This window comes from Deinococcus aetherius, assembly GCF_025997855.1.
Taxonomy (GTDB): Bacteria; Deinococcota; Deinococci; order Deinococcales; family Deinococcaceae; genus Deinococcus; species Deinococcus aetherius.
Genome location: NZ_AP026560.1, coordinates 2,114,821 through 2,168,432, shown reverse-complemented (window position 1 = coordinate 2,168,432; position 53,612 = coordinate 2,114,821). Strand labels below are relative to the sequence as shown.

General features: G+C 69.3%; 58 protein-coding genes and 7 tRNA genes (2 of these 65 only partly in view). 30 read left to right on the top strand and 35 right to left on the bottom strand.

What is annotated here, in order from left to right:
• Positions 1–789, top strand: partial view of an elongation factor G gene (locus tag DAETH_RS10930; protein ID WP_264774924.1) — the final stretch only. Its footprint begins 1,209 nt before the window's first position; only the last 789 of its 1,998 coding nucleotides appear in the window; the start codon falls outside the window, past its left edge; it ends in the stop codon at positions 787–789.
• An 8-nt stretch (positions 790–797) separates the two neighbouring features.
• Here the strand turns inward: DAETH_RS10930 and DAETH_RS10925 are convergent, their stop codons facing one another.
• Positions 798–1,616, bottom strand: a complete 819-nt coding sequence (locus DAETH_RS10925) for a hypothetical protein (protein ID WP_264774923.1) — start codon at positions 1,614–1,616, stop codon at positions 798–800.
• A gap of 254 nt (positions 1,617–1,870) precedes the next feature.
• Between DAETH_RS10925 and DAETH_RS10920 the strand changes: the two genes are divergently transcribed.
• From DAETH_RS10920 to DAETH_RS10905, 4 genes are all read left to right on the top strand, one after another.
• Entirely contained in the window at positions 1,871–2,908 is a 1,038-nt protein-coding gene (locus DAETH_RS10920) for a threonine aldolase family protein (RefSeq protein ID WP_264774922.1), read from the top strand.
• Positions 2,909–3,146: 238 nt separating this feature from the next.
• Positions 3,147–4,112, top strand: coding sequence for a CPBP family intramembrane glutamic endopeptidase (locus DAETH_RS10915; protein ID WP_264774921.1), 966 nt, complete (start codon positions 3,147–3,149; stop codon positions 4,110–4,112).
• A 10-nt stretch (positions 4,113–4,122) separates the two neighbouring features.
• On the top strand, positions 4,123–4,497 hold the full coding sequence (locus tag DAETH_RS10910; protein WP_264774920.1) for a YkvA family protein: 375 nt from the start codon (positions 4,123–4,125) through the stop codon (positions 4,495–4,497).
• Positions 4,498–4,532: 35 nt separating this feature from the next.
• Positions 4,533–5,207, top strand: coding sequence for a hypothetical protein (locus tag DAETH_RS10905; RefSeq protein ID WP_264774919.1), 675 nt, complete (start codon positions 4,533–4,535; stop codon positions 5,205–5,207).
• Positions 5,208–5,262: 55 nt separating this feature from the next.
• Here the strand turns inward: DAETH_RS10905 and DAETH_RS10900 are convergent, their stop codons facing one another.
• Together DAETH_RS10900 and DAETH_RS10895 are read right to left on the bottom strand one after the other, a co-directional pair.
• Positions 5,263–5,763: a DUF456 domain-containing protein gene (locus DAETH_RS10900; RefSeq protein WP_264774918.1), complete on the bottom strand. Its 501-nt coding sequence runs from the start codon at positions 5,761–5,763 to the stop codon at positions 5,263–5,265.
• Positions 5,764–5,853: 90 nt separating this feature from the next.
• The gene (locus DAETH_RS10895) at positions 5,854–6,432 is read right to left on the bottom strand and encodes a class I SAM-dependent methyltransferase (protein ID WP_264774917.1); all 579 of its coding nucleotides are present in this window, start codon (positions 6,430–6,432) and stop codon (positions 5,854–5,856) included.
• Between the two features lie 69 nt (positions 6,433–6,501).
• Here DAETH_RS10895 and DAETH_RS10890 point away from each other — a divergent pair, with 69 nt between their 5' ends.
• A complete protein-coding gene (locus DAETH_RS10890; RefSeq protein WP_264774916.1) occupies positions 6,502–7,092 on the top strand; it encodes a peroxidase-related enzyme in 591 nt (196 codons plus the stop codon).
• Between the two features lie 75 nt (positions 7,093–7,167).
• Here the strand turns inward: DAETH_RS10890 and DAETH_RS10885 are convergent, their stop codons facing one another.
• Genes DAETH_RS10885 through DAETH_RS10865 form a run of 5 tightly spaced genes read right to left on the bottom strand, consistent with a single transcriptional unit; the run spans position 7,168 to position 10,202 of the window.
• Positions 7,168–8,004 (bottom strand): 3-hydroxyacyl-CoA dehydrogenase family protein, encoded by an 837-nt coding sequence (locus DAETH_RS10885; RefSeq protein ID WP_264774915.1) that lies wholly within the window; start codon positions 8,002–8,004, stop codon positions 7,168–7,170.
• A gap of 19 nt (positions 8,005–8,023) precedes the next feature.
• On the bottom strand, positions 8,024–8,350 hold the full coding sequence (locus DAETH_RS10880) for a hypothetical protein (protein ID WP_264774914.1): 327 nt from the start codon (positions 8,348–8,350) through the stop codon (positions 8,024–8,026).
• 6 nt (positions 8,351–8,356) lie between these two features.
• Complete coding sequence (locus DAETH_RS10875) at positions 8,357–8,680, bottom strand: YciI family protein (protein ID WP_264774913.1); 324 nt, start codon at positions 8,678–8,680, stop codon at positions 8,357–8,359.
• Between the two features lie 5 nt (positions 8,681–8,685).
• Positions 8,686–9,867, bottom strand: coding sequence for a thiolase family protein (locus DAETH_RS10870; RefSeq protein WP_264774912.1), 1,182 nt, complete (start codon positions 9,865–9,867; stop codon positions 8,686–8,688).
• 23 nt (positions 9,868–9,890) lie between these two features.
• Positions 9,891–10,202 (bottom strand): nucleoside triphosphate pyrophosphohydrolase, encoded by a 312-nt coding sequence (locus tag DAETH_RS10865; RefSeq protein WP_264774911.1) that lies wholly within the window; start codon positions 10,200–10,202, stop codon positions 9,891–9,893.
• A gap of 49 nt (positions 10,203–10,251) precedes the next feature.
• Between DAETH_RS10865 and ffh the strand changes: the two genes are divergently transcribed.
• Together ffh and DAETH_RS10855 are read left to right on the top strand one after the other, a co-directional pair.
• Entirely contained in the window at positions 10,252–11,604 is a 1,353-nt protein-coding gene (ffh, locus tag DAETH_RS10860) for a signal recognition particle protein (protein WP_264774910.1), read from the top strand.
• 79 nt (positions 11,605–11,683) lie between these two features.
• Positions 11,684–11,759, top strand: a tRNA-Lys gene (locus tag DAETH_RS10855).
• A gap of 189 nt (positions 11,760–11,948) precedes the next feature.
• Here the strand turns inward: DAETH_RS10855 and DAETH_RS10850 are convergent.
• The 13 genes from DAETH_RS10850 to DAETH_RS10790 form a co-directional block, all read right to left on the bottom strand.
• Positions 11,949–12,245, bottom strand: coding sequence for a cold-shock protein (locus DAETH_RS10850; protein WP_319993712.1), 297 nt, complete (start codon positions 12,243–12,245; stop codon positions 11,949–11,951).
• A 201-nt stretch (positions 12,246–12,446) separates the two neighbouring features.
• Positions 12,447–12,815, bottom strand: coding sequence for a 50S ribosomal protein L7/L12 (rplL, locus tag DAETH_RS10845; protein WP_264774909.1), 369 nt, complete (start codon positions 12,813–12,815; stop codon positions 12,447–12,449).
• Positions 12,816–12,866: 51 nt separating this feature from the next.
• Positions 12,867–13,370: a 50S ribosomal protein L10 gene (gene rplJ / locus DAETH_RS10840; protein WP_264774908.1), complete on the bottom strand. Its 504-nt coding sequence runs from the start codon at positions 13,368–13,370 to the stop codon at positions 12,867–12,869.
• Between the two features lie 184 nt (positions 13,371–13,554).
• Positions 13,555–14,250 carry a 50S ribosomal protein L1 gene (gene rplA / locus DAETH_RS10835; RefSeq protein ID WP_264774907.1) on the bottom strand — a complete coding sequence of 232 codons (696 nt, stop codon included), beginning with the start codon at positions 14,248–14,250 and terminating at the stop codon, positions 13,555–13,557.
• On the bottom strand, positions 14,243–14,680 hold the full coding sequence (rplK, locus tag DAETH_RS10830; protein WP_264774906.1) for a 50S ribosomal protein L11: 438 nt from the start codon (positions 14,678–14,680) through the stop codon (positions 14,243–14,245). The genes rplA and rplK overlap by 8 nt, the downstream gene beginning before the upstream one ends.
• A gap of 167 nt (positions 14,681–14,847) precedes the next feature.
• Positions 14,848–15,420, bottom strand: coding sequence for a transcription termination/antitermination protein NusG (nusG, locus tag DAETH_RS10825; RefSeq protein WP_264774905.1), 573 nt, complete (start codon positions 15,418–15,420; stop codon positions 14,848–14,850).
• The gene (gene secE, locus DAETH_RS10820) at positions 15,417–15,596 is read right to left on the bottom strand and encodes a preprotein translocase subunit SecE (RefSeq protein WP_264774904.1); all 180 of its coding nucleotides are present in this window, start codon (positions 15,594–15,596) and stop codon (positions 15,417–15,419) included. Before secE ends, nusG begins: the two co-directional genes overlap by 4 nt.
• An 81-nt stretch (positions 15,597–15,677) precedes the next feature.
• Positions 15,678–15,845, bottom strand: a complete 168-nt coding sequence (gene rpmG / locus DAETH_RS10815; protein ID WP_012692576.1) for a 50S ribosomal protein L33 — start codon at positions 15,843–15,845, stop codon at positions 15,678–15,680.
• Positions 15,846–16,053: 208 nt separating this feature from the next.
• Complete coding sequence (tuf, locus tag DAETH_RS10810; RefSeq protein WP_264774903.1) at positions 16,054–17,271, bottom strand: elongation factor Tu; 1,218 nt, start codon at positions 17,269–17,271, stop codon at positions 16,054–16,056.
• A 166-nt stretch (positions 17,272–17,437) separates the two neighbouring features.
• Positions 17,438–17,512, bottom strand: a tRNA-Thr gene (locus DAETH_RS10805).
• 6 nt (positions 17,513–17,518) lie between these two features.
• Positions 17,519–17,591: transfer RNA gene (locus DAETH_RS10800), tRNA-Gly, on the bottom strand.
• Positions 17,592–17,594: 3 nt separating this feature from the next.
• Positions 17,595–17,680, bottom strand: a tRNA-Tyr gene (locus DAETH_RS10795).
• A gap of 67 nt (positions 17,681–17,747) precedes the next feature.
• Positions 17,748–17,823: transfer RNA gene (locus DAETH_RS10790), tRNA-Thr, on the bottom strand.
• Between the two features lie 309 nt (positions 17,824–18,132).
• On the opposite strand from DAETH_RS10790, the gene DAETH_RS10785 reads away from it, so the two are divergent.
• The 8 genes from DAETH_RS10785 to DAETH_RS10750 all read left to right on the top strand — a co-directional run bounded on the left by DAETH_RS10785 (position 18,133) and on the right by DAETH_RS10750 (position 28,529).
• Positions 18,133–20,055, top strand: a complete 1,923-nt coding sequence (locus tag DAETH_RS10785; protein WP_264774902.1) for an ABC transporter ATP-binding protein — start codon at positions 18,133–18,135, stop codon at positions 20,053–20,055.
• Positions 20,052–21,923, top strand: coding sequence for an ABC transporter ATP-binding protein (locus DAETH_RS10780; protein WP_264774901.1), 1,872 nt, complete (start codon positions 20,052–20,054; stop codon positions 21,921–21,923). The genes DAETH_RS10785 and DAETH_RS10780 overlap by 4 nt, the downstream gene beginning before the upstream one ends.
• A gap of 115 nt (positions 21,924–22,038) precedes the next feature.
• Positions 22,039–23,067 carry a phosphate ABC transporter substrate-binding protein PstS gene (gene pstS / locus DAETH_RS10775; RefSeq protein WP_264774900.1) on the top strand — a complete coding sequence of 343 codons (1,029 nt, stop codon included), beginning with the start codon at positions 22,039–22,041 and terminating at the stop codon, positions 23,065–23,067.
• Positions 23,068–23,207: 140 nt separating this feature from the next.
• The gene (pstC, locus tag DAETH_RS10770; protein WP_264774899.1) at positions 23,208–24,212 is read left to right on the top strand and encodes a phosphate ABC transporter permease subunit PstC; all 1,005 of its coding nucleotides are present in this window, start codon (positions 23,208–23,210) and stop codon (positions 24,210–24,212) included.
• A complete protein-coding gene (gene pstA / locus DAETH_RS10765) occupies positions 24,212–25,075 on the top strand; it encodes a phosphate ABC transporter permease PstA (protein WP_406585108.1) in 864 nt (287 codons plus the stop codon). The genes pstC and pstA overlap by 1 nt, the downstream gene beginning before the upstream one ends.
• A 92-nt stretch (positions 25,076–25,167) precedes the next feature.
• Positions 25,168–25,926 (top strand): phosphate ABC transporter ATP-binding protein PstB, encoded by a 759-nt coding sequence (pstB, locus tag DAETH_RS10760; protein WP_264774897.1) that lies wholly within the window; start codon positions 25,168–25,170, stop codon positions 25,924–25,926.
• Positions 25,927–26,046: 120 nt separating this feature from the next.
• Positions 26,047–26,712 (top strand): phosphate signaling complex PhoU family protein, encoded by a 666-nt coding sequence (locus DAETH_RS10755; RefSeq protein ID WP_264774896.1) that lies wholly within the window; start codon positions 26,047–26,049, stop codon positions 26,710–26,712.
• 23 nt (positions 26,713–26,735) lie between these two features.
• Positions 26,736–28,529: a M3 family oligoendopeptidase gene (locus DAETH_RS10750; protein ID WP_264774895.1), complete on the top strand. Its 1,794-nt coding sequence runs from the start codon at positions 26,736–26,738 to the stop codon at positions 28,527–28,529.
• 2 nt (positions 28,530–28,531) lie between these two features.
• On the opposite strand, the gene DAETH_RS10745 is transcribed toward DAETH_RS10750, so the two are convergent.
• The 4 genes from DAETH_RS10745 to DAETH_RS10730 form a co-directional block, all read right to left on the bottom strand.
• On the bottom strand, positions 28,532–29,776 hold the full coding sequence (locus DAETH_RS10745; RefSeq protein WP_264774894.1) for an MFS transporter: 1,245 nt from the start codon (positions 29,774–29,776) through the stop codon (positions 28,532–28,534).
• A 256-nt stretch (positions 29,777–30,032) separates the two neighbouring features.
• Positions 30,033–31,646 carry a S49 family peptidase gene (locus DAETH_RS10740; protein ID WP_264774893.1) on the bottom strand — a complete coding sequence of 538 codons (1,614 nt, stop codon included), beginning with the start codon at positions 31,644–31,646 and terminating at the stop codon, positions 30,033–30,035.
• Between the two features lie 5 nt (positions 31,647–31,651).
• Complete coding sequence (locus tag DAETH_RS10735) at positions 31,652–32,497, bottom strand: group III truncated hemoglobin (protein ID WP_264774892.1); 846 nt, start codon at positions 32,495–32,497, stop codon at positions 31,652–31,654.
• A gap of 52 nt (positions 32,498–32,549) precedes the next feature.
• On the bottom strand, positions 32,550–33,455 hold the full coding sequence (locus DAETH_RS10730) for a c-type cytochrome (RefSeq protein ID WP_264774891.1): 906 nt from the start codon (positions 33,453–33,455) through the stop codon (positions 32,550–32,552).
• Positions 33,456–33,606: 151 nt separating this feature from the next.
• Here DAETH_RS10730 and DAETH_RS10725 point away from each other — a divergent pair, with 151 nt between their 5' ends.
• Positions 33,607–34,344 (top strand): helical backbone metal receptor, encoded by a 738-nt coding sequence (locus DAETH_RS10725; RefSeq protein ID WP_264774890.1) that lies wholly within the window; start codon positions 33,607–33,609, stop codon positions 34,342–34,344.
• Here the strand turns inward: DAETH_RS10725 and DAETH_RS10720 are convergent.
• From DAETH_RS10720 to DAETH_RS10695, 6 genes are all read right to left on the bottom strand, one after another.
• Entirely contained in the window at positions 34,341–34,934 is a 594-nt protein-coding gene (locus DAETH_RS10720) for a TetR/AcrR family transcriptional regulator (RefSeq protein WP_264774889.1), read from the bottom strand. The genes DAETH_RS10725 and DAETH_RS10720 overlap by 4 nt on opposite strands.
• Before the next feature lie 373 nt (positions 34,935–35,307).
• Positions 35,308–35,790, bottom strand: coding sequence for a hypothetical protein (locus DAETH_RS10715; protein ID WP_264774888.1), 483 nt, complete (start codon positions 35,788–35,790; stop codon positions 35,308–35,310).
• A 45-nt stretch (positions 35,791–35,835) separates the two neighbouring features.
• On the bottom strand, positions 35,836–36,474 hold the full coding sequence (locus DAETH_RS10710; RefSeq protein ID WP_264774887.1) for a GNAT family N-acetyltransferase: 639 nt from the start codon (positions 36,472–36,474) through the stop codon (positions 35,836–35,838).
• A 76-nt stretch (positions 36,475–36,550) separates the two neighbouring features.
• The gene (gene recR, locus DAETH_RS10705; RefSeq protein ID WP_264774886.1) at positions 36,551–37,213 is read right to left on the bottom strand and encodes a recombination mediator RecR; all 663 of its coding nucleotides are present in this window, start codon (positions 37,211–37,213) and stop codon (positions 36,551–36,553) included.
• Positions 37,214–37,259: 46 nt separating this feature from the next.
• Positions 37,260–37,550 (bottom strand): YbaB/EbfC family nucleoid-associated protein, encoded by a 291-nt coding sequence (locus tag DAETH_RS10700; protein ID WP_264774885.1) that lies wholly within the window; start codon positions 37,548–37,550, stop codon positions 37,260–37,262.
• An 89-nt stretch (positions 37,551–37,639) separates the two neighbouring features.
• Complete coding sequence (locus tag DAETH_RS10695; RefSeq protein ID WP_264774884.1) at positions 37,640–38,317, bottom strand: NUDIX hydrolase; 678 nt, start codon at positions 38,315–38,317, stop codon at positions 37,640–37,642.
• Positions 38,318–38,578: 261 nt separating this feature from the next.
• Here DAETH_RS10695 and infC point away from each other — a divergent pair, with 261 nt between their 5' ends.
• The 5 genes from infC (at position 38,579) to thrS (ending at position 42,817) form a co-directional block, all read left to right on the top strand.
• Entirely contained in the window at positions 38,579–39,154 is a 576-nt protein-coding gene (gene infC / locus DAETH_RS10690; RefSeq protein WP_264774883.1) for a translation initiation factor IF-3, read from the top strand.
• 156 nt (positions 39,155–39,310) lie between these two features.
• Positions 39,311–39,556, top strand: a complete 246-nt coding sequence (locus DAETH_RS10685; protein ID WP_264774882.1) for a glutaredoxin family protein — start codon at positions 39,311–39,313, stop codon at positions 39,554–39,556.
• Between the two features lie 153 nt (positions 39,557–39,709).
• Positions 39,710–40,030 (top strand): DUF805 domain-containing protein, encoded by a 321-nt coding sequence (locus DAETH_RS10680; protein ID WP_264774881.1) that lies wholly within the window; start codon positions 39,710–39,712, stop codon positions 40,028–40,030.
• A gap of 107 nt (positions 40,031–40,137) precedes the next feature.
• Positions 40,138–40,635, top strand: a complete 498-nt coding sequence (locus DAETH_RS10675; RefSeq protein WP_264774880.1) for a GNAT family N-acetyltransferase — start codon at positions 40,138–40,140, stop codon at positions 40,633–40,635.
• A 232-nt stretch (positions 40,636–40,867) separates the two neighbouring features.
• Positions 40,868–42,817, top strand: a complete 1,950-nt coding sequence (gene thrS, locus DAETH_RS10670) for a threonine--tRNA ligase (protein WP_264774879.1) — start codon at positions 40,868–40,870, stop codon at positions 42,815–42,817.
• Between the two features lie 54 nt (positions 42,818–42,871).
• Here thrS and DAETH_RS10665 read toward each other — a convergent pair whose 3' ends face one another.
• On the bottom strand, positions 42,872–43,741 hold the full coding sequence (locus tag DAETH_RS10665; protein WP_264774878.1) for a glycerophosphodiester phosphodiesterase: 870 nt from the start codon (positions 43,739–43,741) through the stop codon (positions 42,872–42,874).
• Positions 43,742–43,918: 177 nt separating this feature from the next.
• Between DAETH_RS10665 and DAETH_RS10660 the strand changes: the two genes are divergently transcribed.
• The 3 genes from DAETH_RS10660 (at position 43,919) to DAETH_RS10650 (ending at position 45,771) form a co-directional block, all read left to right on the top strand.
• A tRNA-Cys gene (locus DAETH_RS10660) sits at positions 43,919–43,993 on the top strand.
• Between the two features lie 42 nt (positions 43,994–44,035).
• Positions 44,036–44,110: transfer RNA gene (locus DAETH_RS10655), tRNA-Val, on the top strand.
• A gap of 476 nt (positions 44,111–44,586) precedes the next feature.
• Positions 44,587–45,771, top strand: coding sequence for a sensor histidine kinase (locus DAETH_RS10650; RefSeq protein ID WP_264774877.1), 1,185 nt, complete (start codon positions 44,587–44,589; stop codon positions 45,769–45,771).
• Positions 45,772–45,805: 34 nt separating this feature from the next.
• Here the strand turns inward: DAETH_RS10650 and DAETH_RS10645 are convergent, their stop codons facing one another.
• Positions 45,806–46,135 carry a DNA-binding protein gene (locus DAETH_RS10645; RefSeq protein WP_264774876.1) on the bottom strand — a complete coding sequence of 110 codons (330 nt, stop codon included), beginning with the start codon at positions 46,133–46,135 and terminating at the stop codon, positions 45,806–45,808.
• 72 nt (positions 46,136–46,207) lie between these two features.
• Between DAETH_RS10645 and DAETH_RS10640 the strand changes: the two genes are divergently transcribed.
• From DAETH_RS10640 to DAETH_RS10620, 5 genes are all read left to right on the top strand, one after another.
• Complete coding sequence (locus DAETH_RS10640) at positions 46,208–47,038, top strand: hypothetical protein (protein ID WP_264774875.1); 831 nt, start codon at positions 46,208–46,210, stop codon at positions 47,036–47,038.
• Between the two features lie 129 nt (positions 47,039–47,167).
• The gene (locus DAETH_RS10635) at positions 47,168–47,815 is read left to right on the top strand and encodes a TetR/AcrR family transcriptional regulator (protein WP_264774874.1); all 648 of its coding nucleotides are present in this window, start codon (positions 47,168–47,170) and stop codon (positions 47,813–47,815) included.
• Between the two features lie 165 nt (positions 47,816–47,980).
• Positions 47,981–49,210: an MFS transporter gene (locus tag DAETH_RS10630; protein WP_264774873.1), complete on the top strand. Its 1,230-nt coding sequence runs from the start codon at positions 47,981–47,983 to the stop codon at positions 49,208–49,210.
• A 66-nt stretch (positions 49,211–49,276) separates the two neighbouring features.
• On the top strand, positions 49,277–50,542 hold the full coding sequence (locus DAETH_RS10625; RefSeq protein ID WP_264774872.1) for an RsmB/NOP family class I SAM-dependent RNA methyltransferase: 1,266 nt from the start codon (positions 49,277–49,279) through the stop codon (positions 50,540–50,542).
• 3 nt (positions 50,543–50,545) lie between these two features.
• On the top strand, positions 50,546–51,223 hold the full coding sequence (locus DAETH_RS10620; protein ID WP_264774871.1) for a hypothetical protein: 678 nt from the start codon (positions 50,546–50,548) through the stop codon (positions 51,221–51,223).
• A 168-nt stretch (positions 51,224–51,391) separates the two neighbouring features.
• Here the strand turns inward: DAETH_RS10620 and DAETH_RS10615 are convergent, their stop codons facing one another.
• Together DAETH_RS10615 and DAETH_RS10610 are read right to left on the bottom strand one after the other, a co-directional pair.
• Positions 51,392–52,393 carry an aldo/keto reductase gene (locus DAETH_RS10615; RefSeq protein ID WP_264774870.1) on the bottom strand — a complete coding sequence of 334 codons (1,002 nt, stop codon included), beginning with the start codon at positions 52,391–52,393 and terminating at the stop codon, positions 51,392–51,394.
• A gap of 51 nt (positions 52,394–52,444) precedes the next feature.
• Positions 52,445–53,612: the 3' portion of a low temperature requirement protein A gene (locus DAETH_RS10610; protein ID WP_264774869.1), read on the bottom strand. Its footprint extends 2 nt past the window's final position; 1,168 of the gene's 1,170 nt are visible here — the last part of the coding sequence; its start codon straddles the right edge of the window (only 1 of its three bases is visible, at position 53,612); the stop codon is at positions 52,445–52,447.

Below are 53,612 nucleotides of genomic sequence, written 5' to 3'. Positions count from 1 at the left end.
CTGCTCGACGAGGACCCCACGCTGACCTTCACGCGCGAGCCCCAGACCGGCGAACTCCTGCTCTCGGGGATGGGGGACATGCACGCGAGCATCGCGGTGGAGAAGCTCACCGGGCTCGGCGTGAACGTGGACGTGCGGGCGCCGCAGATTCCGTACCGCGAGACGATCCGCGCGGCCTCCCAGGCCCAGGGCAAGCACAAGAAGCAGTCGGGCGGGCACGGCCAGTACGGGGACTGCCACATCCAGCTGGAGCCGGGCGAGGGTTTCGCCTTCCGCAGCGCGGTGGTGGGGGGTGCCATCCCCGGCAAGTACCTCCCCAGCATCGAGAAGGGCGTGGGCGACGCGATGGGCAGGGGACCTCTGGCGGGCTACCCCATGCAGGACGTGCACGTCACCGTCACCCACGGCAGCTACCACGACGTCGATTCCAGCGACCTCGCCTTTCGCACCGCCGGGTCGCTCGCCTTCCGGGGCGCGGTGGAGGGCGCCAGACCCACCCTGCTCGAACCCGTGATGCTCCTGCGGGTCCGCGCCCCCGCCGGGTTTACGGGCGACCTGATCGGCGACCTCCAGACCCGCCGCGCCCGCGTGCAGGGCATGGAGCCGGAGGGGACCGTCATCACCGTGACGGCGGTGGTGCCGCAGTCGGAGTTGCAGACCTACAGCGCGGACCTGCGCTCGCTGACCGGGGACCGGGGGGCCTTCAGCGTCAAATTCCACGGCTACCAGGACCTCCCCGACCACCTGGCGAAGAAGGTGATCGAGGCGCGCAAGGCGGCGGCGGGGTAGGGAAGACGTCAGGGCGAGGGGGACGGTCGACTCTCGGCGACGACGCGGTCGTTCCGAAAGGTGAGGGTCCAGTCCCCTCGGCCAGGGGGACCCATCCACGACCACTCGTCGGCGCGCAGCAGCGTGTCCACATCGGTGAGCGGGCTCTCCGGGGCGCCCCTCAGCCACAGAACCTGGTGGTGGGTCAGGCCCAGGAACGAGTGCGGTTGCTCGTCCTCGGGCGGCAGCCTCGCGAAGCGGCGCAGCACCTCTTTCACGTCGTCCGGCGGAGGGGTCAGGCTGAGTTCACGGCTCAGGTGCGCCTCGTTCGCGTAGAGTTCGGTGAACTCCCGGCAAGTGGCGCTCCGGGCCAGCCTGAACCAGTCCTCGCTCGTTCCGGTCGTGCTGCCGGAGGAGACCTGAAAGCTCTCCGGCAGCCGCACGCGCACCAGGATGGGTGTGTCTACCTCCTGCGGAAGGATGGTGCCGCCCCGCAGTGGAACGGCGGTCCGCTGCCGCACCCGGCTGAGGCCCACCACGCGAACCGGGGTCAGGGGCGAACCCGTGTAATCCACGGTGCTGCTCCCTGTCAGACAGGTGAGGGGGCCGCCCCCATACACCCAGACCTCCCGGCCCTCGTACCGCTCGCGCAGCGCCCGGGTCGTCTCGTCCTCCACGGGAGGCGCGGTGGATTGGGAAGAGGAGGTCCTGGCTGGTGGAGCCACGGCTTGAGGTGTGCTTTCCGTCGTCGAACTGTTCGGGGTTCGGCAGGAGAAGAGCAGGATCAAGCCGAGCAGGGCCAGGCGGCCACCCCGCCGCTCCCCGTCGGGGCATCGCAAGAGGGACACACCCCACCTTACGCCTCGTGCTTGACCTACGGATGCCCGTGGAGCTTTTCCTTCCCCGGCACTCGCATTCCTGCCCTGGAACGTCCCCCACAGCGGGGACCACGACCTCGGCCAGCTCTTCGCCTGGATGAATAAGGTCGTGGCGGAGTAGGTCCAGGCGGGCTCTCCTCGTCATGTGAGGGGACCGGCCCCCATCCTTCGCCGGGTGACCCTTGCGGCCTTTCACCCCGCTCCCGGCGGGTAGCATTCTCCCCATGACCGCCACCCTTCCCCAGACCCCCCGGCCCCGCGTGATCGCCGACCTGCGCTCCGACACCGTCACCACTCCCACTCCCGAGATGCGTGAGGCGATGGCGCAGGCTCCCGTCGGCGACGACGTGTACGGCGAGGACCCGACCGTCAACCAGCTTCAGGCCGAGGTCGCCCGCCTGACCGGCTTCGAGGCGGGGCTCTTCATGCCCAGCGGCACGATGACCAATCAGGTCGCCATCGCCCTGCACACCCGCCGGGGCGAGGAGGTGATCTGCGCCGAGGGCTCGCACATCTACGAGTGGGAACTCGGCATGATGGCGACCTTCTCCGGGGTGGTGCCCCGCTTCGTGCCCGCGCCCCTGGGGGTGCCCGACCCGGGGGACGTTCGCCTCGCTGTGCGGCACTCGGTCCACCAGTCCCCGACCGGGATGATCAGCCTGGAGAACACCCACAACAAGGCGGGCGGCACCGTGATCCCGCTGGAAACCCTCGCCGCCATCCGCGCGGTCGCCGACGAGGAGAGCCTGCCCCTGCACCTCGACGGGGCGCGGGTCTTCAACGCCGCCGCCGCTCTCGGCGTGCCCGTGTCCGGGATCACCCGCCACTTCGACACGGTGAGCGTGTGCCTCTCGAAGGGGCTGGGGGCGCCCGTAGGCAGCGTCCTTCTGGGCAGCGCCGCGCAGATGCGGCAGGCCCACCGCTACCGCAAGATGATGGGGGGCGGAATGCGGCAGTCCGGGGTGCTCGCCGCCGCCGCGCTGGTCGCCCTGCGGGACGGCCCGGCCCGCCTCGCCGAGGACCACCGCCGCACCCGTGTCCTCGCCGAGGCGCTGGTGAACGCCGGGTACAACGTCGACCTCGCCGCCGTGCAGACGAACATCATCTACGTTCGGCTGCACGGCGCCGCCGCCCACGCCGCCCGGTGGGCCGAGGCGGGGGTGCTTGCCAGCGCCCTTGGCCCCGACTCGGTGCGCTTCGTGCTGCACCATCAGGTGAACGACGAGGCGCTGGAGGAGGCGATCCGGGTGCTGACGGCGTGAGGGGGAAGCCGTCAGCCGTCAGCGATCAGCGATCAGCAGGACGAGGGCGGGGGCGGTCAGGGACGACCGGCGACAGGACGCTGTGCTTGCAACAGGGTTCCTCCCTCTTGCTGACGGCTGAGAACTGAGAGCTGAAGGCCCGAGACCGCCCCATCCCACCCTCACGGCCCTTTCGTCCACCCTCCATCCACCTTCCGAATGAGGTTCCTTGCCTCCGCCCCGCGCTAGGCTGACCCCCATGACGGCCCCGGACGTGCCCACCTTCCCCAGCCCCGACCCGGTTCCCGTCGCGCCCGTGCGGGGCGTCCGCGCCGTGGACGGCAACCGCGCGGCGCTGACGCTCCTGATCACCCAGAACGTCGTCTCCGCCCTGCTGATCGCCGCTCATCTTCCTCTCGGGACGGCGCTCCTGGGGGCCTTCGTGGCGACGGTGTTGCTCGGACTGGTGGCTTTCCGGCCCGCCCTGACGGCCCTTACGCGTGACTCGCGCTGGCGCACGCCGCCCTCGTGGGGGCTGGCCGTCGCCGTCTTCGTGGTGGCGTTCCTGGCCTCGCGGGCCTTCGCGCTCGTGTTCGTGGCGCTGTGGCCGCAGGGGGCCGACGCCATCCCGCAGTTCCTGAGCAAGGGGGCGGACCTGTGGGCGCTGCTCCTCGCGGCGGGCCTGCTCGTGCCCTTCGCGGAGGAGGTGGCCTTCCGGGGCCTGATGATGCGGGGGCACGAGCGCGCGGCGGGTTTCACCGTCGCGGCCCTCACCAGCTCCTTCGCCTTCGCGGTGGCGCACGGGGTCCCGGCGAGCGTGGCGGGCATCCTGCCCCTTGCCTACGCGCTGGCCCGGCTGACCCAGCACACGGGCAGCCTGTGGAACGCGGTGATCGTCCACGCGCTGAACAACACCCTGGCGGTCGCGGCGGGGGCGCTGCTGGCGGGACGTGACCTCGGGGACACGGGGCGGGCCTCGGAGATGCTCAGGAACCCGGGGGTCGCCGTGCCTCTGGCCGTCGGCGCGGGGCTGTTCGGCGTGGCGGTGCTCGTCGTGCTGCATCTGTGGCTCACGCCGAAGCCCGACGCCCAGGCCCGCTCCGCGCCCGGTCCCTGGCTCAGCGCCGCGTACGTGGCCGTCGTGCTGTTCGGGGTGGTCGCGGCGGCGGTCACCCTGCCCGCCGTGCAGCACGCGATCACCGACGTGCGCGGCGTGATGCGGTAGCGCCCCACCCATGCTCGCCCGCCTGCGCGCCTTCGCCCGGGGCCTCAAGGCCGAACTCCTCGCTCTGAGTCTCGCCGCCCGCGATTCCCGCACGCCCTGGCTTGCCAGGGTGCTCGCCCTCCTGGTGCTCGCCTACGCCCTGAGCCCCATCGACCTGATCCCCGACCCCATCCCGGTCCTCGGGCAGCTCGATGACCTCCTGATCGTGCCCGCCGGGTTGTGGCTGGTCCTGCGGCTGATTCCCCCGGACGTGCTCGCCGACGCCCGGGCCCGGGCCGCCGCGAATCCCGCCCGGCTGGGCCGCAGCGCGTGGGGACTCGGGTTGATGCTCGCCCTGTACGCCCTCGCCGTGTGGCTGGTGTGGCGGTGGTGGGCCGGGCATTAGGGGGAGGCGGCCCCGCCCGGGTACAGTGGCCCCGTATGGCCCGCCGTGACCGTTCCTCCACCCCGCCCCCGCCGCAGGCGCCGCTCCCCGCCGAACTGCTGGGCGGCCCCGGCGCCTTTTTCGGTCGGCTGGCCGCGAGTGAGCCGAGGGCGTGGCGGTACGTCGCCCCGGTGCTGCTGGCCGCCGCGCTGTCGGGGGTGGTGTACGCGCTGCTCGTGCGGCCCAGCGTGGGCCTGGGGGGAAGCGGCGGAGGCTTCCTGGTCCATGCCACGAACGCCTTCGGCACCTTCTTCCTCACGGTCTTCGGGTACGGCCTGATGGCGGGTCTGGGGTTCCTGGGGGCCGGGCGCGAGGGCCGCGCGGCGGAGGTGTACGGCGCGACTTTCGCCCTCCTCCCGCCCCTGTACCTGCTGCTGGTCGTCCTGCTGCTCGTGCTTCCCGCGCCGGAGTTGCCCAGCGCCGCCAGCAGCGCGACCACCTTCGACGTGCAGCGGGCCGCCCTGCGTGCGGTGGGGCAGTCGCCCCTCTCCCGCGCGGCCGTGGCGCTGACCATGCTCGGCACCGTGGCGCAATTCGTCCTCGCCTACCGGGGCTTCCGGACCTTCACGGGCAGCCGACGCCGCGCCCTGACCGGCACGCTGTCGCCGTTCGTGCCCGTGCTGCTCCTCACGGTGATCGGCTTCGGGCCGCTGCTGGCGGGGCTGTTCTAGGCGGGAAAGGATTCGGGAGCCGGAACGTCGCAGTCCGGCCCCCGTGCTCGACTGCTCACCCAAAGATGCTCTTGCTCGGGTCCCACAGCCGCCACAGCTCGTAGACGCCGATCAAGAGGTGCAGCACGAGCTTGGCGACGAGGCCCGTGAGGAGGCCGATCAGGGTGCCCCAGGCGGCACGGATCGCCTCCAGGACGGGCTTGCGGACCACGAACAGCTCGGCGACCAGCGCCCCCGCGAGCGGCCCGACGATCAACCCGAAGGGAAGGAAGATGCCGACGAGCCCGCCGAGCAGGGCGCCCCACCCCGCCTGCTTGCTTCCGCCGTAGCGCCGCGCCCCCCACGCGCTCGCCACGTTGTCGATCATGCTGATCAGGAAGGTGATCACCGCGAAGGTGAGCAGGAAGGGCAGGTCCGGCCACACCTGAAAGCCATTGATGAAGGTCGCCGCGACCGTCCCGGCGAAGATGATGACCGTGGCGGGCACGGCGGGCACGAAGGTCCCGACCATGCCGACGATCCACGCGAGCAGGAAGACGAGAAAGGCGAGACTCATACGGGATCAGGGTACGGGGTGGGCGGGGGCGGGGTTCCGGCGGATCGCCGTCTCGTCCAGGCTGAGATCAGAAGTCAGGCGAAATCTGGATCAACCCTTCGTCAAGACGACTTCCCAGACCGTCTTCGGTTTGGCGTAGCGGTCTATCTCCAGCTCCTGCACCGCCAGCCGCCGCCAGCTTGGGTCGAAAAGGGTCTCTATGTCGGTTCTGTCGAAAAACCGCTTCTGCTTCTCGCCCACTCGGTAGTAGTGGTGGCCAAGTTCAGCGTGACCGGCCGCGCCGTAGTGAACGTCCCGCGTCGAGTTGACCCGGCACAGCAGCAGACCGCCGCGCTTGAGCACGCGCCAAATCTCCTGCATGGCGGCCCCGGTGATGTCCCAGGAGAAATAGTGCAGGCACAGGCTGGCCAGAACAACCTCGTAGGTTCCGTCCGCGAACGGCAGCGGCTCGCGCAGGTCGTGCAGGAGGCACCGGGGTGAACCGGGGAGCTTTCTGCACTCGGCCAGAGCCTGCTCGGAGATGTCCAGGGCCGTCACGCGGTCGAAACCGGCACTCAGCAGAAACCGGGTGTCCCGCCCCTCGCCGCACCCCAGCTCAAGGATCTCCGGGGTCATCGCCTGCGCGCCGATCCGTTCCCGCCACCGCTCCAGCCAGGGGTCCGTTTCCATCCTTGCCGTCTTATCACGCTGGTCCTGCCCGGCGGTTTCTAGAGCGGGCCCAGGGAGTAATCTGCACCCATGACCACAACCGAGTCCAAGGTCGGCGCTGACCGTATCTCCTTCCTCCCCGTCCCCAGCGACACGCAGGTGCCCGAGGCCGTCCGCAAGCTGTGGGCCAAGGCCGAGGCGAACATCGGCTTCGTGCCCAACGTCTTTCGGGCCCAGGCGGTGAACGGCGAGCAGTTCCTCGCATGGTGGAACTACTTCAACCTCCTCCTCAACAAGGAGGGCTTCCTGAGCAACGTTGAGCGCGAACTCGTGGCGGTGGTGGTCAGCGCGGCGAACCGCTGCCTCTACTGCGAGGTCTCCCACGGGGCGGCCCTGCGCGGGTATTCCGGCGACCCCATGAGGGCCGACGCCGTGGCCGTCAACTGGCGACAGGCCGATCTCACCGAGCGCGAGCGCACTATGGCCGAGTACGCCGAGAAACTGACCCTGCGCCCCGCCGAGGTGACGGAGGCCGACCTGACGCCCCTGCGCGCGGTCGGCTTGGACGACCATCAGATCATGGAACTCGTGCAGGTGATCGGCATGTTCAACCTGACGAACCGGGTGAGCAGCGCCCTGGGCTTCGTGCCGAACGCGGAGTATTACTCGCAGGGGAGGTAAGGCGTGCGGCGAGTGGAAACGAAGAAGCGGAAGCCCTGGCTCCCGCTCCTGCCGCCGAAAGCCGACCGCTGACGGTTAATAGCTGTAAAACCCCCGCCCGCTCTTGCGCCCCAGGAGCCCTGCCTGCACCATCTTCCTGAGGAGGGGAGAGGGGCGGTACTTGTCATCCCCCAGCCCCTTGTGTAGCACCTCCATGATGCTCAGGCAGGTGTCGAGCCCGATAAAGTCGGCCAGGGTGAGCGGCCCCATCGGGTGATTCATGCCGAGTTTCATGATCTGGTCGATGGCCTCGGGCTCGGCCACGCCCTCCATCACGCACTGGATGGCTTCGTTCAGCATGGGCATCAGGATGCGGTTGGAGACGAAGCCGGGATAATCGTTGCACTCCACGGGCGTCTTGCTCATCGCCCGCGCCGTCTCCGTCACCTTACGCGCCGTTTCATCCGACGTGCTGTACCCGCGAATGACCTCCACCAGCCCCATCAGCGGCACCGGATTCATGAAGTGCATCCCGATAAACCGCTCGGGCCGCCCGCTCGCCGTGGCGAGGCTGGTGATAGGGATGGAGGAGGTGTTGCTCGCCAGGATGCCCCCCGGCTTGACGATCTCGCCCAGTTGCCGGAAGAGGTCGGCCTTGACCGCCTCGTTCTCCACGACCGCCTCGACCACTAGGTCGCAATCTGAGAAGGCTTGCAGGTCCGTCGTGAACTTGATGCGGCCCAGCAAGTCGGCGGGCGTTTCCTTGAGCCTGCCCTTCTCGTGCAGCTTGGCGAGGCTCTTTTCGATGGTGGTCTGTCCGCGCGACAGAAACTCGTCCTTCACGTCCTGCACGGTGACGCTAAAGCCGCTCTGGGCAGCAACCTGGGCGATGCCCGCGCCCATTTGACCTGCTCCGATGACTCCGAAGTTCATAAGTATTCCTTCCCACTTCTCAAGCAGTAGTAAACCAGTGAATTGCTAGCCAAGTTCCCTGACCCTCACCTTCAAGCGTCACGTCATCCCCGTCGTCGTTGAGCTTCCAACCTGTCTCAATCCATGTTGGGTCGAGTAAAGGGGCTGAAGTGAGGTTTGATAACAGGCGCTCTGCTCGTTCCAGAAATGCTTGGCGTGACATAGGCTCCGCGTCTGTGAGGACTCCATCCCACCCCTCGGACTCCAGCCATGCTTGGAGGGCTTCAGCCTCTTCAAACTGCCAAAGCTGAAGGTGTTGCTCGCTGGCTTCAGGTGAAAAGTCAGGGGGTGAGAAGGTGAGGTACATCCCTGCTCACTCCACCAGCGGAACGCCCTCAAGCGTCAGCGTGCGGCCCCGCTTGACGGGCGTGAAGGGCGTGTAGGTGTACTCCGAGCAGCCCTCCAGCACGAAGGGGTCATCCCGGAAGACCTCTTCGAGCTGCGCCTGACTCTCTGCCTGCGCCAGCAGCACGCCGCCCGTGCCGTCCATCTTGCGGCCCGACACGAGGAAGAGGCCCGAGCGATAATGCTGGTCCAGCCACTCCCGATGCCGGGGCGTGACGGCGGCGAGATCGTCCCCGCTCTTGAGGTAACGGCTCTGGATGACCCACAGGGTCGGGGCGCTGCTCTGCGTCATAAGCCTCAGCTTAGCCGCTTGACGCTGAGGGCCAGGCCGTTGCCGCCGCCCATGCACAGGGTCGCCACGCCCGTCTCCTTGTCCTGTTGCCGCAGCGCGTGGAGTAACGTGACGAGGATGCGGGCCCCGCTCGCGCCGATGGGGTGCCCGAGGGCGACCGCGCCGCCGTTCACGTTCACCCGTTCCGGGCTGAGGCCGAGTTCACGCTGGACGGCGAGGCTCTGCACGGAGAACGCCTCGTTCAGCTCCCACAGGTCCACGTCGCTCACGCCCATGCCGCTCTTTTCCAGCAGCTTCTTCGTGGCGGGAACGGGCGTCATCATCACCCATTCGGGGGCGAGGCCGCCCGTCGCGTAGGAGGTGATCTCGGCCATCGGCGTCAGCCCGTGTGCCTGCGCCGCCTCCTCGGACATCAGGAGCAGGCTGGAGGCACCGTCGTTCAGGCCGGGGGCGTTCCCCGCCGTGACCGTGCCGCCTTGCTTGAAGGCGGGCTTGAGCTTGCCCAGCGTCTCGGGGCTGGTGTCCGAGCGCGGTCCCTCGTCGGTGTCCACGACCACGTCCCCTTTGCGGCCCTTGACGGTCACCGGGGCGATCTCGTCGCTGAAGCGCCCGCCCTGCTGCGCGGCGACTGCCCGCTGGTGGCTCTGGGTGGCGTAGGCGTCCTGCGCCTCCCGCCCGATCTCGTACTTCTCGGCCACGCGCTCGCCGGTCAGACCCATGCCCTCGTCGTTGATCGAGCACCACAGGCCGTCGTGCGTGTTCGCGTCGAGGACCTGTGCGTGCCCCAGGCGGTAGCCCTTCCTGGCCTGCGGGAGGAGGTGCGGCGCGTTGCTCATGGACTCCATGCCGCCCGCCAGCATGATCGTCTGGTCCCCCGCGCGAATCGCCTGGGCGGCGAGGATCACGGCCTTCAGTCCCGAACCGCAGACCTTGTTCACCGTCAGGGCGCCGACCTCGTGCGAGAGGCCCGCCTTGAGCCCCGCCTGCCGCGCCGGGTTCTGCCCGCACCCCGCCTGCACGACCTGCCCCATGATGACCTCCTCGACGAGTTCGGCGGGAATTCCCGAGCGGCGTAGCGTCTCCCGCAAGGTAGTTGCGCCCAGCTCGACGGCGGTCACGTCCTGCAGGGCGCCCAGAAACTTCCCGGTCGGCGTGCGCGACGCCGAGACGATCACGGCTTTGTTCATGCCCGGAGTCTAGCGCGGAGAGACTAACGGTCGTTAGGTTCCTTGTAGGTGACATGGTCCTCCAGCCAGACCCGACCCACGAAGCCTCCCCGCTCTGCGGCCTTGCGTGCCCGCAGCTCCTCCAACCCCTCCGGCGTCAAACCGTGCAACGCGGCGAGTGCGTGCAGCACCTCCAGCACGTCCGCGAGTTCCTCGGGGGTACGGTCCGCAAGGTACTCCTGCGTCTCCTCCTCCAACTTGTCGAGCAGGGCGGGCCTGTATTCCGCTTCGGCCAGCACGCGGTAGGCGTACGCGGGAAAGAGGTGGGGAATTCTGTCGCGCACGAGTTTCGACATTCCGCCACGCTACACCAAGCCCTCGGCGGGCGCGTGCTAGCCTCCCCCTATGTTTGAGGCGCTCGGGAACAAGTTGCAGGACATCCTCGACCGCGTAGGACGGGAGAGCAAACTTACAGGCGAACAGGTCAAGGCCGCCATGCGCGAGATTCGTATGGCCCTGCTTGAGGCCGACGTGAACTATGGCGTCGCCAAGGACTTCGTGGCGCGGGTGAGCGAAAAGGCCGTCGGGCAGGAGGTCACGGGCTCGCTGACCGCCGGGCAGACGGTGGTGAAGCTCGTCCACGACGAACTGATCGAGACCCTCGGCGGGCAGGCCGCCCAGCCCACCCTCAAAACCGACGGCAACGTGTGGTTCATGGTGGGTCTCCAGGGGGCGGGCAAGACCACGAGCGCGGGCAAACTCGCCGCCTTCTACAAGGGCAAGGGCCGCCGCGTCCTCCTCGTCGCCGCTGACACCCAGCGCCCCGCCGCCCGCGACCAGCTCGAAGTGCTCTCCAAACAGGTCGGCGTGCCGGTGCTGAAGGTGCAGGACGGCGAGACGCCGCAGGGGACGCGGCGTCGCCTCGACGAGTACCTGAAGACCGACTACCGCGACCTCGTGATCGTGGACACGGCGGGCCGCCTCCAGATCGACGAGGCGCTGATGGACCAGCTCGCCGCCCTCCAGGCCGAGTTGGTGCCCACCGAGACCCTGCTCGTGGTGGACGCGATGACGGGTCAGGAGGCGCTGAACGTCGCCCGCACCTTCGACGAGCGGGTGCACCTCTCGGGCCTGATCATGACGAAGATGGACGGCGACGCGCGCGGCGGGGCGGCCCTTTCGGCGCGCAGCGTGACGGGCAAGCCGATCTACTTCGCGGGCACGAGCGAAAAGCTGAACGGTTTGGAGCCCTTCTACCCCGACCGGGTGGCGGGCCGCATCCTGGGCATGGGCGACGTGCTGGGGCTGATCGAGCGTGCTCAGCAGGCGGACCTCAAGGCGATGGAGGTCAAGAAACCGGGAGACTTCGACCTCGAAGACCTGCTGACCCAGCTTCGCCAGATTCGCAAGATGGGGCCGCTAGGTGACCTCCTCAAGCTGATCCCCGGCATGAGCCGTGCGTTGCCGGAGGGCTTCAACGTGGACGAGGGGCAGATTCAGCGCATTGACGCGATGATCTCGTCCATGACGGTGAAAGAGCGCCACAACCCCAAGATCATCGACGGCCGACGGCGCAAGCGCATCGCGGCGGGCAGCGGCCATACCGTGCAGGACATCAACCGCCTCCTGAAGATGCACGAGCAGATGAAGGACATGATGAAGATGTTCCAGCGCCTCGGCGGGCAGGGTGGGAAGGGGCTGCCCGGGGGCATGAAGCCGCCGAAGATGCCTCCTATGCCGCCGACTCGGGGACGCTGATTCGGGTGCGTTGACACCCCTTTGGGGGCTCCCTATACTCAGGCCCGCTGAGCGCGCCCCTCGCGGCGACCAGCCGTGTGGGTCGTTAGCTCAATCGGTAGAGCAGCTGACTTTTAATCAGCGGGTTCCGGGTTCAAGTCCCGGGCGACCCACCAAAAGAAGCCCCGCTCGTGACGGGGTTTCTTCTTTTAAGAGAAGGATGTGGGGTGACGAAGAGTTCAATGCCTTCCGCCCCCACCACTCGAAGCAACAGTCCTCAAGGGGACAAATCCTCATGTCCCAATAGTCCACATCAAAAACCCTCAACCTTTCGGCTGAGGGCTTGCACTTACGGTCGCTTCCGATTACCAGCGGTCGTCGCGGTCACGGCGGGGGGGACGGCTGCTGTAGCCGCCGCCGCTGGAGTTGCCGCTGCTCGCGCTCGCCGGGGCCGCCTTGGTCACGACGATGTTCTTGGCCTGGGGGCCCTTGCCGCGCTGGCCAGGCTCGATCTCGAACTCGACCTCGTCGCCCTCGTTGAGCTTCTTGAAGCCCTGGGCCTGGATCGCGCTGAAATGCGCGAATACGTCGGGGCTGCCCTCCGTCTCGATGAACCCGTAGCCCTTTTCCGCGTTAAACCACTTCACTCTACCTACTGCCATGCTCGACTCCTCGTCCTTCCCAGCCAAAAGAGGCGCGTTGGCTTTTCACCAAATCGCGCCCCGCATAGGAACTTCCTGGGAAAATGACCGTCTTACTATGACCGCCTTTGCGTCGAGAAGTCGTAGTCTGGGTCACATTGAGCGGATACAAAGAAAACCCCCAACTCTGCGGCTGGGGGCTGCACTCCCGGTGGAAGGGGGTTAGCGGACTTCGACCTTGGCGCCCGCACCTTCGAGCTGGGCGCGGAACTTGTCGGCGTCTTCCTTGCTGACGCCTTCCTTGATCGGGCCGCCCTTCTCGCTGAGGTCCTTGGCTTCCTTGAGGCCCAGGCCGGTGATGGCGCGGATCTCCTTAATGACGTTGATCTTGCTCGCACCCGCATCCACCAGCACGACGTCGAACTCGGTCTTCTCCTCGACCGGGGCGGCCTCGGTAGCCGCGCCACCGCCGCCCATCGCCACGGCAGCGGTTACGCCCCACTGGGCCTTGAGGCCGTCGATGAGGTCGGCGAGTTCCATGATGGTGAGGGTGCTGAGCTGGTCCATCAGAGCCTGCTTGTCGTAAGCCATGTTTGGTGTCCTCCTGGAGTGAAGTTTTGAAGCTGGGAAAAAGAGGTGTGCTTAGGCGGCCTCGGTCGCGCCGCCGAGTTTCTCGCGGTAGGCTTCGAGGATGCCGACGAAGTTGCTGAGGTGCGCGCTGAGGACGCCCACGAACTCGCCCTGAAGGCTCTGCTTGCTGCCGAGGCTGGCGAGGCGCTCGATGACGCGCACGTCCACGCGCTGCCCCTCGACGAGACCGCCCTTCATGGCGGGGATGCCCCGGTCGTTGCCCCGGGCCGCGTCGCTGAGCGTCTTGGCGACGCCCGCCGGATCGTCCTGCGCCAGCACGAGGGCGCTGGGGCCCTTGAGGGCGTCCGTGAAGTCGCGCCCGCCGTTCTGTAGGGCGAGGTTGATCAGGGTGTTCTTGGCGACGATGAGCTGGCCGCCCTTCGCCCGGATATCCTGCCGCAGCTTCGTGAGCTGCCCGGCGGTGAGGCCCTGGTAGTCGACGACGTAAAACGTCTCAATGCCCGTGAGGCTCTCGCGCAGGCTGCCCAGCGTCTGCGTGTTCTTTTCGTTCGCCACGCTGTAAACCTCCTGTGTGGTGAACAAGCTCAGGTGCGCTGTGCGCCCTGACAACTCGGCGGGATATTTAAACCTGGCTGCGGTCCCCGCTGTCTACGATGCCGATGAAGAAAGGTGCTGAGCGCACCGGGGTGCCGAAAGAGTATAGGGGAGAGCGCGCCGAATGTCTCCCTCCCCTTGGAAATCAGGCCTGCGAGCCCAGCGTCAGGGGAATGCTCGGCCCCATCGTGGTCGTCAGGTAGGCGCTGCGCAGGTACACGCCCTTGGCAGCGCCGGGCTTGGCGGCCTCCAGGGCGTTCAGGAGCGACGTGTAGTTCGCGCTGAGGTTGCCCGACTCAAAGCTCGCCTTGCCGATGGGGGCATGGACGACGCCGGTCTTGTCATTGCGGAACTCGATGCGGCCCGCCTTGAGGCCACGCACCATGCCCGCCACATCGGTACCGACGGTGCCGCTCTTGGGGTTGGGCAGCAGCCCGCGCGGCCCGAGCAGACGGGCGAGGCGCTGGCCGACGAGGGCCATCACGTCGGGGGTCGCCACGACGGCGTCGAAGTCGAGAAAGCCGTTCGCGATGCGCTCGATCAGGTCCTCGGCGCCCACCACGTCCGCACCGGCGGCCTCGGCGGCGGCCACGTTGTCGCCCCGCGTGATCACCGCGACGCGCACGCTGCGGCCCGTGCCGTGGGGCAGGGACACCGTGCCGCGCACGTTCTGGTCACTCTTGCGGGGGTCGATGCCCAGGCGGAAGTGAACTTCCACCGTCTCGTCAAACTTCGCGGTGGCGAGCTCCCTAACGAGCGCGGCGGCCTCGTCGATGGAGTACTGGCGGGTGCGGTCCACCTTGCTCACCAGGGCGCGGTAACGCTTGCCGTGCTTAGGCATGGGGAGCCCCCTCGATGGTCACGCCCATGGAGCGGGCGGTCCCCGCCACCGTGTTCGCGGCGGCCTCGACGCTGCCCGCGTTCAGGTCGGGCATCTTGGTGCGGGCGATCTCCAGCACCTGATCCCAGTTCAGCTTGCCGACCTTCGCCTTGTTGGGGGTGGCGCTGCCCTTCTGGAGCCCCGCCGCCTTGCGGATCAGGTAACTCATGGGGGGCGTCTTGGTGATGAAGGTGAAGGAGCGGTCCGCGTAGATGGTGATCTCGACGGGGATGATCGCGTCACCCTTGTCGGCGGTGGCTGCGTTGAACTCCTTCGTGAAGCCCATGATGTTCGCGCCATACTGACCCAGCGCGGGGCCCACGGGCGGGGCGGGCGTCGCCTTGCCGGCCGGAAGCTGCAACTTCACGATCCCGGTGACTTTCTTAGCCATGCTGTTTCCTCCTTAGCTCCCCCGACTCCTCCTGGATCCATCAGGCACAGGAAAGGGCGGGGTGCTGGCGCTAAGTTCCGCTGCAGAGTGACCCTGGGGCCGTTGCGGCGGCAACTTTGAAATTCTACAGGGAGGGGGCGCACCTGCCAACCCCACCCCTGCCTTCGCTACTTGGCGACCTGCGCGAAGTCGAGTTCGACGGGCGTCTCGCGGCCGAAGATGCTGACGAGCACCTTGACCTTCGCCTGCGGGGCGTTGACCTCGCTGATGACGCCGCTGAAGTCGGCAAAAGGCCCGCCCGTCACCCGGACCATGTCGCCCGGCTTGAGGCTGACCTTGACGCGTGGTGCCGCCTCCTCCTGGGGCTGGGCCGCCACGCCCACCGAGGCGAGCAGGCGCTGCACCTCGTCAGGGGAGAGGGGCACCGGGCGGGTCGCTGTGCCGACGAAGCCCGTCACGCCGTTCGTGCCGCGCACAACTTCCCAGGACTCGCCGAGTTCGCCGGGAGAGTCGTCGTCCTCCACGTCCATCTGCACGAAGACGTAGCCGGGGAAAAGCTTGCGCTCGACCTCGACCTTCTTGCCGCCCTCCTGCAACTCCATCGCCTTTTCCTTGGGCTGGAGGACCTGGAAGATCTTGGTGTGGAGCATCCCGAGCTTCCGGGCCCGCTCCAGCAGATGCTGCTCCACGCGGTCTTCCTGACCGACGTAGGTATGCACCGCGTACCACTCGATGCTCACGGCAGCACCGCCCGCACGAGCGCGCCGAAGAGGTAGTCCATCAGGAACACGATCAGGGTCAGGGCGATCACGAAGATCAAGACGGCCTGCGTGCCCTCGATGACCCCCTGCCGCGTGGGCCACGTCACGCGCGCCAGTTCCGCGCGCGAGTCCCGCAAGTACTGAATCAGATTCATGCGCTCACCTGGCTGCCGCCGTCACGTTCAGGCGGGGAAGGCGAAACCTGGCCGGGACAGTCACGCGGCCCGGCCGAGGTTTCAGACCTTCTTCTCCTTGAACACGACGTGCTTCTTCGCCACGGGGTCATACTTGCGCAGCTCCATCTTGGCCTGCGTGTTGCGGCGGTTCTTGGTGGTCGTGTAGTAGAAGCCCGTGCCAGCGGTGCTTTCCATCTTCACGATGATGCGGGGTCCGTCTTTCGCCATGTTGGTGCTCCTTTCGCGCGGCCCTGACCTTCGCCAAAGCCCCGCTCCCAGCCCGCCGGTCCAGGCCGGGGTCGCTGGTAAAAGCCCGCCTCGGGGCGGGCAACATTCGGATTATAGGCAGTTGGAAGGGGGGTGTCCACCCTGAGCACGAGAAAAGGGGGGGGAGACCCTGGCAGCCTCCCCCCACTCCTCCTGTCAGGAGTCGAACTTACTCCAGGACCTTGGTGACGACGCCGGCGCCGACGGTGCGGCCACCCTCGCGGATGGCAAACCTCAGGCCCTCTTCCATGGCGATGGGCTTGATCAGTTCCACCGAGAAGGTCACGTTGTCCCCCGGCATCACCATCTCCACACCCTCCGCCAACTGCACCACACCGGTCACGTCCGTCGTGCGGAAGTAGAACTGAGGACGGTACCCCCCAAAGAACGCCGAGTGACGCCCCCCCTCGTCCTTGGACAGCACGTAGACGCTGGCCTCGAACTTGGTGTGCGGCTTGATGCTGCCCGGCTTGGCCAGCACCTGACCGCGCTCCACGTCGTCGCGAGCGACGCCGCGCAAGAGAACCCCCACGTTGTCCCCGGCCATGCCCTGGTCGAGCAGCTTGCGGTGCATCTCGATGCCGGTCACGGTGGTCTTCTTGGTGTCACGCAGCCCGATGATCTCGACCTCGTCCTGGACCTTGACCACACCACGCTCCACACGCCCGGTGGCGACGGTGCCGCGTCCGGTGATGGTGAAGACGTCCTCGACCGGCATCAGGAAGGTCTTGTCAGTGGCGCGCTCGGGGGTAGGGATGTAGCTGTCCACCGCGTCGAGCAGTTCCCAGATCTTGTCGACCCACGGGTTCTCGCCGCGCGCGGTCTTGGGGTTCTGCTGCAGCTGTTCCAGCGCCTGCAAGGCGCTGCCACGCACCACCGGCAGATCATCCCCGGGGAACTCGTACTTGCTGAGCAGCTCGCGCACTTCCATCTCGACCAGTTCGAGCAGTTCCTCGTCGTCGACCATGTCGACCTTGTTCATGAACACGACGATGTAGGGCACGCCCACCTGACGGGCCAGCAGGATGTGCTCGCGGGTCTGGGGCATCGGGCCGTCAGCGGAGCTGACGACCAGAATGGCGCCGTCCATCTGGGCCGCGCCGGTGATCATGTTCTTGACGTAGTCGGCGTGGCCGGGGCAGTCGACGTGCGAGTAGTGGCGGCTCGGCGTGTTGTACTCGACGTGGGCGGTGTTGATGGTGATGCCACGGGCCTTTTCTTCGGGGGCCTTGTCGATCTGGTCGTAGGCCAGTTTCTCCACCGTCGGGTCTGCCGCTGCGGCGGTGAAGGTGATGGCGGCCGTCAGCGTGGTCTTGCCGTGGTCGACATGCCCGATTGTCCCCACGTTCACGTGGGGCTTCGTCCGCTCAAACGTTCCCTTTGCCATACTCAATTCCTCCTGAAAGCTGGTGTCCCGGCTGCGGGACGGGCCTGAACAGCATACAAGGCCTGGCGTGTCGGACTGTGCACCCCCGGACGAAGCCGCCCCTGCGCCTGCCGGCTCCCGACCAAGGAGAACGTGGCCTGCCGGGGAAGCGGGCCACGTTCTGGGCTGGAGCTCTTGGTCGGGATTGAACCGACGACCTCTCCCTTACCAAGGGAGTGCTCTACCACTGAGCTACAAGAGCGGAAAAAGCGGGAAACGAGACTCGAACTCGCGACATTCAGCTTGGGAAGCTGACGCTCTACCAACTGAGCTATTCCCGCATGTGGTGGGCAGGGGCGGATTCGAACCGCCGTACTCCGAAGAGAACAGATTTACAGTCTGTCGCCTTTAACCACTCGGCCACCTACCCGAATTGTCCCCGGCCCTGATGAATCTGGCAGGTGTCGCGCTCCCGAGGAACCCCCGGGGAAACGCTGTGGAGCCACTCAGGAGAATCGAACTCCCAACCTTCCGATTACAAGTCGGGTGCTCTACCAGTTGAGCTAGAGTGGCACCCTTCCTGACGCCGGAACAAGGGAAGCAGGTCCCTGAGCACGGAAGAGACACGCCTGGGCGCGCACTTCCGGCTGTGAATAGTAGCACCGCCCCCCAGGGGTGTCAACACGACCCCGGACAGGCCGAGCGGGAATGCTCCTGTCCAGGATTAACGTTTACCCTGCCCCGTGAGGGGGACGACTCCGCCATTGCGCGCATTCGTGGCCTCGCCGGGCGGCGTAGACTGGCGACCTTTCGGGCACCCGTGGCCCTGGAACGCGTGGCCTTCCCCTGCCCCCTCACCGCCCCCCTCCCTGAGGTGAAGCCTTGGACAGTCTTCGAACGCTCTGGCCGTACCTGCGGCTCCACACGCGGCAGTACCTGATCGGCCTGGTCGCGGTGGTCATCGCCAACGCCGTGAACCTGCTGCCCTACTACTTCATCCGCCTGACCATCGACGGCCTGACGGGTGCGACCGACACCGATCCCGGCACGGCAGGCGTGACCCTCGGACGGGTGGGGCTGTACGCCCTCGGTATCGTCCTGGCGGCGACCACGGCAGGGGCCCTGATGCTCGTGATGCGGCGGCAGATCATCGTGGCGTCAAGGCAGACGGAGTACGAGATTCGCCGCGACATCTACGGGAACCTCCAGACCCTCGACAAGGGGTATTACGACCGGGCGCGGACGGGTGACCTGATGAACCGCCTCACCGGGGACCTCAGCGCCGTGCGCGAGATGCTGGGCTTCGGGTCGTGGCAGGTCGTGAACATCGTCTCGGGCTTCGCCACCGCCTTCGCCGTGATGTTCGGCCTGAGCTGGCAGCTCACCCTGATCGTGATCGCCGTGCTGCCCGTGATCGTGGGCATCCTCACCTACCTCGCGCGGCAGATCAACAAGCGGCACACCCTGGTGCAGGAGCAGAACAGCCTGATCGCCGCGAAGGCGCAGGAGAACTTCAGCGGGGCGCGGGTCGTGAAGGGCTATGCCATCGAGGACCGCGAGATCGCCGACTACCGAGCGATGAACCTCGAACTTCTGCGGCGCAACATCTCCCTGGCGAAGGTGGACGGCCCGCTGCGCGCCTTCATGAGCCTCCTGATCGGCATCGCCTTCGCGCTGATCCTGCTCGTGGGCGGGCGGCTGATTCTGAACCCGGCGAACGACGGCTCCTTCACGGTCGGCATGTTCGTGCAGTTCGTGGGCACGCTGGAGCGCCTGACCTGGCCGATGCTGATGGTGGGCTGGATCACCGGGGTCACCCAGCGCGGGCTGGCCTCATGGTTGCGGCTGCGCGAACTGCTGGAGGCCCGGCCCGGCGTGTACGACGAGCGGGGGCGCACGGAGACGGGTATCCGCACCCTGCGCGGGGACGTGAGGTTCGAGAACGTGTCGTTGCGGTACGGCGACCGCACGGTCCTCGACCGGGTAAATCTGCATGTCCCCGCCGGGACCTTCGTGGGCATCACCGGCCCGACCGGGAGCGGCAAGACGGTGCTCGCGGGGCTCGTCACGCGGAGCATGGATCCCACAGACGGCGTGGTGCGCATCGACGGGCACGACGTTCGGACCATCCCGCTGCGTGTCTTGCGCGAGAACATGGCGGTCGTGCCGCAGGAGCCCTTCCTCTTCAGCGACACCATCGCCAACAACATCGGCTTCGGCCTGGAGGGGCGTGACCTCCCCACCATCCCGACCGGGGTGAGCGTGGTGAATACCCCGCCGCCCCCCGACCTGCCCCAGCAGCCCGACCTCGGCCGGGTGCGGGAGGCGGCGCGGCTGGCCGGACTCGCGGACGACGTGGAGGCCTTTCCGCAGGGGTACGACACGATGCTGGGCGAGCGCGGCGTGACCCTCAGCGGCGGGCAGCGGCAGCGGACGGCCATCGCCCGCGCCATCGTGCGCGAGCCCCACATCCTGATCCTCGACGACAGCCTCTCGGCGGTGGACACCGAGACCGAGCGGCGCATCCTCGACGGGCTGCGCGAGATCAGCCGGGGCCGCACCGTCCTCCTGATCGCGCACCGGGTGAGTACCCTGCGGCACGCGGATCAGATCGTGGTGCTGGAAGAGGGCCGCGTGACCGAGCAGGGCACGCACGACGAACTCCTCGCCCTGGGGGGACACTACGCCGAACTCGAACGTCTCCAGCGCCTCGCCTCCGACCTCGACGCGGAGGACCAGCCCACCCTCGACCCCGAGGTGGCTGCGGACGACCTCGAACGCCAGCCGCAGGAGGTCGTGAAGTGACCCGCCCCGACACCCTCGACGTGACGCAAAAGGGCTTCGACGCCCGGCTTACCCGACGCATCCTGCGGTACCTGAGGCCCTACGTGGGACTGGTGGTCCTCGGCGTGGTCCTCGCCCTCCTGATCGCCGTGGCGCAGCCCATCTTCGCGCTGATCCAGCGGCACGCCATTGACGCGTACCTCCTGCCCTTCGAGCGCGACCGGACGCAGAGCCTGGACGCCCTGTACCGGGGGCTCACACTCGCCGCCGTGGGGTACATGGCTCTCAAAGTCGTGGAGTTCGGGCTCCAGTACGGCTTCACCCTCGCCATCGGCTACCTCGGGCAGAACGTGCTGCGGGACATCCGGGCGGACGTGTTCGGCAAGCTCCAAAGATTGCACCTCGCCTATTTCGACCAGAACCCGGTCGGCAGGTTGATCACGCGCGTGACGAGCGACGTGGACGCGATCAACCAGTTCATCACGGGTGGGCTGGTCAGCCTGATCCAGAGTGCTTTCCTGATCACGGCGTACGTGGTGATCATGCTGCGGGTGAACTGGCAGCTCGCGCTGGTCTCCTTCGCGGTGCTGCCGGTGCTGTACTTCGCCACCAACTTCTTCCGCACCCGGCTGCGCGACGCCTTCCGGGCCACCCGCGCCCAGCAGGCGTTCGTGAACACCCGGCTCAACGAGAACATCACCGGGATGCTCACCATCCAGCTCTTCGGGCGGGAGGCGAGGACCGGCCTCGACTTCGACCACGCCAACCGGGCGCTCCTGGCGGCGAACGTGAACAGCGTGCGGTGGTTCTCGCTCTTCATGCCGACGGTCGCGGTGCTGGGGCAGGTGGCCGTCGCGCTCGTGCTGTACTTCGCGGCGCGGCAGATCCTGGGGGCGGAGGCCCTGGGTGGAGCGGTGGCGGGGGCTGTGACGGTCGGCACCCTCTTCGCCTTCGTGCAGTGGACCCAGCAGCTCTTCCAGCCCATCCAGGACCTCGCCGACGTGTTCAACAACCTCCAGGCGGCGATGGCGAGCAGCGAGCGCATCTTCGGCGTGATCGACACGAAAGAGGAGATCACCGACAGGCCGGGGGCGGGGCGGCTCACGCACTTCGAGGGCCGGGTGGACTTCGAGGGCGTGTGGTTCGCGTACGACCAGACGGTGACGGGGGACACGCCCGACACCGACGACCGTTGGATTCTGCGTGGGATCGACCTCCACATCCGCCCCGGCGAGAGCGTGGCCCTGGTGGGCGCGACGGGCGCGGGCAAGACGAGCGTCACCGCGCTGGTAAGCCGCTTCTACGACGTGCAGCGCGGGGCGGTGAAGGTGGACGGCGTGGGCGTGCGCGACCTCGCGCAGCACGACCTGCGCAAGCACGTGGGCGTCGTCTTGCAGGACGTGTTCCTCTTCGCGGGGACCATCGAGGGCAACCTGACGCTGAATAACCCCGACATCCCCCACGAGCGGGTGGTGGAGGCGTGCAAGTACGTGGGCGTCCACGACTACATCGTCTCGCTGCCCGAGGGGTACGATACCGAGGTGCGCGAGCGCGGCGCGACCCTCTCGACCGGGCAGAAGCAACTCCTCGCCTTCGCGCGGGCGCTCATTCAGAACCCCGACATCCTGCTCGTGCTCGACGAGGCGACCGCGAACGTGGACACCGAGGCCGAACTGCGCATCCAGCAGGCCCTCCAGAAGGTGATGCTGGGCCGCACGAGCATCATCATCGCGCACCGTCTGTCGACCATCGAGCACTGCGACCGCATCGTCGTGATGCGGCGGGGCCGGATCGTGGAGCAGGGGAGCCACCGTGAACTGCTCGCCCGGGGCGGGTACTACGCGCGGCTGCACCGCCTGCAATACGCGCAATCGGACGCGGCGGACTGACGGGAAGGCCGGGAGGGTCAGGAGGGCGGTGGGGGAGACCTCGCCGCCTTCTCCCTGACCTTCGGCTGACAAACCAGTGACGCCGCCCTGACAGTTCACCCGCACGCTGTCAGACATGAAGAAGAGCATGCTCCTGGGCCTGGCCCTGGTGACGACCGGCACTGCCGCCGCGCAGACGACCCTGACGGGCGCGGGCGCGAGTTTCCCCTACCCGCTGTATTCCAAGATGTTCGCCGAGTACAAGGACGCCAGCGGCGTGAACGTGAACTACCAGTCGGTCGGCAGCGGTGCCGGCCAGAAGCAGATCATCGAGCGCACCGTGGATTTCGGGGCCAGCGACAACCCCATGAGCGACGAGGCCATGAAGGACGCGCCCGCCAAGCTGCTGCACATCCCCACCGCCATCGGCGCCGTCGTGCCCGCGTACAACGTCCCCGGCGTGACCCAGCCGCTGAAGTTCACCGGGCGGGTGCTGGCCGACATCTACCTCGGCAAGATCAAGACCTGGAACGACAAGGCCATCACCGCCCTGAACCCCGGCGTGACGATCCCGCCGCTGCCGATCACCGTCGCTCGAAGGAGCGACGGCTCGGGGACGACCTACGTCTTCTCGGACTACCTGGGCAAGGTCAGCCCCGAATGGAAGAGCAAGGTCGGGGTGGGCAACAGCCTGCAGTGGCCGGTGGGACAGGGCGCACGCGGCAACGACGGCGTGGCGGGGATCGTGAAGAGCACGCCAGGAGCCATCGGGTACGTCGAACTCGTGTACGCCAAGCAGAACAAGCTGCCGTACGGCAGCGTGCAGAACCGCGCCGGGAAGTTCGTGCTGGCGGACAACGGCCCGGCGAGTGCCGCCGCGCAGGGGGTCGTCATCCCCGCCGATACGCGGGTGAGCATCACGAACAGCGCGAACGCGGAGGCGTATCCCATCGCCAGCTTCACGTACGTGATCTTCTACCAGGACCAGAAGTACGGCAACCGGACGGAGGCGCAGGCCAAGGCACTCAAGAACCTGCTGGGCTACATGACCACGACGGGCCAGCAGTACAACGAGCCACTGGATTACGCCAGGCTGCCCGCCAACGTGACGAGCAAGGTGCGGACCATCCTCAACTCCATGACCTACGGCGGCAAGAAGATTTAAGGCAGAACTTCCACGTGGCGACCTTCCTTAGGAAGGTCGCTTAATTCTTGCACTCACCGAGGGGAAGTCCCCAGGGCTGACACGCTCCTGACGTTTCCTCGGTGAACTGGGTGCAGTCACCTCTGCGAGGTCGTCCTCCTATGTCTGAACCTGCCCGTCGTCCGCCCGCCCGCGCCGCCCTCTCCAGCGGCAGTGACCGCGTCTTTCAGGTGCTGATCCTGGCCCTCGCGTCGGTGATCGTGCTGGTGTTCGTGCTGAGCGTGTATCAGCTCACCCGTGAGTCGTGGCCTGCCTTGCAGGCGTTCGGGTGGCGCTTTTTCAGCGAGCGCACCTGGAACCCGGTCGAGGGCGTCTTCGGCGCCGCGAGTATGGTGGTGGGCACGCTCGTCACCAGCGTCGTCGCGCTCGCCATCAGCGTACCGCTGGCGGTGGCGAGTGCCCTGTTCGTGGCCGAGTACGCGCCGAAGTGGCTGGCGAACCCGGTCGGTTACCTGATCGAACTGCTGGCCGCCGTGCCCAGCGTGGTGTACGGGCTGTGGGCGCTGTTCGTGATCGCGCCGATCCTGGGCCGCTGGCAGACCGCCTACTTCGTGGACCCGGCCAACCTCCCGACGATCACCCGCTGCAACGAACTCTGGGCGCAGGGACAGACCAGCCTCCAGTGCTTCTTCGTGCCGTCGGGGGCGGGGGGGCGAGGGCTCGCCCTCGCCATCATCATCCTGACGGTGATGATCCTGCCCTACACCGCCAGCGTGGCGCGGGACGTGATCCGGCTGGTGCCTGCCGACCAGAGAGAAGCGATGTACGCGCTGGGCGCGACGAAGTGGGAGGTGATCTCCCGCGCCATCCTGCCCTACGCCCGAGCCGGAATTCTCGGCGGGGTGATTCTCGCGCTGGGCCGGGCGCTGGGCGAGACGCTGGCGGTGGCGATGGTGATCGGGGACAGCCAGGACATCCTCAAGAGCCTGTGGGGGGGTGCGAGCACGATGGCCTCGGTGATCGCCAACCAGTTCGGGGATGCCCAGGCGGCGCTGCACCGTTCGAGCGTGGTCGCGCTGGGGTTGACCCTGTTCTTCCTGAGCGTGGTCGTGAACTTCGCGGCCCGTCTGATCATCGCGCGCCTGACGCCCAAGGGCATTCAATGATGCGGACTTCCGCCGCCGTCACCGTCCAGCGGCGGGCTGGGCTCAGCCCAGCCCGCCGGATGAGGAACACCCTGATGGGCGCGCTGATCCTGCTCGCCACCCTGGTGGTCGTGGCGCCGCTGATCCTGATCTTCGTGTACCTGTTGCGCGAGGGGTTGGGGGCGATGAACCTCGCCTTCTTCACCCGCACGCCCGCCCCCGAGGGAGAGTCGGGGGGTGGCCTGCTCAACGCGATCACCGGGAGCCTGATGATGCTGGCGATGGCGAGCGTGATCGGCGTCCTGGTCGGGGTGGCGGGGGGCATCTTCCTGGCCGAATACCCCCGGCACCGCCTGATGCCCACCATCCGCATGCTCAGCGACGTGCTCGCCGGGATTCCCGCCATCGTCATGGGTCTCGTCGCCTACGGGTTGATCGTGCTCGCCTTCGGCTTCTCGGGCCTGGCGGGCGCCCTTGCCCTGGGGTTTCTGATGATCCCCATCGTGGTGCGGACGACGGAAGAGGTGCTCAAGCTCGTGCCGCTCACGGTGCGCGAGGCGGGCCTCGCGCTGGGCTTGCCGCAGTGGCTGGTGATCCTGCGGGTCGTGCTGCCTGCCGCCGCCGGGGGCATCGTGACGGGCGTGATGCTGGCCCTGGCGCGCGTGGCCGGGGAGGCGGCGCCGCTGCTGTTCACCGCCTTCGGGAACAACAGCGTGAACCTCGACCCCAGCAAGCCGATGAGTGCTCTGCCGCTGGAAATCTACCGGGGAGCCACCAGCGCCTACGACGAGAACCAACGGCTTGCCAAAGCTGGGGCCCTGCTGCTGATCACCCTGATCTTCCTCACCAGCCTGCTCGCCCGCCGGGCGAGCAGACGACGGTAACGGAGCCCACGCCGCCGAGCAGCAGCGGAACGTTCTTGTGGACTGCCAGTGATTGAATGCGTCTTTCCGTTACCTCAAGGAGACCAACTCGAATGCCTTCCCTCCTCAGTGCTCAGAACGTCAATATCTATTACGGCGACAAGCAGGCCGTGCGAGACGTGAACCTCGACGTCCAGCGCGGCACCGTGAACGCCCTGATCGGTCCCTCGGGGTGCGGCAAGACCACCTTCCTGCGGGCGATCAACCGGATGCACGACCTGACCCCCGGCGCCCGCGTGACCGGCAAGATCACCCTCGACGGGGAGGACGTGTACGGCCCCGGCGTGGACCCGGTGACGATGCGTCGGCGGGTGGGCATGGTCTTCCAGAAGCCCAACCCCTTTCCCACCATGAGCGTGTTCGACAACGTGGTCAGCGGCCTCAAACTCGCCGGAGTCCGCGAGAGCAGGCGTCTGATGGAGGTGGCCGAGCGCTCCCTGCGGAGCGCTGCACTGTGGGAAGAGGTCAAGGACCGTCTCAAGACACCCGCTACCGGCCTCTCGGGTGGGCAGCAACAGCGGCTGTGTATCGCGCGGGCGCTGGCCGTCGAACCCGAGATCCTGCTGATGGACGAACCGACCTCGGCGCTCGATCCGGCGAGCACGGCGAAGATCGAGGACCTGATGACGGACCTGAAAAAGGTCACGACCATCATCATCGTGACGCACAACATGCACCAGGCGGCGCGGGTCTCGGACACCACCTCGTTTTTCCTCAACGGCGACCTCGTCGAGCACGGCGTCACCGATCAGGTCTTCACCTCCCCACGCGACGAACGCACCGAGGCCTACGTCACCGGACGATTCGGCTGAGTGTTCCGCCGCTGCCCGCCCGCGCCCCCGCCGCCCTGGTAGGGGCCTGGTCCTTTTTTGCGACCTGTGTCCTCACCGGGCCTGACCCCCCCATCACAACCCGCTACCATACTCCCGGGGATGACGAACGGCGAGGCGAGCACGGCGCACCTGACGGGGCGGTTCCTGCGGATGCTGAGCATCGCGCTGGAGGAACTCGACGCCGTGCGGGACGCCTCCGGTCGGGCGGAGTACGCTGGGCTCAGCGCCAGGGCGGGAGAGCTGGAGCGCGAGACGGACCTGCTGGAGCGCGAGATCGAGGACGCCTGCCTCGCCGCCTTCGCCGGGCCGCTCACCTCGGCGGAGCTCGCCTTTCACCTGATGGTCTTTCGCAGCCTGACCAACCTGGAGCGCGTCGGGGACTACGCCCTGCGGGTGGCGCGTGACCTCGAACTGCTCGCCCCCCGCACCCGCAGCGCCACCCTTCAGGACGTGCTGCCCCTCGTCAACCTGCTCGTCGGGATGGTCGAGCGCCTCGCCTACGCCTTCGCCGAGCGCGACGTGGAGGCCGCCCGCGAGGTGATGCGCCTCGACGCCGAGGAGGTGGACGCCCTGTACGAGCAGATGACCCGGGCGAGCGTGACCCGGCTGCTGGAGCGACCCGACGACGTAGAGGTCGCCCTGACGGCGGGGCGCATGGCCCGCAGCCTGGAGCGGCTGGGCGACCACCTCGTCAACGTGGCCGAGCGGCTGGAGGTGCTGGTGGTGCGCGGCGGGGCCCCGGTCCACGACTTGCAGGCCGGGTAAGCCCCGGCGCGTAGACTGCCCCCATGACCACCCTGCAACCCCGGGCAGACGATCTGCCCCGCTGGCGCACGGACGACCTGTACGCGGGCCTGGACGACCCCCGCCTGAGCGCCGACCTCGCGGAACTGCGCGCCCGGATCGCGGCGCTGGAGGCCACCTTCGACAGCCTGGGTGTCCGCAAGGGTGGGTCCGTGGCGACCCCCGGGACGGTGGCGCGGGTGCTGGATGGATTGAACGACGTTTCGGCCCTCCTGCGCCGGGTTTCCGCCTTCACCTCGGCCTACGGGCGGACGGACAGCCGGGACGCCCTGGCCCAGCAGCGGACGGGTGAGGTCACCACCCTGGGGCTGCCGCTGGGTCCCCTGCGCTCGCGCCTCACTGCCTGGCTGGGCGAGCAGGACGTGGAAGCGCTTCTCGCCGGGTCGGGCGTGGCCCGCGCCCACGAGCACCTGATCCGCCGCGCCGTCGAACGTGCGCGCCATCAGATGACCCCTGAGGAGGAAGACCTCGCCGCCCGGCTGTGGCCCAGCGGGGCAGGGGGCTGGGCCAAGCTCCACGGCAACGTGACGAGTCAGCTGACCGGGGAGTACCGGGGCGAGCGGCTGCCCGTCACCGCCCTGCGCGCCCTCGCCACCGAGCCCGACGAAGGGGTGCGCCGCGACGCCTTCGACGCCGAACTCGTGGTCTGGAAGAACGCCGAGGTCGTCCTCGCCGCCGCGATGAACGGGGTGAAGGGGGAGGAGGGCACCCTCGCGGCCCGCCGGGGCTTCCCGGACAGCGTCTCTCCCAGCCTGCTCGCCCACGGCATCGACCGTGAGACGCTGGAGGCGATGCAGGGAGCCGTGGTGCGGAGTTTCCCCGACTTCCGCCGCTACTTTGCCGCCAAGGCCCGCGCGCTGGGCAAGGCGCGGCTCGACTGGTGGGACCTCTTCGCGCCGGTGGGCCGCAGTGAAACCGAGTGGACGTACGGGGCGGGGACGCGCTTCGTGGAGGCGCAGTTCCGCTCGTACTCGGACCGGCTTGGGAACTTCGCGGCCCGCGCCTTCCGGGAGGACTGGATTGACGCCGGGCCGCGAGAGGGCAAGCGCGGCGGGGCCTTCTGCATGGCCTGGGAGGGGGACGCGAGCCGCATCCTGATGAACCACTCCCCCAGCCTCGACAGCGTGAGCACCCTCGCCCACGAACTCGGGCACGGCTACCACAACCTGCTCAAATCCGTCCACACGCCCCTGCAACGTGAGACGCCCATGACCCTCGCGGAGACGGCGAGCATCTTCTGCGAGACCATCGTCCAGAACGCCGCGCTGGAGCGGGCGACCGGGGAGGAGCGGCGGTACGTCCTCGAAACCCAGCTTCTCGGCCACGCGCAGGTCGTGGTGGACATCCACTCGCGCTTCCTCTTCGAGCGGGCGGTCTTCGAGAAACGGATGGAGCGCGACCTCACCCCGGGGGAGCTGTGCGACCTGATGACCTGGGCGCAGGGGGAGACGTACGGGGACGCCCTGGCGACCCTCCACCCCTACATGTGGGCGGTCAAGCCGCACTACTACAGCCTCGCCTACTACAACTACCCGTACACCTTCGGCCTGCTCTTCGGCCTCGGCCTGTACGCCCAGTACGTGCGGGCCCGGGAACGCGGTGAGGAAGCCAGCTTCCAGGCCCGCTACGACGATCTGCTTGCCAGTACCGGCCTCGCGGACGCCCGCACCCTCGCCGCCCGCTTCGGCATCGACCTCCACGCGCCCGACTTCTGGGAGGGGAGCCTGGACGTGATCCGGGGGCAGATCGCGGAGTACGAGCGGGTGACCGGGGGCTGAGGTCACGCCTCGGGAAGTTGGCGCAACCCCGGGATGGACGTGGCGAAAAGCAGGGCCCAGGCCAGGAGCATCCCGGCCGCCGTGGTCAGCAGGGCCGCCGACGGCGAGAACCCCTGGGCGATCACACCCCCCAGCAGGGCGCCCAGGGGAAGGCCCCCCAGGATCACGAAGCGGAACGTCGCGGCGACGCGCCCCTGCAAGGCGGCCGGGGTGGCGGCCTGGCGACAACTGCTCGTCAGGATGGCGAAGACCATGTAGCCCAGCCCGCTCAGGAAGTCGTTCACGAGGAGGGCGGGGAAGCGCCACGGAGGTGGCAGGAGCGAGACGCCCACCACCCCGAACGCGCAGAGGACGGCCAGGGCGCCGGAGGCCATCAGGACAGTGCCCAGCGGGAAACGTCTCTGGAGTGGACCGACCAGCGCCGTGCCGCACAACATCCCCACTCCCTCGGCCGTCAGCACGGCTCCCACCTGTGCCGGGCCGAGGCCGAGGTTCCGGGTCAGGAAGAGCAGGTGGACCGCCGACCCCACCCCCACGAAGAAGTTCCACAGCCCCACGCTGCGGACGAGGGCGCCCAGGAGGGGACGCTCCAGCAGGGCCCGGAGGCCCACCCGGACCTCGGCCCACATCCTCGGCCTCGCCGCCGAGTTCGCTGAAGTGCTCCCGGTGGGAATGCGGGTGAGCAGGAGGGCGGAGGCGACGAAGGAAAGGGCGTCGAGCAGCAGGGCGAGCGGGGCGCCGAGAGCCTGGACCAGCACCCCCCCGAGCGACGGTCCGGTGACGCTGGCGGTGGAGCGGCTCGCCTCCAGGCGGGCGTTGCCCCCGATCAGGTGATCACGTCCGAGGAGGACGGGGACGGTGGCGGCGGAGGCCAGGTCGAAGAAGACGCTCGCCGCGCCGACCAGAAACGCGATCAGCAGCAGGGGTTCCAGACGCAGCAGGGAAAAGTGCGCCAGCAGCGGAACCGGCAGCAGCAGGGCCGCCCGCGCGAGGTCGGTGCCGATCATGGTGCGCTTCTTGTTCCACCGGTCCACCCACACGCCCGCCGGGAGACTGAAAAGCAGGTTGGGCAGGCTCCCGAGCGCGGTGAGCAGCCCCATCTGGAACGGGTTGGCCCCCAGGACCAGGAGGGCCGTCAGGGGAAGGGCCAGCAGGGTGACCTGACTGCCGAACTGGGAGACGGTGTGCGCGGCCCAGATGGCGTGGAAGGCCGGGGGAAGGGCGGCGGGGCGGGAGGAGGAAAACATGGGCCTCTTTCCAGTCCAAAGGACAACGCCGCCCCTCCCACCGTGGAAGGGGAACAGGTGACGACCACTCCATCGTCACGAATTTGGACTTTCGGGGAGCATACATCTCCCCAAACCCTCACGCAAGCTACTTGAGCCTGGAAGTGTCAAGTTTGGGAGTACCGTTCTCGGTCCCGACATTCCGGTTCGGGGTTCTGTCCCGAAAAAGAAGGAGGCGGACGTGCTGCTCGGCGTCCGCCTCCCCCGGGTTTCCTGCCTACCTGACCTTGACCTCCGTGTCGAGCCACGTCAGCACCCGCTCGCGCCCGAAGGGCCACACCTCCACGCTCACCGCGCGGGCGGCCTCGCGGACGAACTCGGGGAAGGGGCCCGTCTTGGCGGGGGTGACGTTCCAGGCGGGGGCGTCCTCGGAGAGGCCCGCGAGTTCCCGCGCCCGCTCGATGCCGGTGCGGAGGTCCCCCAGCTCGTCCACCAGGCCGAGGTTCAGGGCGTCCAGGCCGCTCCAGATGCGGCCCCGGCCGAGTTCGTTCACCCGCTGCGGGGTGAGGTTGCGCCCCTCGGCCACCCGGCTCACGAAGCGGTCGTAGACCTCGCCGATGCCGCGCTCGACGAGGGCACGCTCGTCCTCGCTGTAGGGGCGCGAGGAACTGGACATCAGGGCGCGCTCGCGGCCCACGGGCTCGGGTCGGAAGCCCTGGCGGGCGTTGAACTCGCGAAGGACGGGCTTGCCGCTCACCACGCCGATGCTGCCCGTCAGCGTGTACGGGCTGGCGATCACCCGTTTCGCGTGCGTGAGGACGTAGTACCCGCCGCTCGCCGCGTACTCACCCATCACCGCGACGACGGGCTTTTCCGAGGTGGCGACCTCCCGCCAGATCAGGTCCGAAGCGAGCGCCGAGCCGCCCCCGCTGTCCACGTACAGGACGATGGCCTTCGTCTTGTCGTCCTTCTTCGCCCGCTTGAGGGCCGCGACCACGGTGTCCGACCCCGCCATCGGCCCGCCCAGGAGCGGCAGGGGCAGCGAGTTGTTGCGGCTCTTGCCGGTGACGATGGTGCCGACCACGGGAACGACGGCCACCCGCCCGCCCTTCGCCCCCCCGCGACCCGACGGCAGCAGGAGGTCGAGCACCGCCGCCAGCGGCCGGGTGCCGGGGCCCACGAGTTCGTCCTCGTAGGCGACTTTCGTGATCAGGCCCGCCTCCAGCGCGGCGTGGGCGCTCGTGAGGTCGCCCGTCAGCCAGGCGCGGGCCGTGTCCTCGCTCACCCCCCGCGCGGCGGCGAGGTCGCGCGCCCAGGCCGTCTCCAGCCCGGCGAGGAAGGCCGAGAGCTGCTCGCGGTTGGCGTCGTCCATCGCCTCCTGCGAGAAGCGGGTGAGTGCGGCCTTGTACTCGCGGATGCGCAGGTTCTCGAACTCGATGCCGTGCTTCTTGAGGAAGGCCCCCAGGAAGGTCGGCTCCACCGCGAAGCCCGGCACCATCACGTCCGCCGACTCGGGGGCCACGATCTCACGCGCCCCGCTCGCCGCGATCAGGGCCGTCATCGTGAGCTGCGGCAGGTAGGCGACCACCCGCTTGTCCTCGGCCAGCCGCCCGAGGATGCCCCGGACCGCGTGCGCCGTCGCCGGGGCGGCCGTGAACTCCGAGATGCGCACGAGGACCCCGTGCAGCCAGTCGGCGTCGCGCAACCGCTCGACGCGCGCCTCCAGCGCCTCCAGCGTCTCCTCGCGGTTCAGCAGCGCCTGGATGGGGTTGGCGGGCTGCCGGGCAGGGTAGGGGCCGCTGAGGTCGAGGATCACCCAGGTCGGGCGGTTCAGCCCCTTGGGAAGCTGCTCGGCGGCCTTGGATAGGAAGGGGATGTTCAGGGGAGCCATACCCCCTACGGTACGCCCCCGGCATGAGGAGGGTTCCGCCGCCCGCCTAAACGCGCCCCCATCGCCTCCGCCCGCGAGGTCAGGAGGGCCGCCGCCCCCGGGGTGAGGTGCGCCCGCGCCGCCTCCCCGAAGAGGGCCAGCCAGCGTTCGAGGTGGAGGTCACGGACACCCAGCCCCGCGTGGACCCCGTTCAGGTTGCCGTGCCATGCCGCCCCTCCCCCCAGCATCGTCACCCAGAAGGCCGTCACGCGCCCCAGGTGGGCCTCCCAGTCCCCGACGTGCGCCACGAAGACGGGGCCCAGGAGGTCGTCCGCCCGCGCCCGGGTGTAGAAATCGGCGAGGAAGGCCCGCAGCACCTCCTCCCCGCCGACCTCCTCCAGCGGCGACCCGGGCGAGCGTGGCGCGGCCTGACTCAGCCCCGTCAGAAACTCGCCCCGCACCTCCTCCGGCAGCGTGACCCCGGCCCAGGCGGTCACGCCTCCCACCCGCCAGAGCAGCGGGACCTCGCCCTGCCACCGCTCCACGGCGGCGCCCCGGGGAGGCTCGGCCCACTCGGAGGCCAGGGGAAGGGCCGTGTCGCCGGGAGCATCCACCCTCACCCGCGCCCCCAGCGCCCGCCCGACGAGCGCCGCGCCCGTGCCCCAGGCCAGGACCGGCACGCCCCGCCGCAGGGCCCCCGACACCAGGGTCAGCAGCCCCCAGCGGTCGGGCCGATTCCGCACGTCCGCCACGGGCTCGCCGTCATGGGGCACGAGGAGCCCCGCCGCCCCGGAAAGGGCGTCCGGGGTGGCCGCCCCCACGTCCTGCCACCCGGGCAGGGGAGCGGTGGTGAGCAGCGGGCCGCGTGTCACCCGTCAAGGATAAGGCCCGCCTGCGGGGGCGGGCCTGGGGAGGGGAAGGGGCTCAGTTCACCGAACGGAGGTAGGTGTAGATGTTGAGCACGTCCTCGTCGCTGAGCTGCTCCTCGGTGAAGCGGGGCATGACGGCGCCGAGGTCGCGGTCGGGGGCGTGGCCCTGGCGCACGGCGGCCTCGAACTGCTCCAGCTTCCAGCTCTTGGGGCCTTCCCCCGCGATCAGGCTGGGGCCGATGCCGCCCTGACCGTTCTGGCCGTGGCAGCCTCCGCAGGTGGAGACGAACTTCGCCTGACCGTCGGCGGTGTTGCCCGTGATCGCGTTGGCGACCTCGGCGGCCTTGGCGTTGCCCGTGGCGGGGTCGGCGGCCATGCCGCGCTCGACGTTGGAGGCCCCCGTCTGTCCGAGCTGGGTGGTCTCGTCGCTCCGGTTGGCTGTCGGCGAGGGCGCGTCGGCACCCGTCCCCTGACCGTCCTCCGGGCTGATTCCGGCGGCCGGGGCCTGATCCTCGGAGACGCCCGGGCTCGAGCCGCTCTCGGCGTTGCCGCCCGGGGACACGGCGCCGCCCTCTCCGGGGCTCGCCTCCTGCGCCTCCCCGGCGCCGCCGTCCCGCGCGTCGCCCTCCTGGGCCTCGCCCGTCTGGGTGCCGGTGTTCGACTCGCTGCCCTCGGCGGCGACCGCCCCGTTCTCGCCCGACAGGGTGCCCCCCGCCTGGTCCTGCATCACGTCGCCCTGCGCGCCCGCCGGGCCCGCCGCCCCCGTGGCGGCCTCGCGCGGCGACGGCGCCTCCTCGCTCACGACCTTCCCGGTGGTGGGGTCCCCGCCCTCGGTGGGCTTCCCGGCGGCCCCGACCCCCTCCTCGTGGTGGGGCGTCGTGGCGATGCGGTACCCGGCAATCGAGCCGCCCAGCGTGAGCGCCAGCAGCAGCGTCATGGTGACGGCGAAGGTGTTCTTCATAGCGCCTCACCCTACCACACGGTCAGGGGGCGCCCAGCCGCGCTGGTACAGTTCGGATACGACTTTGCACCCCTGAAAACGTGTCTCGGACGGCAAAGCTGGCGCGGCTCGTCACCTGTTCACCATCCGCCGGGACGGGTACCCTGCCCCCATGCGCCTCGCCTCCCTGACCGCCAGCAACTCGGACATCCTCGCCGCGCTGGGGGTGGCGGGCCGGGTGGTGGCGGTGGATCACCACAGCGACGCTCCCGGGCTGGATGGTGCCGCGCGCGTGGGCCCCGACCTGAATATCGACGTGGAGGCGGTGCGGGCGGCGCGACCCGACCTCGTGCTGGCGAGCCTGAGCGTGCCGGGCATGGAGCGGGTGGTGGTCGGGGTGCGCGCGGCGGGCCTGCCCACCCTGGTCCTCGACCCGGTGAGCGTCCCCGACACCCTGCACGACATCCGCGAGATCGGCGTGGCGGTCGGCCTCCCGGAGAGGGGAGAGGCGCTCGCGGCCCGGCTGGAGACCGAGTTGCGTGCCCTCGCCCGTCCCTTCCTGCGCCCGCCGCGCGTGCTCGTCGAGTGGTGGCCCCGGCCCATCATCGCGGCGACGCGCGACTCGTGGGTCACCGACCTGCTGGGGACGCTGGGGGCCGCGAACGCCCTCGCCGACCGTCCGGGCCGCAGTTCCCCCCTCACCCTGGAGGAGGTCCGGGCCGCCCGCCCCGACCTGATCGTGTGCTCGTGGTGCGGGGCCAGAAGGCTGCGGCCCGAGGTGATCGAGGCGCGCGGCCTGGGCGTGCCCGTCGTCTGCGTGCCCGAGAGCGGCCTGGGCCGCCCGGGTCCCCGTTTGATCGAGGGGGCGGGTTTGGTTGCGGCGGCGCTGGCGGGCCTTCGCCTGAGCTAACCCTGATTCTCCCACCCCAGCAGGGCGCGTAAGCCCCGCAGGCACTCGCCCCGGTAGCTGGCGAGGTCGGGCTCGGGGTCGGCGAGGAAGCGCACGCTCAGGCCCTCGACGAGGGCGCGCAGGAGTCTGGCCCGCTCGGCCGCCCCCTCCTCCCCCCCCAGCCGCGCGACTTCGAGGTCGAGGGCCAGCGTCTCGCGCTGGAAGTCGCGCTGCACATTCATGAGGGCCGGGTCGCGGGTGGCGGCGGCGAGAAAGTCGAGGGACACCGTGTAAAAGCGCCGGGTGTTCTCCACCCCGTAGAACTGGTTCTCGACGTAGGCGCGCAGCTTCGCTTCCGGAGTGACCGCCTGCCGCAGGGCCCGCCGGGTGACGGCGGTGATCGTGCGGGTAAATCTGCGCATGACCGCCGCGAGCAGCCCGGCCCGGCTCCCGAAGTGGTAGGCGAGTGTCCCCTTGCTGACCCCCGCGTGCCCGGCGATGTCGCCCAGGGTCACGCCCGCGTAGCCCCGCTCGTAGAGGGCGAGGTACGCCGCCTTCTCCAGCGCCGCGCGCCGGGCCCGGTCCTGAATGGGGTTGACGCTGCGGGCCATAGGGGAGAGGGTAGCAAGTCCCCGCCCGCCCGCTCCGCCAGGGAGCGCAGTCGGTGGACTTCCCGCTACAGGCGCAGAAGGCAGAGAGCAGCAGGCCAGGGGCAGGTGCCCAGGCTTTTCTGTCTCCGGGGGGCCAGGCGTTCCTTGGCCCTGGGGGAGCGGGCGGGCTGGTCACACGCTCCCTCACCCGTTGCTTCGCAACACCCTTTCCGCTTCGCAGCTTTACAAGTCCCACCGGGGGAGAGGGTCAACAGCGCGAAAACGTCAGGCCACCAGCAAACCCGATCTGCGCACTTCTGTCACAGACATCCTGAACCCGGTCGAGAGAAAAGCCTGCTTTCTGCCCTCCTGGGTGCTTCCTTTCGTGGGAGGTCTAGTTCGCCAGGTAACGCAGGAATTCCCGCATCGCGTTCACGCACTCGCTCGCCTCGTGCTGGGCGCTGCTGCCCGTCACCGTGCGCAGGATGCCCGAATCGCTGAGGTAGAGCTGGCTGATGCGGTAGGCCACCCCGCCGTCCTCGTAGGTGTAGGCGGCGAGGACGGCCCAGCCCCCCGCCCGACCCACGGGCTGCGTCACCACCTCGCGCACCGCGCTCTTGCCCAGCGAGGCCTGAAGGCGTTTGGCGAAGGCGAGGGCCTTGTCCTGGGTGTCGAAGGTGGGAAAGGCCTGCCCGTGCCGTTCCTCGCGCAGGAGGCAGGCGCCCGCCGAGTCCGTCCAGACGTTCGCGTTCCCGTCCACGGGCGTCCAGCCGGTGAAGGGCACGATCAGGGCCCGCGCGGGAAAGGCGAGCAGCGCCCCCAGCAGGCCGAGGCGGAGGAAGACGTGGCGGGCGACCGGGGAAATCGTGACACGCATCCCCGTGACTGTATCAGGGCTTGCCTGACAACGGTGACCGTCCTCTCATCGCGTCGGTCGGCCAGCCGCGAGGGCGTCCAGCCGCGCCTCAAGCCCCGCCTTCACCCCGGGCCACTCGCCGCTCAGCACGCTGAACATCACGCTGTCGCGGGCGTAGCCGTCGGGCCGCACCTGAAATTGCCGCAGGGTGCCCTCCCGCACCGCGCCGAGCTTGGCAAGCGCGCGCAGGCTGCGGGCGTTGCGGGCGTCCACCTTGAAGTGCACCCGGTTCGCCCCCAGCCGCTCGAAGGCGCGCGTCATCAGGAGCAGCTTCGCCTCCGGGTTCGCGGTGGTCCCCTGTGCGGCGGGCACGAGCATGGTGCCGATCTCCGCCCAGCGGTCGGCGGGCCTGACCTCGCTGTAGCTGATGCGCCCGACGGCCCGCTCCCCGCGCAGCACGGCCCAGTTGATGCGGCCCGGCAGGGCGTTCAGCCGCGTGATGTACGCCGCCCAGCCCTCCTGGGTGCGCGTCTCCGGCCCCCCCCGCGCGAGGAGCGCGTAGGTGTCCTCGTCGGCCCCCGCGTGCAGGTCGGGCGCGTGCTCCTCCGCCAGAGGCACCAGGGAGATATGCCGCCCCGTCAGCGTCACGCGGGCCAGCCACTCGGCGAGCGGGGCGGGGGGAAGGGGACTCTGCGCGTGCGTCACCCCCCCACCGTAGCCCGACCGCCGCCAAAAGCAAACGCCCCGCCACCTGGGGCAGGGCGCGGGGAGCCTTCTCGGCCTAACGTGGCGAGGGAACGGGCGCGGCCCCGTCCGGCTCGTCGTCCCGGCGCGGGGGGAAGGCGGGCGGCTGGCTCACCCGCTGGCGCCCGCTCAGCGCCCGGCCCAGCGTCACCTCGTCGGCGTACTCCAGGGCGCCGCCCACCGGCAGGCCGTAGGCGATGCGGCTCACGGTCGCACCCAGCGGTTCGAGCAGGCGCTGGAGGTACAGCGCGGTCGCGTCCCCCTCGACCGTCGTGCCCGTCGCCAGGATGACCTCCATGCCCTCCTGCACACGCGGCAGCAGGGGGCGGATGTGCAGCCGGTCCGGCCCCACCCCGTTCATCGGGCTCAGGACCCCGTGCAGCACGTGGTAGAGCCCCCGGTACTCGCCGCTGCGCTCGATGGCGATCACGTCTCCGGGCTCCTCGACCACGCAGATCGTCCCCTGGTCGCGCGAGGAGTCGCTGCACACGTCGCACAGTTCCGCGTCCGTGATGTTGAAGCAGACCGGGCAGGTGTGCAGCTCCCGCTTGGCCGAGAGCAGCGCCCCCGCCAGCCGCTCGATGTCCTCCCTGGGCTGTTCGAACAGGTGAAAGGCGAGCCGCTGCGCACTCTTCGGCCCGATCCCCGGCAGCCGCGAGAGTTCCCGGATCAAGGCCACCAGCGAAGGCGGGTACTTCATGCCCGACCTCCCTGGCGACCGGCGACTGGCAACTGGCGACTCCCCATCAGAACCCGGGAATCCCCAGCCCGCGCGTCGCCTCCTGCTGCAAGGCCTCGGCCTTCGCGTTCGCGTCCTGAAGCGCGACGAGCAGCAGGTCTTCGAGGGCCTCCACGTCGCCCGGGTCCACCGCCTCAGGCTTGATCTTCAACCCCGTCACCTTGCCGTGCCCGTTCATCGTGACGGTGACGAGCCCGCTCGCGGTGCCCTCCACCGTCTGCGCGGCCAGGTTCTCCTGAATCTTGGCAGCGGCAGTCTGCGCCTGCTGCATCTGCTTCATGAGCTTCTTCATGTCCATAACCCGCCCATTCTACCGGGGGCGGGGGACGGGGAACGTGGGCTGTGGAGTTCCGGACGGTCTTTTCCACGGGCGACGGGCCACAGGCCTCACAGCGCCGCCGTCCTCGCCCCCTTCGCCCGCCGGTAGAGCTGCGCGGGCCGCCCCACCCCGCTGCGCCGCTCCCCGCTGGCGGCGAGAATGCCCTGGGCCAGGATGCGCTTGCGGAAGTTGCGCTTGTCGAGTGAGCGGTCGAGAACCCCCTCGTACACCGTCTGGAGTTCGGGGAGGGTAAAGGCGTCGGGCAGGAATTCGAGCGCCAGGTTGGCGTACTCCAGCCGCAGTTGCAGCCGCCCTATCGCCCGGTCGAGAATGGCCGCGTGGTCGAAGGCCAGCCGGGGCGGGTGGTGGGCCGGGAACCAGTCGGCGCCCAGAGTGTGCCCGCCGCCCGTCACGCGCACGGTGCCGTGCGGCAACACCGCAAGGTGCGCGACCGACACGATGCGCCCGCGCGGATCGCGGCTGGGCTCCCCGAAGGTGTAGAACTGCTCCAGGTGCCGGGGTTCGAGTTCCACCGTCGTCTCGGTACGCAGCTCGCGCAGCGCCGCCTCGTGCAGGGCTTCTCCCGGCTGCACGAAGCCGCCGGGCAGCGCCCAGTCGCGGGCGTGGGGCAGCTCCCCGCGCTGAACGAGCAGCACGCGCAACTCCCCCGCGTGCATCGCAAAGGCCGCCACGTCCACGGCCAGCCCCACCCGCGTGGCCTGCGGCGGAAGCGAGAGTGTCCCCATGACACAAACTCTAGGCTTCGTGTTCCCCGAACGTCAAGGAGTAAGTGTAGGCCAGGCCCATCGTGGAAGCCCTTCCACACGGGCTTCCGGGGAAGATTAGGAGAAGAGCCGGGAGGGGCGGCGCTCTGCCGGATGGACGCGAGCCCAACGCTTCGTGAGAGGCACCCTCCCGGAAGGCGCGGGCCGCGTGGTAAAATGCACCGTCATGCCACAGAAGGCGTGTGAGCCGTCTGCCCGCCAGCGCGCGGGGGACGCGCGGAGGTGATCACAATAGCGAAAGAACACAAGGTCAACGAGCAGATTCGCGTTCGCCAGATTCGGTTAATCGGCGCGGAGGGTGAGCAGGTAGGCATCATCGACACGCGCGACGCCCTCAGCATGGCGCGTGAGAAGGGCCTGGACCTCGTGATGGTGAGTCCCCAGGCCGTGCCGCCCGTCTGCCGCCTGCTCGACTATGGCCGGTTCCGCTACGAGCAGCAGCAGAACGAGAAGGAAAACCGCAAGCGGGCCCGCGCTCAGGAAGTCAAGGCAATCAAGTTCCGGGTCAAGATCGACGACCACGACTTCGACACCAAGACCGGGCACGTGCGCCGCTTCCTGGAGGAGGGCCACAAGGTCAAGGTCACCATCATGTTCCGTGGCCGCGAGCGCACCCACCCCGAACTGGGCGAGCGCATCCTGCACCGCGTCGCCGAGACCCTGGCCGACATCGGCGCCCCTGAGGGGATGCCCAGCATGATGGGCATGGACATGAACATGATCATGGCCCCCAAGGTTAGCGCGGTCCCCCGGCGCCCCACCGAGCCCAATGAGAGCGGCGTCGCCATCAACGCCTGAGCCGCACGTTGGCCCCCTGGTCCACCTCCGGGTGGGCCTTTTTTGTGGCGCCCCGTTCCTGTTGCAGGTACACCTCACAGAAAAGCTCAGTTTATTTTGTAAAGTAAGGGTGCGGGCTTCGAGCCCCTTCCCGATTCCAAACCCAGGAGGTCCCCCATGATCAAGATGTACACGACGAGCTGGTGCCCCGACTGCCACGCCGCCAAGCGCGCCCTGAACTCCAAGGGCATCGCCTACGAGGAGATCAACATCGAGCAGGACGAGCGGGCGGCCGAATACGTGATGAGTGTGAACGGCGGCCGCCGGAGCGTGCCCACCCTCGTTAGCGGCGACGTCGCTCAGAGCCTCAGCGGCTTCCGCCCGCAGAAGCTCGACGCTTTTCTGGCGGCGGCCGGGCTCTGAGTTCGGCATCCCGGTGAGGGGCGGTTCCCAGGTGGGGCCGCCCCTTTGCCTTGGGTATCCTCGCCTCCCCTGAGCCTTTCCCCTGGCGTGAGGGGTGGTCCGTGGGGGAGGGCTACCCCCTTTCCCGCCTCCCTGCGTCCTCTTTGGCTCATCGTGGTGGTCCTCCAGCTGCCCTACTACACCACGGGCACCGCCCAGATGGCCGCCGGAGAGTCCCTGTCCGGCCTTCCCCTGGTCAGCCTGATCCTGTCCGCCGTGTACGGCCTCGCCACGTTCCTTCCCACGCTGGCGGTCAATATCCGCCGCTTGCACGACACCGGGCGCAGCGGGTGGTGGTATCTGATCGCCTTCGTGCCGCTTGTCGGCGGCATCGTCCTCCTGATCTTCGCGGTCATGGACAGCCAGCCCGGGACCAACAAGTGGGGGCCGAACCCCAAGGGCGTGGGGAGCGCGGCGGGCAACGCGGCCTGGTAAGAGGCGGCGACGAACGGCGGCTCGGCTTCGGCTGGGCTTTTTCTTTGCTTTCTTTGCTTTGCAGCCCTGCAAGTCCTGTGCCGTGCGGGAGTGCGGGAGACTGCCGCATGGCCCCGCTCCTCGTCCGCCCCGCCACGCCCGCCGACTTTCCCGCCCTGCGCCCCATGCTGCTCGACATGGGCTTCGTGGAGGACGAAACGGCACTGGCCGCCCGCTTTCCCTCCTTCTGCCAGAGGGAGGACTTCGCCTTGCTGGTGGCTGAGGACGAGGCGGGCAGGCTCCTCGGGCACGCCGCCGTCCACGATTACGGCCCCCACCTCCGCTCAGGGAATTCCGGCCGCACTGCCAAGCTGGACGACCTCTACACAGTTCCGGATGCTCGAAGGCAGGGTGTAGCCCGGACCCTCATGTGCGCGGTGGAGGATTGGGCCCGCGCCCGGCCCCTGCGCTACGTCTTCTGGTATGCGAACGAGCACAGCGCCACGCCTGCCTACGAGCGGATGGGCTACCGGGCGGCAGAGGCCGGGCAGGAGGGCTACCGTTTCTTCGAGATCGACCTCGGAGCCCCAGACACGCGCACCCCTCATCCCCTGCGCGGCTCGTAAGCGTGTCGGCGGGTTGCCGCCTGTCCGTCCCGCCCGCTATCCTGCCCTCATGTGCGCCCTGCCCCCTCACTCCGGTCTGGTGAGCGTCGGCGTGGGTGCAAGGCGAATGCCCCACCTGCCCAGTCTGGTCACGCGAACTCCCGGCGCCTGAGAGCCTGCCCACCCGCTCTCAGGCGTTTTGCTGGAACGCGTCCAGACCGGGCCTTTTCATGCCTTTTGCAAGGAGCCACCCATGCACGTCACCCTCCCCGACGGAAAACAACTCGACCTGCCCGAGAAGGCCACCGCCCTCGACGCCGCCAGGGCCATCGGTCCCCGCCTCGCCCAGGACGCGCTGGCCGCCTCCGCGAACGGCGACCTCGTGGACCTGATGACACCCCTTCCCGAGGGCGCCAGCGTCAGCCTGATCACGAAGAAGAACCCGGCGGACGCCGCCCCCGTCTTCCGCCACTCGCTCGGCCACGTCATGAGCCAGGCGGTCGGCGAGTTCTACCGCGCCAGGGGCTACGGCCCCGAGGCGGTCAAGCGCGGTGTGGGCCCCGCCATCGAGAACGGCTGGTACCAGGACTTCGACCTCCCCGAGCCCCTGCGCGAGGAGGACCTGCCCGAGATCGAGCGGATCATGCGCGAGATCATCGCCCGTGAGTTGCCCTTCTCCCGCCGCGAGGTGAGCAAGGAGGAGGCGCTGGCGCAGTTCGCCCACGACCCCTACAAGGGAGAACTCATCCGCGACCTTTCGGGGGACGAGCCCATCACCCTCTACCAGCAGGGCGACTACGTGGACCTGTGCCGGGGCCCGCACTTCCCGAACACGGGGAGGCTCCCGACCGCCTTCAAGCTAATGAGCACGAGCGGCGCGTACTGGCGGGGGAACGAGAAGAACCCGATCCTCCAGCGCGTGTACGGCGTCGCCTTCGCCACCGGGAAAGAACTCGACGAGTACTTGCACAACTTGGAGGAGGCCAGGCGGCGCGACCACCGCCGCCTGGGCAAGGAACTCGAACTCTTCACCATCGACCCCCTCGTGGGCAAAGGGCTGCCGCTGTGGCTGCCGAATGGCACGATTCTGCGTGAGGAGCTGACCCGCTTCCTGCGCGAGCAGCAGTTCCAGCGGGGTTATCAGGGCGTCGTGACGCCGAACATCGGCAACCTGGACCTGTGGCGCACGAGCGGGCATTACCAGAACTACAGCGACAGCAACTTCAGCCCCATCACCGTGGACGATGAGCAGTACATGCTCAAGCCCATGAACTGCCCTTTCCACATTCGCATCTACGCCTCAAAGCCGCGCTCCTACCGTGACCTGCCCGTGCGCCTCGCCGAGTTCGGGACCGTCTACCGCTACGAGCAGTCCGGCGAGCTGAACGGCCTGACCCGGGTGCGGGGTTTCACCCAGGACGATGCCCATCTCTTTACGCGGCCCGACCAGCTCAAAAAGGAGTTTCTGGACACGCTCGACCTCACGGTGCTCGTGCTGCGGACTTTCGGCCTAACCGATGTGCGCTTCCGGGTAGGCACCCGAGACCCGGGGGACAGCAAGTATGTGGGCAGCGAAGAGAACTGGAACACTGCTGAAGCTCAAATCATCGAGGCGACCGAGGAGGTCGGGCTGCCCTACACCGTCGAGCCCGGTGACGCGGCCTTCTACGGCCCCAAGCTCGACTTCGTGGTGAAGGACGTGCTGGGCCGCGAGTGGCAGCTCGGGACGATCCAGGTGGACTACAACCTCCCCGAACGCTTCGACATCACCTACACGGGCGAGGACGGCCAGGACCACCGACCCGTCATGATCCACCGCGCCCCCTTCGGAAGCCTGGAACGCTTCGTGGGCATCCTGATCGAGCACTACGGCGGCGACTTCCCGCTGTGGCTCGCCCCCCGGCAGATCGTCCTGATCCCCATCGCCGACCGCCACAACGCCTACGCGGAGACGCTGGCGGGAGAGTTCAAGTCGGCGGGCCTGCGCGCCGAGGTGGACGACTCCACCAACCGAATGAACGCCAAGGTCCGCAACGCCGAACTCGCCAAGATTCCCGTCATGCTGGTCGTCGGCGACCGCGAGGAGGAGCGGCGCGAGGTCAGTGTTCGCGAGCGCACCCCCGAAGGGCACAAGGAACGCAAGGGCGTGCCCTTCGACGAGCTTCTGGCCGAGTTGCAGGAGCGGTACCGCACGCGCATCTGACGTTGGGAAGGAAGAGGGGACCGTCCACGCCGGATGGTCCCTTTGCCCGTCCCGCTACGACCCGGCCTGCCCCTCTTCCGCCAGCACCGTCTTCAGCAGGTCGGGCCGGTCGGTGATGATGCCGTCCACGCCCATGCGGATCAGGCGGCGCATCTCGCACGGGTCGTTGATCGTCCAGACCTGCACGGCCACGCCCCGGCGGTGCATGGCGTGCACGAAACTGGGCGTGACGACTGTGATGCCCCCCGCCCGTACCGGCACCTGGGCCACGCGACCGGGCAGGCGGGCCTGCCGCGCGAGTCCTACCTTACTCAGCAGCACCAGGGGGCGTAACTCGCGCTCCGTCATGCTCGTGGCGACCTCGGGGCACTCCTTTCGGAACTCGCCCAGCGCCCGGTCGCTGAAGCTCGCGGCGATCACGCGGGAGGTGGCCCCGGCCTGCCGCAGGGCCCGGCAGAACGGGGCGGCGACGCTCGGCGTCTCCTGCTTGAGTTCGACCGTCAGGAGCGTGTTCGGGAAGGCCGCCAGCACCTCCGAAAGCTGCGCGACCCGCACGCCCCGCCCACGGTAGGGGAAGGTCCGGCCGCCGTCCGGGGAGAACCTGTCCCCGGCGTCGGCGGCGAGGACCTGCCCGAGCGTCATGTCCGCGATCCGGCCCCGCGTGTCCGTCAGGCGGTCCAGGGTGGGGTCATGCGACATCACCAGTTCGCCGTCACGGGTGGCGTGCATGTCCATCTCCAGCATGTCCACCCCGAGGCGGACGGCGTGGCGGTACGCGAGCATGGTGTTGCTGGGCCGCACCCCCTCGCCCCCCTGGTGGGCAATGCTCAATGTGCGTCCCTGGAGGAAGGGATTGGGGGGCGGGCTCGCCGCCTTGCATCCGCTCAGCAGGAGGACCAGCAGGGCGAGCAGCGGGCTTCTCATGGCCTCCAACTCTACTCGCCGGGCAGAAGGGCGAGAACCTCGCCCAGCCCCAGCTTTACAGCCCCGGGGGGCCGTGCTAAGATTCCTTCCGCTGGCAGGAAGGTTGCCTCCAGCCGCTCCACCCAACTTGCTTCACTGGGGCACAGCTCCACCGGCCTGGCCCATCCCTTCCGGCAAGGCGCTGTAGCCAAGTGGTAAGGCAGAGGTCTGCAAAACCTCGATTCACCGGTTCGAATCCGGTCAGCGCCTCCAAACCTTCATGCCAAAGCCTTCATGACAGTACAGCCCCGGTACAGACTCGTAGCTCAGGGGTAGAGCACTACCTTGACACGGTAGGGGTCAGCGGTTCAAATCCGCTCGGGTCTACCACAAAGGCGCCCTCTGAGAGGGCGTTTTTCCTTTTGGAGTTTCTCTCCGCCCTTCAGGTTCACCCCTCCGGCCCCGGGCGGCTTCACCTCAAGCGGCTCGTCGGAGTTCTGCATGGGGGTGAGCAGGGCGGCCGTGCGTCGGTCGCCCCCGCCCTCGATCACCCCGATCAGCCCTGAGCGGCTACCGGGTCTTCTCCCCGTGCCCGGCCGCTGGCCCTGGATGCGGCAGATCAGTTCCTCCAGGCTCTTGCGTCCGAGCAGGGTGAAGTCGACGCCTTGCGGCTTTGCAGGTCGGCACGACGATCCGCGCTCGCCGTGGCTCCCGAGCAGCGCCCGGAGAATACGGCTGGGCCGCTCCCTGCCGTCCGTGGGCCGTCTCCCCGCTGTGGTTTAACGCTAAATTAAGCCCATGACACCAGAGCCCTCTTCAAGTTTCGCCGCGCGTCCCGGTCCGCAGGGGACCCCGGGAGCAGCGTCATGACTGACCAAGAGGGAAGCTCACCTCCCGGCCGTCAGGGTGTTCCCGTGGCGGAGGTCGGGACTCATCCGCAGCCTTCCGGGGGGACGAGGGGACCCTCCCTGTTCGACGGGGCGCCCGTCGCCTCCTTCCTGCTGGACGGCCAGGGGCGGATTCTGGAGGTCAACCGGCGCGGCGGCGCCCTGCTCGGGTTCGACCGCGAGGCGCTGCTGGGCCAGCCGCTCGGCCGGTTCGTCGCCCCCGCCTCCCGGCCACCCCTCGACGCGCTGCTCAAGAGGGTCCTCGACGCGCCCGCCGTGCAGAGCGACGAGATCGAGGTGCCCGGGGCGGAGGGCACCCCCCGGGCCCTGCTCCTCGACGCCGTCGCCCACGGGGAGAGTGGCTGCTATCTCGTCGCCACCGATGTCACGCCCTACCGGGAGGCGCAGCGGGCCCTGCAGAGCGGGCACGCGGACCTGAGCGGGCAGCTTCGGGAGCGCACCGCCCGGGCCCGCGCCCTGAACGAGGAACTGGAACACGTCGTCACCAGCTTCATCCGGCAGCTTCAGGAGCCGACGAGCCGGGCGATGAACGTCCTCGGCCTGCTGCGCCGCGCCCTGGGCGAGCCGCCGGAGGGGGTCACCCGGCCGCTGCTGCACATCGAGCGGGCCTTGCAGCAGATCGTCGCGCTGTACGAGTCGGTGGACCGCTACATGCAGGCCCGGGGGCTCCAGGCCCGCATTCGCCCGGTGGACCTGAACGCCGTGCTGCGGGAAGTGCTCAAGGACGTGCGTCTCCTGCTGGCCGACCGCAACGTCCAGATCACCCACGACCCCCTGCCGGTCGTGCAGGGCGACAGTCAGGCGCTGTTCCTGATCCTCAACGAGTACATCTCGAACGCTCTGAAGTTCACCCGGACGCGCGAGGAGGCGCGGCTGCACATCCTGGTCGAGGAGACCGACTCGGCGTTTCACATCGGTGTCCGGGACAACGGGGTGGGCTTCGACCCGCGCGGGCAGGGACGCCTCTTCCGGCTCTTCGAGCGCCAGCACCCGTCCAGCCGGTACGAGGGGTCGGGGCTGGGGCTGGCGGTCGTCCGGCGCACCTGCGAACGCTTCGGGGGCCGGGTCTGGGGCGAGGGGCAGCCGGACCAGGGGGCGACCTTCTGGTTCGCGTGGCCCAAGCGGCCCGTCGTGCTGGAGTAGCGGGGCAGCGGGGCGGGGGAGGCCCCCTCCGCCCTCACGCCTCCCGGTCCAGCGCCTCCACCGCCCGCTCGCTCCAGGCCCGCCCCTCGTCGCCACCCCACAGGAGCCAGGCGATGTAGCCGCGCGAGGGCTTGCCCTGCTCCTCCGTCTCGCCGAGGTTGTCGTGGGCGTGGCGGGGGAAGTACTGGGCGATGTGGCGCACCTGCTCCTCGGTCACTTTGCCGCCCGCCGCGAGGAGTTCGGCCGTTCCCTCGCCGACCTCGGTGCCGCCGTAGCCGTACTCCTCGCGCAGCCCCAGGCCCTTTCTCGCGTTCTCGCGCACGTCCTCGGGAATCGTCAGGTCCACCGCCGCGTTCTTCGCCATGCCCCACCCTGACAGGCGGCCCCGCCCGTGTCGGTAGCCCCTCACGCTATCGGAAGGCTCTACAGTCCGGGCATGACCGACCTCGACGCCCTCGACGCGCGCCTCCGTGAGGCGCTGGTGCGCGAGCCCCGCGTCTCGCATGCCCTGGCCTACGGCAGCCGCACCCAGGTGGACGCCCGGGGCCTGCCGCTGGGGGACCGCTGGAGCGACCTGGAATACTGGGCCTTCCTGGCGGGGGGCGCCTCTCTCGACCCCTTCGCGTTCCTGGGGTCGCTCGTGCCCGTCGCGCTGGCGGTCGTCAATCCCTTCGGCACCCCGAACGTCGTCCTCCCCGACCTGACGCGGGTGGAACTGCACGTCGTTCCCGGGGCGTGTCTGGAGGAGGTCGCCGGGTGGCCGAACGCGGGCGGTGACCCCGGCGCGATGATCCTCAAGGACAAGGGCGGTCGGCTGCGGGAGGTGCTGGCGCGGCGGGCCACCTCCCCACCCTTCGAGACCACCCTGCCCGGCCCGCAGGCGGAGTACGACGGGGTGCTGCACGGCCTGGTCTTCGGCTCGGCGGTGCTCGCCCGGGGTGAGGAACTACGCGCCTGGGATGGGATGTCCTGGGTCCGCGCCGGGCTGCTGCGGCTGGCCCGGTCGGCCGACGGGGCCCCGCAACCCCTCAATCCTGCGCGCCGGGCGGAGTGGGATCTGTCGGACTGCTGGTACCGGGCGCTCCGGGAAACGGGCTCCGGTGTGGAGGCCGCGCGGGCGTACCTCCGGGCGCTGGAGCTGTCTGGAGCACTCGCCGGGGTGCTCGGCCTGAACCCACGCCGCGAGGTGCGGGCTGCCTTAGGCGCGCGGCTGGCCTCCCTGACCCCCACCCCGCCCCCTTCCCTCCCGACACGCGAGGGGGGATGATGGGAGGATGCCCCCGGCCTGTGAGGACCTGTGAGGGGGGACGGGGAGGGGCTCCACCCCCCACGGCGGCCCATGGGGCGTGAAGGGCTTCACAGCAAAAGCGCGGCGGTGGGGCGTACGATAAGGTTTGTGTCCAATGATACATCTCGACCCGCTCGTGCCCGCAGCCCCGAGGAAAAGGGCCAGCGCCGCGACGACATCCTCCGGGCCGCCGAGCGACTCTGGGCCAAGACGCCCCACGCCGAACTGAGCATGAATCAGGTGGCGCGGGAGGCCAAGCTCGCCAAGGGCACCCTGTACCTGTATTTCGACACCAAAGAGGAGATGTTCTTAAGCCTGCTGACCGAGCATCTCCAGGCCTGGCTGAACCGTCTGACCACCCTGTTCGACGAGCGCCGTCCCACCACCCCGGGCGAGGTGGCCGACGTGCTGATCGCCTCCGCGCAGGGCTACGAGGAACTGCGGCGGCTGCTGATCCTCCTCGGCACGGTGCTCGCCCACAACGAGGGGCTCGACCTGACCATGAGGTTCGCGCGCGAGGTCCGGCAGATGCTTCAACCCGTGGTGGAGCGCGTGCCCCTCCCGCCCGAGGTCACCCTGCGCGTCCTGGTGCACGCCTACGCCCTGAGCATGGGCTGGCAGCACGCGACCGAGGAGACCTTCGCCACCGACTTCGTTCGTCGCCAGCGCGACATCGCCTTCCTCGCCCCCCGCTTCGAGCCGGAATTCGGCCTCGCCCTGCGCGCTGTCGTCGAGCGTCTGGCCGCCGAGGGGTGAGACATGGTCCGGAACGAGAACGCCCGGGGAGTGTTCATGCTCCCTCTGTAACCGGTCACAAGCCGTCCGGGTCTGGGAACGGACCCGGGCTTTGCTTCCTCCCCCGACGCAGAGGGCGGTACTTCTATCCTTACCGCGCGGTCAGGGGGTTGATAGACTGCCACCATGACGGCCGCCTCCCATGCCCCACGCGGCAACCCCAAACTGATTCTGTTCCTGACGATCTTCGTCGCCATGCTCGGCCTGAGCGTGCTCTTCCCGATCATCGCGCCGCTCGGGCGGCAGCTGGGGCTGAGCGAGACGCAGGTCGGGTGGTTCTCGACCATCTACAGCCTCGCCCAGTTTCTCTTCGCGCCGATCTGGGGCAGCCGCAGCGAGCGGGTGGGACGCAAGCCCGTCCTGATCCTCGGCCTCGTCGGCTTCTCGCTGAGTTTCGGCCTCTTCGGCCTGTTCGCCACGCTGGGCACCCGGGGAGTGCTAAGCGGCACGGCCCTGTTCATCCTGCTCGTCGCGGCCCGGCTCGTCGGCGGCCTTCTCTCCAGCGCCACCCTCCCCACCGCCCAGGCGATGATGGCCGATCTGAGCAGCGAGAAGGACCGCGCCGCCGCCCTGGGACTCATCGGCGCGGCCTTCGGGCTGGGCGTGGTGTTCGGGCCCGCCCTGGGCGCCCTGCTCTCTGGATTCGGGCTCACGGTGCCCATCTTCTTCAGCGCCGGGCTGGGCCTGGTGACCGCCCTCGCCGCCTTTCTCATCCTGCCCGAGACGCGCCGGGCGGGGCAGGCCGCCTCCCCGAGGGGCGACCGCCGCGCGCTGCTGCGCCACCCCGGCGTCCTCCTCTTCCTCGCCGTGAGTGCGCTGTACACGCTCGCGAGCGTGGGGATGGAGCAGACCATCGGGTTCTACGTGCAGGACACCCTGCGCCTCGACCCCTCGCAGACCGCACGCACCGTCGGCGCCATGCTCGCCGTCTTCGGCTTCGTGGCCGCCGCCGTGCAGGGGGGCGCGATCCGGCCGCTGAGCAAGAAGATCGCCCCCGGCCCGTTGATCACCCTCGGCCTGGTGATCATGGGCGCGGGGATGTTCCTGCTGCCCCTCACCTCGACCTTCTGGACGATCACCGTCGCCCTCGCCGTGATCGGGGTGGGGAGCGCCATCCTGGGGCCCAGCCTGAGTGCGGCCCTCTCCCTCAGCGCCGGGCAGGGGCGGCAGGGCGCGGTCGCCGGGCTCAACAGCAGCGCCCTCGCCCTGGGGCGGATGACCGGCCCCCTCCTGGGCACGGGCCTGTACCAGACCGCCGGACACGCCGCCCCCTACCTCCTGAGCGGCGGCGTCCTCGCGGCCCTGCTGGTGTGGACGCTGGTCGCGCGGCCCGAGGTGCGGCGGGCGAGCGTGTAACCCCGGGGGCAAGGAGGGAGGAGCGGGGAGTCACCCACCCCTCCTCCCTTCGCCTATCCTGCCCCGGTGACCCTCCCGCCCCGCCCCACCTTCAACCCGGCCCGCGCCCTCGCCGTGCGCGTCCTGACGCGCGTGCTCGCTGGGGAGACCTTCGCGGCCCCGGCGCTCGACGCGGCGCTCGCGGACGCCCGGCTCCCGGCGCGGGACGCGGGGCTCGCCACCCATGTCGTGTACGGGACGCTGCGGTACGCGCCCATGCTGGACGCCGCCCTGTCGCCCCTGCTGCGCGGCGAGACTCATCCCAAGACGCGCTCGCTCCTCCTCGCCGGAAGTTTCGAGAAGCTCGTGCTGGGCACCCCGCCGCACGCGGTCGTCAGCGAGTACGTCGGCCTGGCCCGTGGCGCGCGGCTGGCCCCCTCGGGGCTGGTGAACGCGGTGCTGCGGCGGGTAGAGCGTCCACCGGAGAGTGACGAGACGCGTTACGCCCTGCCAGGGTGGCTGATCGAGGTTTTCCGCCGTGCCTACGGCGAGCGGGCGGACGCGGTGCTCGCCGACCTGCTGACCCCGCAACCGCTGTGGCTCAGCCTCTCGGACGCGGGGATGAGGAGCCTGGAGGAGGAGGGCAGCGTCGTGGAGCCCGGCCCGAACGGGGCGGACCGGGTGACCCTCTCGCGGCCCCTGCGCGAGACGGCGGCGTACCGCCGGGGACAGGCCCAGCCCATCAACCCGGCCAGCCTCGCCGTCGTGGACGCGCTGGGGGAGGTGGAGGGCTCGCGCGTCCTCGACCTCGCCGGGGGGGCGGGGGTGAAGGCCGCCATGCTCGCCGCACGGGGGGCGAGGGTGACGAGCGTGGACCTGATGGCCCGCAAGCATGACGCCGCCCGGGCGAACCTGAAGCGGCTGGGCCTGCACGCCGACTTCCTGACCCACGACCTCACCGCGCCGCTGGACGTGCTCCCCGCGCCCTTCGTCCTCCTCGACGCCCCCTGCACCGGGACGGGCACCCTGCGCTCGCACCCCGAGATCAAGCTGCGCCTCACCCCGCAGGCGGTGGGGGAGATGTCGGCGTTGCAGGCGCGGATGCTCCCCAACGCGGCGGCCCTCGTGGCGCCCGGCGGCGTGCTCGTCTACAGCGTGTGCAGCGTGACCCCGCAGGAGGGGGAGGAGGTCGTGCGGGGCTTTCTGGAGACCCACCCCGACTTCACCCCCGAACCCCTGCCCGGCCTGGACCTGCCCACCGTGCCCGCTGGCGACGGCGCCCTGACGGTGCCCGAGGGCGGCATCGACGGCTTTTTCATCGCCCGGCTGAGGAGGGCGGGGGGCGTAAGCTGAGGCATGGCTTCCCCACGGCTGCACCCCCTGTGGCCCCTCGCCGTCCTGCTGGCCCTCGGCGGGTCCCACGCCCAGACGCCGCCGAACTGTGCGCTCGCCCGGGTGGTGGACGCGGCGAGCTACGACCGGCTGACGATCACCCTCTGGAGCGAGGCCGATCAGGACAATTCGAGCGCCAATTGGGCCGAGTGCCGGGCGGCGGCCCTGAGCGCGAGCCTGGCGAAATTTCCGCAGGTCCGCGCCCGGATCGCCACCCTGCGCGGTCAGCTCCGGGAGATGCGGGCGCTGGAGGGCCAGTTGGCGGGCATCCGGGCGGGCGGGGGAACGATGTACGCCCACGCCATCCCGCGCAGCTACGCGCCCCTCGAAGACGGCCTCGCCAGCCTCGCCGCGCTGGCCCGCACAACGCTGGGAGGACGGACGAGCGAGGGGTACGCGCGGGTTGTCCGGGAGTCCGGGGCGAATTTCGCCGCCTACGTCAAGACCCTGCGCGCCTACCGGCCGGGCCAAGGCGACACTTCCACCCTGTACGACCCGAAGGAGTGGGCCGGGCTGGTGAACCACTACGAGACGCTGGGGAAGGCCGTCATGCTGACGTTGGGCACCCGGGGAGACGCGGCGACCGCCCTGGGCTACGGCCTGCTCGTGGATCAGGTGTTTCCCGCGTCCGACAGGTGGTGACGGGCCATACTGGCGGGGTGCTGAGAATGGGATCGGTCTTCTGGGGCGTCCGGGATTAAACGCCTGCAAGACGCCCGGCTTCAGTTTCCCACCGCGCCGCAGGTCGTGTCTGTTCACCCCACCCGGCCTCCCTCCTCTGCGAGTCAAGGGGGAGGCGCTTCTACGACCTCACCGCCCCACGCTGCTCATGTCCGCGTACCGCTCCCCGCTCGCCGCGCCCGGCGGGAAGATGGCGTCCAGGCGGGCGAGGTCGTCCGGGGTGAGCTGAACCTCCAGCGCCCCCAGGTTCTCCTCCAGGTACTTCACCCGCTTGGTGCCGGGAATGGGCACGAGGTCCTCGCCCTGCGCGAGCACCCAGGCGAGCGCGAATTGCGAAGGCGTGCAGCCCTTCCCGGCGGCGAGGCGCTCCACCTCGCGCACGAGGTCGAGGTTTTTCCGGAAGTTCTCGCCCTGGAAGCGCGGGCTGTGGCGGCGGTAGTCGTCGGGGGCGAAGTCGTCAGGCGTCTTGATCTGCCCGGTCAGGAAGCCGCGCCCCAGCGGGCTGTACGGCACGAAGCCGACGCCGAGTTCGCGGCAGGTCTCCAGCACGCCGCCCGGCCCCTCCGGGTCGCGGGTCCACAGGCTGTACTCGCTCTGCACGGCGGTGATGGGATGAACGGCGTTCGCCCGGCGCAGCGTCTCGGCGGACGCCTCCGACAGGCCCAGGAAGCGGACCTTACCTTGCTGCACGAGTTCGCTCATGGCGCCCACCGTCTCCTCGATGGGCGTGTCCGGGTCCACCCGGTGCAGGTAGTAGAGGTCGATGTGCCCCGTCTTCAGGCGCCTCAGGCTGGCCTCGGCCGCCCCGCGCACGTACTCGGGGCGGCCGTTCAGACCACGTACCCGCGCGTCGCTCTCGTCACGCACAATGCCGAACTTGGTGGCGAGGACCACCCGGTCGCGCTTGCCCGCCAGCCAGCGGCCCAGCAGCTCCTCGTTGCGGCCCAGGCCGTACATGTCGGCGGTGTCGTAGAAGGTCACGCCAAGGTCGAGGGCACGGTCGAGGGTCCGCAGGTTCCCTTCGTCGTCGGCCTCGCCGTAGAACTCGCTCATGCCCATGCAGCCCAGGCCCAGGGCAGAGACGGTCAGGTCGCGGAGTTGACGGGTGGGGAGGGGGGTGGACGGGGTCATGGGGCCTCCTGGAGGTGAGGGGAACGGAGGGGCGAACCGGCGTCCCTGAGGCTACGCCCGGGAGGATGATGCGGAGGCACCGAGCGGCCCGGCACCGTCTTCATCTTCCGCCGGGCGGGTGCGGGCCTCGACCAGCAGCAGGCCCACGAGCAATCCCACGCACGCCGCCAGTTGCACCAGCCCGCCCGCCGCCAGTCCCAGCGGCACGCCGAGCCCGGCCAGGACGGCGGCGACGAGCCGCAGCCCCCCGGGCCCGATGCCCAGCAGGCGGCGGTACAGCACGTCCCCGAGGAGGTAGAGGGCCAGGCCCCCGCCCAGGTTCCCGGCGTCGGCGAGGCTGGCGTGGCCCCCGGGATGCGCGACCACCCCCTTGATGCCCGCCGCGAGCACGACGACGCCGCCCAGCATCAGAAAATGTCCGTACCCGAAGGCGTTCAGGGCCGCCCGGGCGCGGGCGGGGCCGTTCAGGGCACCGATGCGGTGTTCGGCCCGCCGGTCGTCCCGGTCGAAGTAGGTCCACCACAGCCCGGCGGCGAGCGCCAGCCCCAGGACGGCGGACAGGATCACGCCGGGAGACAGGGGCAGCCCCCGCGCCCCGACCCCAATCGCGACGACGCTCTCGCCCAGCGCCACGATCACGACCAGCCCGTGCCGTTCCACGAAGTGGGCCGGGCTGAGCGCGAAGCCCCGCTCCCGCCCGAACAGCGACGAGGAGACCACCACGAGCACCGCGAGCCCCCACAGCGGCCAGTCCCACGGCGGCGTCACGAACCCGGCGGCGAGCACCAGCCCCGCCGAGACGAGGTTGAAGGGCGCGATGCCCAGGATGGCCCGCGCGCTGCTGTTGCCCGCATGGGTAAACAGCCCCGCGTGGACGAGGGTCACCGTGAGCAGCCCCAGCCCGTAGGCGACGCCCCCCGCCCCGAACACCGTGGGGATGGCGAGCGCCATGACCAGAAAGCCCGCCATGCCCGCGAACATCAGGAGGCGCCTTCGGGTGGGTTCGGTGCCGACGTTGCTCGTCAGCCAGGCGTAGCCGCTGTAGATCCACCAGATCGTCGCGAACACCAGCGCCGCCCGCAGGTAGTCGCCCGGCTCCTTCGCCTCGACGATCAGGGAGGTGAGCTGCGTGACGGTGAACACGAAGACCAGATCGAGAAACAGCTCCAGCGTGCTCACGCGCGCGACGGCGGGTTCGCCCGTCCCGGAAAGGCTGGTC

Bases quoted from the DNA above. Each gene is read 5' to 3' on its own strand.
- DAETH_RS10885 (WP_264774915.1), bottom strand. From the start codon at position 8,004: ATGAACTTCGGAGTCATCGGAGCAGGTCAAATGGGCGCGGGCATCGCC.
- DAETH_RS10755 (WP_264774896.1), top strand. From the start codon at position 26,047: ATGACGAACGGCGAGGCGAGCACGGCGCACCTGACGGGGCGGTTCCTG.
- DAETH_RS10890 (WP_264774916.1), top strand. From the start codon at position 6,502: ATGACCACAACCGAGTCCAAGGTCGGCGCTGACCGTATCTCCTTCCTC.
- pstB (WP_264774897.1), top strand. From the start codon at position 25,168: ATGCCTTCCCTCCTCAGTGCTCAGAACGTCAATATCTATTACGGCGAC.
- DAETH_RS10675 (WP_264774880.1), top strand. From the start codon at position 40,138: ATGGCCCCGCTCCTCGTCCGCCCCGCCACGCCCGCCGACTTTCCCGCC.
- ffh (WP_264774910.1), top strand. From the start codon at position 10,252: ATGTTTGAGGCGCTCGGGAACAAGTTGCAGGACATCCTCGACCGCGTA.
- DAETH_RS10745 (WP_264774894.1), bottom strand. From the start codon at position 29,776: ATGTTTTCCTCCTCCCGCCCCGCCGCCCTTCCCCCGGCCTTCCACGCC.
- DAETH_RS10865 (WP_264774911.1), bottom strand. From the start codon at position 10,202: ATGTCGAAACTCGTGCGCGACAGAATTCCCCACCTCTTTCCCGCGTAC.
- DAETH_RS10620 (WP_264774871.1), top strand. From the start codon at position 50,546: ATGGCTTCCCCACGGCTGCACCCCCTGTGGCCCCTCGCCGTCCTGCTG.
- tuf (WP_264774903.1), bottom strand. From the start codon at position 17,271: ATGGCAAAGGGAACGTTTGAGCGGACGAAGCCCCACGTGAACGTGGGG.
- DAETH_RS10905 (WP_264774919.1), top strand. From the start codon at position 4,533: ATGGCCCGCCGTGACCGTTCCTCCACCCCGCCCCCGCCGCAGGCGCCG.
- DAETH_RS10700 (WP_264774885.1), bottom strand. From the start codon at position 37,550: ATGGACATGAAGAAGCTCATGAAGCAGATGCAGCAGGCGCAGACTGCC.
- DAETH_RS10750 (WP_264774895.1), top strand. From the start codon at position 26,736: ATGACCACCCTGCAACCCCGGGCAGACGATCTGCCCCGCTGGCGCACG.
- DAETH_RS10695 (WP_264774884.1), bottom strand. From the start codon at position 38,317: ATGGGGACACTCTCGCTTCCGCCGCAGGCCACGCGGGTGGGGCTGGCC.
- recR (WP_264774886.1), bottom strand. From the start codon at position 37,213: ATGAAGTACCCGCCTTCGCTGGTGGCCTTGATCCGGGAACTCTCGCGG.
- DAETH_RS10720 (WP_264774889.1), bottom strand. From the start codon at position 34,934: ATGGCCCGCAGCGTCAACCCCATTCAGGACCGGGCCCGGCGCGCGGCG.
- DAETH_RS10645 (WP_264774876.1), bottom strand. From the start codon at position 46,135: ATGGCGAAGAACGCGGCGGTGGACCTGACGATTCCCGAGGACGTGCGC.
- thrS (WP_264774879.1), top strand. From the start codon at position 40,868: ATGCACGTCACCCTCCCCGACGGAAAACAACTCGACCTGCCCGAGAAG.
- DAETH_RS10615 (WP_264774870.1), bottom strand. From the start codon at position 52,393: ATGACCCCGTCCACCCCCCTCCCCACCCGTCAACTCCGCGACCTGACC.
- DAETH_RS10920 (WP_264774922.1), top strand. From the start codon at position 1,871: ATGACCGCCACCCTTCCCCAGACCCCCCGGCCCCGCGTGATCGCCGAC.
- pstS (WP_264774900.1), top strand. From the start codon at position 22,039: ATGAAGAAGAGCATGCTCCTGGGCCTGGCCCTGGTGACGACCGGCACT.
- DAETH_RS10665 (WP_264774878.1), bottom strand. From the start codon at position 43,741: ATGAGAAGCCCGCTGCTCGCCCTGCTGGTCCTCCTGCTGAGCGGATGC.
- rplA (WP_264774907.1), bottom strand. From the start codon at position 14,250: ATGCCTAAGCACGGCAAGCGTTACCGCGCCCTGGTGAGCAAGGTGGAC.
- DAETH_RS10880 (WP_264774914.1), bottom strand. From the start codon at position 8,350: ATGTACCTCACCTTCTCACCCCCTGACTTTTCACCTGAAGCCAGCGAG.
- DAETH_RS10730 (WP_264774891.1), bottom strand. From the start codon at position 33,455: ATGAAGAACACCTTCGCCGTCACCATGACGCTGCTGCTGGCGCTCACG.
- DAETH_RS10715 (WP_264774888.1), bottom strand. From the start codon at position 35,790: ATGCGTGTCACGATTTCCCCGGTCGCCCGCCACGTCTTCCTCCGCCTC.
- pstA (WP_406585108.1), top strand. From the start codon at position 24,212: ATGCGGACTTCCGCCGCCGTCACCGTCCAGCGGCGGGCTGGGCTCAGC.
- DAETH_RS10630 (WP_264774873.1), top strand. From the start codon at position 47,981: ATGACGGCCGCCTCCCATGCCCCACGCGGCAACCCCAAACTGATTCTG.
- DAETH_RS10740 (WP_264774893.1), bottom strand. From the start codon at position 31,646: ATGGCTCCCCTGAACATCCCCTTCCTATCCAAGGCCGCCGAGCAGCTT.
- DAETH_RS10850 (WP_319993712.1), bottom strand. From the start codon at position 12,245: ATGGCAGTAGGTAGAGTGAAGTGGTTTAACGCGGAAAAGGGCTACGGG.
- DAETH_RS10650 (WP_264774877.1), top strand. From the start codon at position 44,587: ATGACTGACCAAGAGGGAAGCTCACCTCCCGGCCGTCAGGGTGTTCCC.
- DAETH_RS10895 (WP_264774917.1), bottom strand. From the start codon at position 6,432: ATGGAAACGGACCCCTGGCTGGAGCGGTGGCGGGAACGGATCGGCGCG.
- DAETH_RS10725 (WP_264774890.1), top strand. From the start codon at position 33,607: ATGCGCCTCGCCTCCCTGACCGCCAGCAACTCGGACATCCTCGCCGCG.
- secE (WP_264774904.1), bottom strand. From the start codon at position 15,596: ATGAATCTGATTCAGTACTTGCGGGACTCGCGCGCGGAACTGGCGCGC.
- DAETH_RS10640 (WP_264774875.1), top strand. From the start codon at position 46,208: ATGACCGACCTCGACGCCCTCGACGCGCGCCTCCGTGAGGCGCTGGTG.
- rplK (WP_264774906.1), bottom strand. From the start codon at position 14,680: ATGGCTAAGAAAGTCACCGGGATCGTGAAGTTGCAGCTTCCGGCCGGC.
- rpmG (WP_012692576.1), bottom strand. From the start codon at position 15,845: ATGGCGAAAGACGGACCCCGCATCATCGTGAAGATGGAAAGCACCGCT.
- DAETH_RS10685 (WP_264774882.1), top strand. From the start codon at position 39,311: ATGATCAAGATGTACACGACGAGCTGGTGCCCCGACTGCCACGCCGCC.
- pstC (WP_264774899.1), top strand. From the start codon at position 23,208: ATGTCTGAACCTGCCCGTCGTCCGCCCGCCCGCGCCGCCCTCTCCAGC.
- rplL (WP_264774909.1), bottom strand. From the start codon at position 12,815: ATGGCTTACGACAAGCAGGCTCTGATGGACCAGCTCAGCACCCTCACC.
- DAETH_RS10875 (WP_264774913.1), bottom strand. From the start codon at position 8,680: ATGACGCAGAGCAGCGCCCCGACCCTGTGGGTCATCCAGAGCCGTTAC.
- DAETH_RS10900 (WP_264774918.1), bottom strand. From the start codon at position 5,763: ATGAGTCTCGCCTTTCTCGTCTTCCTGCTCGCGTGGATCGTCGGCATG.
- DAETH_RS10910 (WP_264774920.1), top strand. From the start codon at position 4,123: ATGCTCGCCCGCCTGCGCGCCTTCGCCCGGGGCCTCAAGGCCGAACTC.
- DAETH_RS10915 (WP_264774921.1), top strand. From the start codon at position 3,147: ATGACGGCCCCGGACGTGCCCACCTTCCCCAGCCCCGACCCGGTTCCC.
- DAETH_RS10870 (WP_264774912.1), bottom strand. From the start codon at position 9,867: ATGAACAAAGCCGTGATCGTCTCGGCGTCGCGCACGCCGACCGGGAAG.